The organism is Eubacterium sp. OM08-24, from assembly GCF_003438075.1.
GTDB lineage: Bacteria > Bacillota > Clostridia > Oscillospirales > Acutalibacteraceae > Ruminococcoides.
Genome location: NZ_QSTA01000002.1, coordinates 288,358 through 343,713 on the forward strand (window position 1 = coordinate 288,358; position 55,356 = coordinate 343,713).

A 55,356-nucleotide genomic window follows, 5' to 3' on the forward strand; every position below is an offset into this window, starting at 1 on the left:
ACCTTGTTATAGTCGGCGACTACAAAAGCTATGCAAAATTTGACGGACTTAAAAAATATGCTGAAGAGAACGGATTTTCCGATAAAATTACCTATACGGGACTTAGAAAAGATGTGCCCGATGTTATGCAGGCATTTGACGCATTTGTTCTTCCGTCAAGATACGAGGGCTTTGGCATTGTGTATATTGAGGCTCAGGCGGCAGGTCTTATGACCTTTGGTACGGCAAAGGTTGTGCCTGAGGAGGTTGACTGCACACCGCTTATGCACTTTATTGATTCTCAGTCAGAGGATAAACTCTGGGCAAAGCAAATTCTTGAAAACAGCCTTGACTACGAGCGAAAAGATATGGCTAAGGAAATAGAAAACTGCGGCTTTGAAATTTCTGTTGAGGCTAAAAAGCTGCAGCAATTTTATGAAGATAAAACAAAAGGCAACTAAACTTCGGAGGTTCAGAAATTTATGTTAGGTCTGGCAACCCCATTTAAAACTCAAAATTACGGTACAAAATTGCAGGCATATGCTATGCAGTCCATATTTACCGAAATGGGATATGATACCGAAATTATCAATTTTACATATACATCGAGCAAAAAAGACAAGCTCGCCACACTGCTCTCGCCCAAAAAACTTGCGGCAAAAATCAAATATAAAAAGTCGCAAAAGGGTATGGCAGGCAATGTGGAATACTCAAAGTACGGATTTGGTGACATTGCTATAAATCTATCCATACGTATGGCAGGCAATGTGGAATACTCAAAGTGTATGGCTCAGAGGAACGCAGGCTTTGACAATTTTGTAAATCAAAATCTGCGCATAACCCGTAATTTTCTCAGCCTTGCAGCTCTAAAAGAATACAGCAAAAGATACGATGCCGTAATTTGCGGAAGTGACCAAATTTGGCTGCCTGTTCATATTCAACAGCAGTATTACACGCTTTCTTTCGTTCCAAAGGGAACTCGCAGAATTGCGTATGCGCCGAGTTTTGGCATAAGCTCGGTTGAGGAAGCCGATGAAAGCCTTTATAAATCAGCTATCAACGGCTTTGACAGCCTTTCCTGCCGAGAGATGAGCGGCTGCGACATAATAAAAAACCTCACAAACAAAGAGGCTCAGCTTGTTCTTGACCCAACCCTTATGGTTGACAAGAAAATATGGGACAAAATGAGCGGAAGTACACCGAAGGTTGACGGCGAGTACATATTCTGCTACTTCCTCGGCAAAAATCCTGAGCATAGAAAAAAGGTTAGAAAGCTCGCCGAAAAAACAGGCTTAAGGGTTGTGTGCCTGCCGTATATTGACGGCTATACGGAGTCGGACAACGGATATGCTGACCTTGCGCTTTATGATATTGCGCCCGACGGCTTTGTAAACCTTATTAAAAACGCAAAGTATGTTTGCACCGATTCTTTCCATGGCAGTGTGTTCTCTACCATTTTTGAAAGGCAATACTTTGTATTCGAGCGCTTTGCTCAGGGCACTAAGGGTTCAACCAACACAAGGCTTGAGTCACTTTTAAAAAGCCTTGGTCTTGAATACAGACAGATAAAAGACAGCGAGCTTGCCGACGAATGGGACGGCAAACTAAACAAAACTATTGATTATACACAGGTGCAGGCAAGGCTTGAAAAATTAAAGGCTCATTCTGCCGAATACATTACCGCTGCGCTTGACGGAATTTTGCCTGCCCATGAAAAACATATAAAGCTGTATGACAAGCACGATTGCTGCGGCTGTTCGGCGTGTGCCGACAAATGTCCTGTCAAAGCTATAAGTATGAAACCCGACAGCGAGGGATTTGTGTATGCAAATGTTGACGAATCGGCGTGCATAGGCTGCGGTGCGTGCATTAAAGCCTGCCCGATAAAGCAGTTTAAAAAGGGCACAGCTGAATTTTCGGCTGTTGCGGCATACAGCAAAGATGAGAATATTCGCCACGAGAGCACTTCGGGCGGAATTTTTACCCACCTTGCAAAAGCGATAATAAGCAACGGCGGCGTTGTTATAGGCGCTGCGTTTGATGAAAACTTCGGTGTAAGACACATTGCCGTTGATAATATAGATGACCTTAAAAAATTCAGAAGTTCAAAATATGTTCAGAGTAACACTCAGGGCATTTATAAGGAAACCAAAGCCTTGCTCGATAATAAGAAAACGGTTCTTTTCTCAGGCACTCCCTGTCAGATAAGGGCGCTAAAGAGCTTTTTGGGCAAGGATTACGAAAATCTTATAACGGTTGATTTGTTTTGCCATGGTGCTCCGTCACCTAAAATTTGGAATAAGTACCTTGAATTTGCAAATGCGAATAACGAACATATCGACTCGGTTTCTTTCCGTGACAAAAGGATAAGCTGGGAAAATTATTCCCTCACCATTAAGTATAAAGACCACGAAAAATCGGCTTTTTGGAAAGACGATGCCTTCGCAAGAGGATTTGGTTTTTCACTTTTCAACCGTCCTGCTTGCAGCACCTGCCGACTAAAGTCTTTCCCACGAATCAGCGATATTACACTCGGAGATTTGTGGCTTATTCAGCAGATTTTTCCCGACCTTGACGACCACAAGGGAATTTCTTTTGTACTGCTAAACAACGAAAAAGGTAAAAAGCTCTTTGACAATATTAAAAGCGAAATCTTTTTCAGAGATATTCCAAAAGAAAAGCTCAGGCTCACCTATCCTGTTATGGGCACACCGACAAAGGCGCACCCAAACAGAGAGGCTTTCTTTAATCGGCTTGACACCGTTCCTTTTGACGAACTTGTGTTTAAATATGCAACGGTTGACAAAAAGAGGGAATTTAAAATTAAACGCAACAAAGTTTTAAGCAAACTCGGTATTTTACCCGTCCTTAAAAGGCTTAAAAAGATGCTGTAATATAAGGAGGTTATAATGAAAAAGTTAATGAATCAACGCTGGTTTATCGCCCTTGTATTTATGGTGCTTTATAAGCCTGCAATGTTTTCTCAAATGCCTGCGCTGCACACATTCGATACCATATCAAATGTGTTTAAGGTTATGGTAATAGCCGTTCTCGGCGTATGGTTCTTTTACTTTTACCAAAAAGTGTCGCTGTTCTTTGTAGGAATAGTTTTCTTTGAGGTGTGGCGTGTACTTGCAACAATTTATTGCGGAGGTAATTACACCTCGCTGTTTCTCGCCATATTCAATGCGCTTGCAATCTGCCTTGTTGTGGAAATGGGACTGAAAACAGACCCCGACGCACTGCTTGACGGCGCATCGTTTACGCTCGGACTGTTTGTGCTTATAAATTTTGCAACTATAATTCTGTTTCCGCAAGGTATGTACGAATTTAATAACTATACGCAAAACTACTTTCTCGGATACAGAAACAACTCAATTATGCTGTTTTTCCCTGCGATTATCTTCTCAATAGTTCGCTCACTGAGAAAATACAACAAGCTGACGCTTTCGTCATTTGTAATTACTGCGGTATCGTTTGCCACTGTAATACTTGCGTTCTCGGCAACAAGTGTAATCGGTATGACTGTATTTACACTCTTCCTCTTGCTTGCACTCATAAACAAAATGCCGAATTTTCTCAATATCATTACCTATCTCGCAATAAATATTGCGTATTTCTTCGGTGTAATCATCCTCAGATTACAGGAGGCATTTGCGTTTATTATTGTAGATATGCTCGGCAGGGACCTTACCTTTACGGGAAGAACTAAGATTTGGGACAGTGCGCTTGCCGCCTTTGCAAAATCGCCTGTATTTGGTGTTGGTGAAATTGAAAATCAGGCATCACGAGATCTTATCGGCGCTACCCATGCCCACAACTATTATCTTGACCTTTTATACAAAAGCGGCCTGCCGGGATTTTTAATCTTCTTTGCAATTCTTATCATCTGCGGTGTGGCGCTGTATAGAAACAGAAAAAACGGCAAAATTCCTTTTGTTGTATCGGGTGCAATTTGTGCCTTTATGATTATGCTGCAAAGCGAGGCATACTACAACATTTACTACTTCTTCTCAATCCTTACTTTGGCCGCCTTTATTCCTTATGCTCTGCCAAAAAAGGACGAGGACGGAAACTTTATTTTTGAAGAAAAAGAAAAGCATTCGCTGAAGAAAAAACACAGCTATCATTATTATTTAAGGAAGTGACTTTCACTTGGCAAGTAAAGCGGGAAAGGGCAACAAAAGCCTTAAAGCGAGCGCATTTTACCTTGTAGGAAATCTTTTTAACAAAGCGCTTGCTTTCTTTACAATCCCTATATTCACACGACTTCTCACAACCTCTGAGTACGGTATATCGCAAACCTACCTTTCGTGGGTAAGCATACTTACACTCATAGTGGGTATGTCGCTCGGCAACTCAATAAGAACGGCTTACATTGACTTTGGTGACGATATCGAGGGATATATGTCCTCAATCTACGGACTGTCACTTCTCAGCTTTTTGGGTTCTTCGGCGCTCATAATTACAGGAATGCTCATATGGAGCGACATTGACATTGTGCTTGTAATCTGCTGTCTTATGCAGTCGTATTTTCAGTTTGTATCAACCGCAATGACCACCAAATATATGATGAAGGTTGACTACATAAAAAAGACCCTTTTGCTGGCACTGCCGAACCTGACGATACAGGTTGCCGCAATTATAACAATTCTAAATATGCATGGCGACAATAAGTATATGGGTTACATTATCCCATATGCCGCTGTTTACACCATAGTGGGCATATACTTTGTGATTGCGTCATTTATAAGGGGCAAAAAGGTATTTAACAAGTTGTATTGGAAATATGCCCTCACCTACTCATTGCCGCTTATTTTCCACGGACTTTCGCTTGTACTGCTGTCAAGCTCAGACCGAATTATGATTACCAACCTGTATAATTCTTCCGAAACAGGTGTTTACAGCCTGATTTATAATCTAAGTATGGTTGCTATGGCTGTTACCGCATCTCTTGAGGCGGTGTGGGTGCCTTGGTTTACACGAAAGCTGATGACCAATGAAAAGAATATCATCAACAAAAATATTACAAAGTACCTTGAAATCGCCCTTGTTGTAATGCTTTGCCTGATGTTTGTTGCGCCTGAAATTGTAAAAATTATGGCTACAAAGGAGTATTACAGCGGTATATATATGATTCCGCCGCTTGTATTTGCATCTTTTGAAATGTATATGTATACGGTTTATGTAAATGTAGAATATTACTACAAGTCCACAAAATACATAGCATTCAACACCATTGTGGCGGCAGTTACAAACATTGTGCTCAACTTTATTTTTGTGCCGATGTTCGGCGGTATGGCAGCCTGCTTTACAACGGTAGCGTCTTATATGGTTTCTTTTATAATGCACTCCCGTCACTCAAGAAAGCTCGACAAAGACCTCTTCCCTATCAGACAGTTTGCATTGCCGACAATAATATTTATAGTTGCCATCGTGCTTGCGTATCTGCTTATGGATTTGTGGCTTGTCCGCTGGATTATTGTAGTTGCAGGCTTTGGCTGTTATGCTGTATTTGCACTGGTAACAAAGAGATTTGCAACATTCTTAAAATAAAATTAAATGATTAACTCCCCTTGGCTAATGCTCAAGGGGAGTTTTTGTGTGAAATATTCTAAGTTCATTTTGCTTAGCTTAAGTCGGGCAACAAAGTAAAGCAACAGCCAAACTTTCCGTCCCAAAGTTAAAAGTTTGGTCAACCTTTTCAAAGGTTGTGGGTGTGGGCAATGCCCACAAATATTTTCGGTTATCTCAAATTTTTGACAGCCAAACGGCTGCCGTTTGGCAACTTGAACACAATGGCGAAAGCCAATGCGACAGCAACAGAGAAAAGATACTCCCTATAATTTGTGCCGTCATTGCTACGCAATGACGGCACATTATTTTATCTATTCCCCTTTTTAAGGCTATCGCCTGTTTTCAAAACATTGTCTTAGCACGCAAACAGCTTTGCTGTTTGCGCCCGATAATTTGATGTAAGGAAAACTTTTTATGGGCTCTGCCCAAACCCGCAAGCCTTTAAAAAGGCTTGACTTAAATTTTTTAATTATTTTACCAAACCATAATTACACCAACTTTTGATAAAGAGCCTTAATTATTAATCTTAGCGATGAAACACACAAAAAATACCCGACTATAGCTTTTGCTATAATCGGGTAAATTTTTTTATATAAGAATTACTCTTTGCTCTTAATGTACTCGTCAATAGCTGCTGCGGCTGTTTTGCCTGCACCCATTGCAAGAATTACTGTAGCAGCACCTGTTACAGCGTCACCGCCTGCATATACGCCCTCACGAGATGTAAGACCGTGCTCATCAGTGATAATGCCGCCCCACTTCTGTGTTTCAAGTCCCTTTGTTGTAGCCTTAATAAGTGGGTTTGGTGATGTGCCAATAGAAATTACAACTGCGTCAACATCAAGTACAAACTCGCTGTCAGGCTTAACAACAGGTCTTCTTCTTCCGCTTTCGTCAGGCTCGCCGAGTTCCATCTCAACGCACTTCATACCTGTAACAAACTCGTTTTCATCGCCGAGAATTTCAACAGGGTTGTTGAGGAGCTTAAAGATAATGCCCTCTTCCTTAGCGTGTTCAACTTCTTCTCTTCTTGCAGGAAGTTCCTCTTCACTTCTTCTGTAAACAATGTAAACTTCATCTGCACCAAGACGCTTAGCACAACGGGCTGCGTCCATAGCAACATTACCGCCGCCTACGATAGCAACCTTTTTAGCGTGCATAATAGGTGTAGCTGAGTCCTCTTTGTAGGACTTCATAAGGTTTGTTCTTGTGAGGAACTCGTTTGCTGAGTAAACACCGCAAAGGTTCTCACCGGGAATCTTCATAAATCTTGGAAGACCTGCGCCCGAACCGATAAATACGGCCTCAAAGCCCATATCGTCCATAAGCTCATCAATAGAGATAACTCTGCCGATAACCATATTTGTTTCAACCTTAACGCCGAGAGCCTTGAGTGTGTCTACCTCTTTCTGAACGATTGACTTCGGAAGTCTGAACTCAGGAATACCGTAAACAAGTACGCCGCCTGCAAGGTGGAGTGCCTCAAATACTGTTACATCGTAACCCATTTTTGCAAGGTCGCCTGCGCAGGTAAGACCAGAAGGGCCTGAACCTACCACTGCTACCTTATGACCGTTTGGCTCAGGCTTGTTTACAACAACATCTGTCTGAGCGTTGTGCCAGTCGGCAACAAATCTCTCAAGTCTGCCAATGCCGACAGGCTCTGTCTTAATACCTCTTACGCACTTAGACTCGCACTGAGTTTCCTGTGGACAAACACGACCGCATACAGCAGGAAGTGAGCTTGACTTTGAAATTACATCATAAGCACCTGCAAAGTTGCCCTGTGCAACTTCCTTGATAAAATCAGGAATTGAAATATGTACCGGACAGCCCGATACGCATGGCTTGTGCTTACAATTAAGGCAACGCTGTGCCTCTTCGATTGCAACTTCTTCTGTGTAACCTGTTGCTACCTCAAGGAAGTTTTTATTTCTTACATTAGGCTCCTGTGTAGGCATAGGAGCTTTTTTAGGTGACATATTAGGCATAATTACTCAACCTCCTTCTTAAACAGATTACATGCTTCGCTGTGAGCCTTGCGCTCAAAGTCCTTATACATAGCGCCACGCTTCATAGCCTCATCAAAGTCAACCTGGAAGCCGTCAAAATCAGGGCCGTCAACGCAAGCAAACTTTGTTTCGCCGCCAACTGTAAGACGACAGCCGCCGCACATACCTGTACCGTCAATCATAATCGGGTTCATAGAAACTGTGGTAGGAATGTTGTAAGGCTTAGTGGTCTTAACAACGAACTTCATCATAATAAGCGGGCCGATAGTAATTACGAGGTCGTAGTTCTCGCCTGCCTTGATCATCTCTTCGAGAGGAGCAGTAACAACGCCCTTTCTGCCGTAAGAGCCGTCATCTGTCATCATAACAAACTTATCTGAACAAGCCTTGAACTCATCTTCAAGAATAACAAGGTCTTTGTTTCTGAAACCTACAATAGAGTGAACCTCTACGCCAAGCTCGTGGAGCTTTTCAGCGATAGGAAGTGCAATTGCGCAGCCTACGCCGCCGCCTACAACGCAAACCTTTTTGTAGCCATCTGTATGAGTAGGAACACCGAGAGGGCCTACAAAATCGTGGAGGCAATCGCCCTCATTTAAGTGGTTGAGTTTTTCTGTTGTAGCACCCACAATCTGGAAAATAATGCGGACTGTACCCTTTTCTCTGTCATAACCTGCAACGGTAAGCGGAATACGCTCACCGTCCTCGTCAACTCTGAGGATAATAAACTGACCCGGCTGCGCTTTTTTAGCGATAAGCGGAGCGTCAATTTCCATAAGAGTTACGGTAGGGTTGAGTGCTTTCTTTTTAACTATCTTATACATCTCAAATCTATCCCTTCGCATAAATTTTTAAAATCAACACATAAAATCGCATCATATGCTTAAGTATAGTTTATCATAACATTGATAAAGTTTCAATACAAATTCGTCATTTTTCGTTGTGTTTTTTCAGCACTTTTTTCCAAAGTAATGCACATACAGCTGTATAAATTCATTTTATTTTGTAATAAATATATTTATCAATATATTTAACAGGAAAGGGAATTTATATGTTTACAAACAAAAAGAAAATCGCACTCATAGGTACGGGTATGGTGGGTATGAGCTTTGCTTATGCGGCACTAAATCAAAATCTTTGCGATGAGCTTGCGCTGATTGACATAAACGAGCAGAGAGCAAGAGGCGAGGCTATGGACTTAAACCACGGCATTGCCTTTTCGCCTGCAAGCACCAAAATTTACGCAGGCAGTTACAGCGATTGCAAAGACGCCGACATTGTGGTGATATGCGCAGGCGCAAACCAGCGACAGCCGTCACAAAGCAGGCTTGACCTTTTAAAAGGGAATTACGAAATATTCCAAAAAATTGTTCCGCAGGTAACCGAAAGCGGCTTTGACGGCATATTTATTGTCGCTACAAATCCAGTTGACATTATGACAAGAATCACCTGCGAGCTTTCGGGATTTAAAGCCGAAAAAGTAATCGGCACGGGTACAACCCTTGACACCGCAAGGCTTAGGTATCTTTTGGGCGAATACTTTGAAGTTGACCCACGCAACATACACGCCTATGTTATCGGCGAACACGGTGACAGTGAATTTGTACCTTGGTCGCAGGCGCTTATAGCGGTAAAGCCGATATGCGATGTACTCGCCGACAATCCGAAAAGCTATTTTATGGAGGACTTAGACAAAATCAGCCGAGAGGTGCGCACTGCCGCACATGAAATAATAGTGGCTAAAAAAGCGACCTACTACGGCATAGGAATGGCAATCGTTAGAGTTGCGAGAGCTGTACTCGAAAACGAAAATTCTGTGCTGACTGTGTCTGTACGATTGCGTGGCGAGTACGGCGGCAAAAAAGATGTATTCCTCGGCAATCCGGCAATAATCGGCAGTGAGGGTGCAAAGCGAATACTTGAGCTGAAATTAACCCCCTCGGAACAGAAATATCTTGAAAATTCCTATAACATTCTCAATGACAACTATAAAAGCGCTGTGCGTTGAGTTTTAATTAAAGTAATGTTTTTGATTTACGGTTTATAAGTATGTTTCCGTTATATACCTTTAGTTTTATATTAAAAAACTCCGAAAGAAAGCACCTTAAGGGGAAAGGATTTTCGAGTTCCTTTCCCTTTAAGTATCCCATTTTCTTACACGAGCAAAGTCAGCAACCTTGGACTTCCTGCTTTGTGGCTGATTCTATTGTAATAAACTTTACGATGCGCCTAAAAAAACGGCTTTAAATATTGAAAAGTATCGCTGTTATTGATATAATAAAGAATAAAGCTAATTTTTATAGAGAGAGGTTAAAACTATGCCTGAGCTTACAGTTCGTACAAGATATGCACCAAGTCCAACAGGATTTATGCATGTCGGCAACCTGCGTACCGCTCTTTACGAGTACCTTGTTGCAAAATCCCAAAACGGCAAATTTATTTTGAGAATTGAAGATACCGACCGTGAAAGACTTGTTGACGGTGCGGTTGATGTTATTTATAATACTTTAAAACTTGCAGGACTTCAACACGACGAAGGTCCTGACCTCGGCGGCGACTTTGGCCCTTATGTTCAGTCAGAGAGAAAGGATATGTATCTTCCTTACGCCGAACAGCTTATAAAAGAGGGCAAGGCTTACCGTTGCTTCTGCTCAAAAGAGCGCCTTGAAAAAATCCAGAACGAAACAGTCGGCGGCGGCTATGACAGACATTGCCGTGATCTTCCGCAGGAAGAAATCGACCGACTACTCGCCGAGGGCGTTCCGTATGTAATCCGTCAGAAAATGCCGATTGAGGGCAGTACATCGTTTACCGACGCTGTTTTCGGTGAAATCACTGTTGAAAATACAGAGTTGCAGGATCAAATTCTTATTAAAACAGACGGCTACCCGACATATAACTTTGCAAATGTTATCGACGACCACACAATGGGCATTACTCATGTTGTCCGTGGCTGTGAGTACCTTAGCTCAACACCTAAGTACAACCTCCTTTACGAGGCATTCGGTTGGGAAATTCCTACTTATATTCACCTCCCGCTCATTATGGGTAAGGACGCTGACGGCAATGTATCCAAACTTTCAAAGCGTCACGGTGCAACAGGCTTTTATGATTTGATTGACGAGGGTTACTTACCGGAAGCCATCATTAACTATATTGCACTTCTCGGTTGGTGCCCGAAAGACAATCAGGAAATTTTCACTCTTAAGGAGCTTGAAAAGGCATTTGACATAAGCGGCATCAGCAAGTCACCCGCTGTATTTGACTACGATAAACTCTCTTGGTTTAACGGCGAATACATCAAGGCTATGACCCCTGAAAAATTCACCGAGGTTGCAATGCCTTACTATAAAAAGGTATTCGGCGACAAACAGATGCCATACGAAAAGTTTGCGGCAATACTCCAAAAGCGTACAACTCAGCTTACACAAATTCCCGAAATGCTCGATTTCTTTGCGGAATTGCCAAGCTACACAAAGGAGCTTTTCGTAAATAAAAAGAGCAAGACAAATCTTGAAAATTCACCCGTAGTTTTGAAAGAGGCTTATGACAGATTAAAGGCTCTGCCTGAATGGAACGAAACTTCAATTCACGATTGCCTTATTAATATGGCTGTCGAAAAAGAGCTTAAAAACGGCACGGTAATGTGGCCTGTAAGAATTGCCGCCGCAGGCAAAACCGTTACACCGGGCGGTGCTGTTGAAATTCTTGACATTCTCGGCAGAGATGAGTCACTTGCAAGACTTGAAAAAGGTATGGCAATACTTGCAGAATAAAACGACTTTTGCTTAAGATTAATTAAAAATCTTGCAAAATTGAGTAATACAGAGGGATATTATATGGCAGAAGATATTAAGAATACCGAAGCTACCGAAGTTCCGAACGGTAACTTTATTCATACATTTATTGAAGAGGATATTGCCGAGGGCGGCAGATTTGAGGGCAAAAAGGTACACACCCGTTTTCCTCCCGAGCCAAACGGCTACCTCCACATAGGCCACGCAAAGGCTATTTGCATTGACTTTGGCACAGCCGAGAAATTCGGCGGCATCTGCAATCTTCGTATGGACGACACAAACCCTACAAAGGAAGATGTAGAGTATGTAGACGCTATCAAAGAGGACATCAAGTGGCTCGGCTTTGACTGGGAAGACCGTTTCTACTTTGCATCGGAATACTTTGACCAAATGTACGATTACGCTGTCGAACTTATTAAAAAGGGACTTGCATATGTATGCGAACTCACACCCGAACAGATGAGAGAAAACAGAGGCGATACACAAACACCGGCAAAGAGCCCGTATCGTGACAGACCGATTGAAGAAAGCCTTGACCTTTTTGCAAGAATGAAAGCAGGCGAATTTGAGGACGGCAAAATGACACTCCGTGCAAAAATCGACCTTGCATCGGGCAACTTCAATATGCGTGACCCTGTTATTTACAGAATTAACCGTCTAACTCACCACCGTACAGGCGACAAGTGGTGCATTTACCCTATGTACGATTTTGCGCACCCGATTGAAGATGCTATCGAGGGTATCACTCACAGCCTTTGCTCACTTGAGTTTGAAGCTCACCGTCCGCTTTACGATTGGGTTATCAATAATATTTCTGTTCCTAACAAGCCTCGTCAGATTGAGTTTGCCCGTCTTGGCATTAACAACACAGTTATGTCAAAGCGTAAACTCCGTGAACTTGTTGAAAAGAATTATGTAAGCGGTTGGGATGACCCAAGAATGCCTACGCTCTGCGGACTTAGAAGAAGAGGTTATACCCCTAAGTCTATCCGTTCGTTTACGGAGCAGATCGGCGTATCAAAGGTAAATTCTATCGTTGAGTACAGTTTTCTTGAGCATTGCCTGCGTGACGATTTAAATGAGAACGCAAAGCGTGCAATGTGCGTACTCCACCCTATAAAGCTCGTTATCACAAACTATCCCGAGGGTAAGGTTGAGGAGTTTGAGGTTGAAAACAACCCGAACCGACCGGAGGACGGTACAAGAACGGTTACTTTCTCAAGAGAATGTTTTATTGAGGCAGACGACTTTATGGAAGAGCCGATTAAAAAGTACCAGCGCCTTTATCCGGGCAATGAAGTAAGACTTAAGTCAACTTACATTGTAAAATGCACAGGCTGCAAAAAGGACGAGGACGGCAATGTGGTAGAGGTTTATGCCGAGTATGACCCCGAAACCAGAGGCGGCAACACACCTGACGGCAGAAAAGTAAGAGGTACAATCCATTGGGTTGACGCAAACAACTGCGCAGATGCAGAGGTAAGACTTTACGATAACCTCTTTACAGTACCCGATCCCGATACAGGCGACAGAAACTTCCTTGACTACCTCAATCCAAATTCACTTGAGGTTTTTACAGGCTGTAAGGCAGAGAAAAATCTCGAAACCGCTGTTGCTCCACAGAGTTTTCAGTTTATGAGAATAGGCTACTTCTGCGTTGATAATAAGGATTCGTCACCTGAGCACCTTGTCTTTAACCGCAGTGTGTCACTTAAAGACGGATTTAAAAAATAATTTTAAATTTAGTGTAAAATAATATTCGCCCGATTACGGCTTGTTGCCATAATCGGGCGATTTTTTGTGTAGTTGGGGGTAAATATTTTAACGCACTTTCGTTCGGGCAACAAAGTAAGATAAACGCTAAACTTTCCGTCCCGAAGTTAAAAGCTTGGTCAACCTTTTCAAAGGTTGTGGGTTTGGGCAGTTTTATATAATTTAAAATTATGTATTATTCTGATAAACTTAACTGCAAAGCCGTAACATCTCTTAAATCTATAATTCCGTCATTTGTAATGTCGGCAATGTTAAGGTCGCTGTCTGTAATGATAGGTGTATCGTCAGCTTTTGTATGGCCTGCAAGGTGTTTTTGCAGCTCTGTTACATCATTTACATCTATCTTGCCGTCATTATTAATATCTCCAACCAATCTTTCTTCATCAATCAGCAAATATTTAATTCCGTTTTCTTCCGCATAGTGTTGAGCATATGAATTTTCGTAGCACTTAATAGTTAATTTTTCGCAAAACTCAAATGCGTCTGCGCCAATATATCCGACGCTTTTCGGAATATTGACGGATTTAAGATTTTCGCAGTTTAAAAAAGCCGCTGCGCCAATTAATTGAACATCACCGTTGATAGTCACCTTTTCAAGCGAAGTGCAGTTCAGAAAAGCACTGTCACTAATGCTCTGGTTTACACTCTCGGGAATTACAATACTTTTAAGACTTGTGCAGTGAGCAAAGGCTGATACACCGATGTTTACTACCTCAGAAAGTTCAACGCTCTCAAGGCTTTCACAGCCGAGGAATGTTTCATCACAAAGGGTATAAAGGCTCTTTGGCAGACTTATTTTTTTAAGATTTATACAATTCTCAAATGCCATATCGCCGATATACTCAACGCTGTCGGGAAGATTAATACTTGTAAGCACTTCATCGCCATAAAACAAACCGTCAACAATAATTGTTGTGCCGTCCTTTACAGTTTCGGCTGCGGCAAAGTCGCCCTTGTAAGCACAAGCGGCTGTACCATGATATACAATGCCGTCAGACTGGCTGTTGTACCAAGCGGTGTTACAAAAGGCAGACGGAGCAGTCCACACCATGCTCTCGTTGTAGTTAATGTTGGCAAGACTTGAACAATCATAAAACGCCATAGCCTGCACAGAACAACGATTAGGGATAGTAATTTCCTTTAAATTCGAACAGCTTTCAAAAGCCGACACACCGATACTTGTAAGGCTGTCGGGCAAATTGATTTTTTTAACATATTCGTTATAAGAAAGGAAATCGTCATTAATTGCGTATGTATTATCTTTAAATGTCAATGTGCTGTCTGTAAAATCACCGATTATCTTGTATGCAAAGTCGCCTGCATAAAGCACACCGTCAGGAGCACTCTGCTCCCAAAGAGTGTATTCAAAGGCAGTTTGCGGAATTGAGTATATAGAGTCGGGAAATTTTATATTAATAAGGCTTTGACATACGGAAAACGCATTTTCGCCTATAAGCGAGCAGTTCGTAAGGTCAATATCATCGAGATTTGCGCAATACACAAAGGCGCCTGCGCCAATCTGACTTACATTTTCAAGATTTATACTGTAAAGTGAGTCGCACTCATAAAAAGCACAATCGCCGATTGTTTCTGTATTTTCGGAAAGCGTTACTGAATTTAGGTTTGAACAGCCTTCAAATGCGCTTTCACCGACATAAGTAACCGACTCCGAGAGTTTTATATCTGTAAGCTGAGTACAGCCGCTGAATGTGTAATCATCAATTTCCTCTAATTTGGCAGGAATATTTACCGTTGTTAATTTTGAACATCCGTAAAATGCAGAAGGTCCGATTTTGGTTACGCCGTCGGGCAGAGTAACCTTTTTGAGGTCAACAGAATCTTCAAAAGCACTTGAGCCGATGCTCTCGACTGACTCCGGCACAACAACACTGTTTAATTTTGCTTTTTTAGATAAAGCATAGTCGCCAATGCGTACGATTTTGCGGCCGTCTATCGTCTGCGGAATTACAAGTGCGTTTGCCGAGCCTGTGTAATCCACAATGGTAGCGACATTGTCCTCTACGGTATAAACAAAGTCACCGCTTGTTATTTTTGTGACAGTGCCAATGCTTTCTTGAGCGCCTGCTGTCAGCGATACTGCGCCGAGTGAGCCTAAGGTAAGCATTGCCGACATAAAGACGGACATTATTTTTAATGATTTTTTCATAACCTGCCCACCTTTATTGATTTATATATTTCCACAGCTTGTCTGCCGAGGTTTTCTGATTGCCGATAAAGTCAAGGTCTGTACCTTGCAACTTATTCATACTGTCGCCGAATACAAGTCCCGTGCCAAAATCGCCGTTGTCGTTTCTGCCGCTGTAAAGCACAATGTAGTTATCGTTTGTGTAGATAAATGCCGAACGGTACAAACCGCCGCCGTCCCAATTTGACGGATCGGACGATGGTTTGAGCACAACCTGCGCTTCGCTCCAATCAAAGCCGTTTGACGATGTTGAGTGGTAAAGGCTCATATGCCTGCGGTCTGATTTATCTTGGGTCGAGCAAGCAAGGAGTTCGTATTTTCCGTTAATTTTTTCAACATCTATATGCCAGGTGTATGTAGTTGACGGGTAGCTTAGGCTTGTAACCACACTGTCCGACCAAACACCTCCCTTATACTCCTTGTACCAAACCTTGTAGCCGTTTACATACCACAGCTTGTAAGTCCCGTTTTCATATACGATTGCAGGGCTCACCATATCGTACTTTTTGCGGTTGTCGGTTTCAAAAACCGGTGTACGGCCGCTCCATTTATTGCCGTCATATGAGTAACGCATATAAAGCGCCATATAGTTTGCCTCGTAGTCTGTATATCTCCAAAAAAGTTCCAAACGGTTTTTGTCGGGATTATACACAAGCTCGGAGTCGGAATTAAACCTTACCCCTGCCTTGTAATCATCTCGAATACCCTCGCAAAACTTAATTTCCGAGTAATTTATAAGGTCATTTGAGCCGACAACAGTCGGATTTTCGTACTTATCGTTTCCGTTTGGATACGGCGTGTACGAAATCCAATAGCGGTATCCGTTCCAGCTTTTGCCCACATCCGCAACCTTTGGGTGGTAGGCATTGTTTGGATACTTGCTGTCTGCTCCGCTGTATACGCTCTTAAAATTCAGCTTGCTTTTTGAATTTGACTGAAGTTTAAAATCAGGTTTTACATAAAAACTGCCGTTTATAATATTCTGCGCATAGGTAGCATCGTTTACATTTATAGTGCCCGATTTATCAAAATCGGCTTTGCTGTCGAGCGTATCTCCGTTTGCTATTCCCTCTTGCAGGTAGGTGACATCCTGTACATCAAAAATGCCGTCACCATTCAGGTCATATTTATTAATATCCCTTGCCGATGCGGTGACTGCGACAGATGAAATTGCCGCAACCGCAAGAGCGGCGGATATAATTTTCTTGAAAATGTTTTTCATTTGATTGCCTCCCTGTAATAAAAATACAAGAACATTATCCCACTTTTAACAAATTATGTCAACAGCAAACGGAATTATTTATTAAACATTTGCAAAAAAATAACAGCTCTGCATTAGCAGAGCCGAAAGTTTGATTTTTGCTTTTTGGTCCGACCGATATTTTAAAATTAAATTATTTCTCTCAGCTTTTCCGTCATATCGGCAACGGTATCCATAATTTTTTCGGTTGGCTTTTCTTTTAAAAGTTTGTCGAGGTTTTCCTCAAAATCTTTCGGTAAAATCTCGCAACGCTCCTTGCAAATTTGCACAAGTCGCTTTTCGCCGGGGTGAGTAAGGCGATTTACTGCAAAAATAACATCAAAATAGCTTGCAACAAAAGCGGCTGTTCTGTGATTTACACTTACAAAATCGTTTCGATCAAGCGCCTTTTTTATCTGCTTGTCAAATGACGGCAAAATACCCGAAAGCATCTTCATATTTAAATCTATAATATTTTGACGGAGTTCTTCGGGATACGGTACGGTAAACTTCTTTTTCAGTTCTGCATATTTACCGCTTGGGTCATAAACAATTTGCGAGGTAACAATATTGTGCCAAAAGCAAGTAGTATAGCCATGGTTTGCCTTATGTTCAAAAACAATTTGGCTTATAAATTTGTCGAATATATCCATTGGACGGTATATAATGTCCATCGGAACACCGTCTTTGAGTATAATATTATCTTCAAACTCCCAATAATGATTGCCGATTTCCATTTGTGAACAGTAAGGCGCAAGGATATTTTCTCTTACACCGTTGTCGATGTTATCTGTAACATACACATAAACATCATAATCTGATTTTTCGTCAAAAACACCGTTTGCACGGGAACCGCCGAGAGCAATAGCCTCTACCTGCGGCAATGCGGAAAGTTTTTCAAAAATTTCGTTTACCATAATTCACCAACTTTGTTAATGATTAAAAAATTATATATCTAAAGTTATAAAAGCGGCAAAGTTTTGCTTTTGCCGCCCATAAATTACATAATAGACTTAATAAGTCCGCCTTTTTTAATAATGTTCTGAATAAACTCCGGGAAAGGCTCTGCCTGATAAGTCTTGCCTGTTGTTTCGTCTGTGATAACACCTGTATCAAAGTTTACAGAAACAACATCACCCTCCTTGATTTCCCTTGCTGCCTCGTCACATTCAAGAATCGGAAGACCGATATTGATTGAGTTGCGGTAGAAAATTCTTGCAAAGGTCGAAGCAATTACGCAGGAAATACCGCTTGCCTTAATTGCAATCGGTGCGTGTTCTCTTGAAGAACCGCAGCCGAAGTTCTTTTCGGCAACCATAATGTCGCCCTCGTGAACCTTATTTACAAATTCTGCGTCAATATCCTCCATACAGTGAGCGGCAAGCTCTTTGTGAGATGCTGTGTTGAGGTAACGAGCAGGAATAATTACATCTGTATCTACATTGTCGCCAAACTTGTGGACTGTACCCTTAGCGTTCATAATCAGTACCTACCTTTCAAAAAATCAAAGCTTTGCAGGGTCTGTAATGTAACCCTTAACAGCACTTGCGGCAGCTACTGCCGGGCTTGCGAGGTAAACCTCACTGTCAACATGACCCATTCTGCCTACAAAGTTACGGTTTGTGGTTGAAATAGCTTTTTCGCCTGCGGCAAGAATACCCATATGTCCGCCAAGACAAGGGCCGCAAGTCGGAGTAGAAACTACTGCGCCTGCCTCAATAAATATATCAAAAAGTCCCTCGTGCATAGCCTGTAACCAGATTGCCTGTGTACCCGGGAAAATAATACATCTTACATTCTTTGCTATCTTTCTGCCCTTGAATACCTCTGCGGCAGCTCTGAGGTCGGTAATTCTGCCGTTTGTGCAAGAACCGATAACGCACTGGTCGATTTTAACCTCTGTTTCGCCGATTTCATCAACTGTTCTTGTATTTTCAGGAAGATGTGGGAAAGCAACTGTCGGGCGGATTTCGCTCAGGTCGATTGTGTATTCCTCATCATATACAGCGTCATCGTCAGCTGTGTACTCAACAGGTGTACCCTGATATCTGCCGTTGCAGTATTCACGGGTTACATCGTCAACAGGGAAAATACCGTTTTTAGCGCCTGCCTCAATAGCCATATTTGCAATGCAAAGTCTGTCATCAATGTTGAGGTACTGAACACCCTCGCCTGTAAATTCCATTGATTTGTAAAGCGCACCGTCAACACCTATCATACCGATAATGTGGAGGATAACATCTTTACCGCTTACAAAACCCTGTGGCTTGCCGACAAGATTAAATTTAATAGCGGCAGGAACTTTGAACCATGCCTTACCGCTGATCATTCCTGCGGCCATATCTGTTGAGCCGACACCTGTCGAAAATGCACCGAGTGCACCGTATGTACAGGTGTGAGAGTCTGCACCGATGCACAAACAGCCCGGACCAACGAGTCCCTGCTCAGGCAAAAGTGCGTGCTCAATGCCCATCTGTCCTACATCTCTGTAATTTTTAATATCGTATTTGTCGGCAAAAGTTCTTACCTGCTTAACCTGAGTAGCCGCTTTAATATCCTTGTTAGGAGTAAAGTGGTCCATAATCATAGCAATTTTAGTGTTATCAAATACTGCTGTTGCACCGTTCTGTTCAAAAACATTGATAGCAACAGGTGATGTTACATCGTTACCGAGTACCATATCGAGCTTAGCCTCGATAAGCTGACCTGCCTTAACCTCTGAAAGACCTGCGTGAGCCGCAAGAATTTTCTGTGACATAGTCATACCCATAAATATCACTCCTTATATTTTTTCTAATATCATTATTACATACTGCTTGCAAAAAGATTGTAAAGTATGCTACAATTAAAATAAAATAAGAACTTTGTCGCTAAAATATGGTTTATCACTCAATTTTAGCCAAATAATTTTAAAATTCAGGTCAAGCCTTTAAAAAGGTTGACCAAACTTTTAATAATTGCTTAATTGCTCGGCAAAAGTTTTATAAACCGCATTTACCAATCGACAACCGAGGTGAAACTATGGAAAAAAATCTTAACACTCCTCCCACGCAACTTTACAACATACACAACGATATGAAAACTCTGTTTGACAGTTTGCCGTACACAAAATCTTTTGCAAAAGGCGAAATAATCTATCACCAAGGCGACATTGCAGACAGCTTTTACTATATAAAGAAAGGCAAAGCAACCGTATTTATGATTTCTCCCGACGGAATGGAAAAAACTCTCAACACCGCCGCAAAAGGGGAATTGATTGGCGAGGGCGCTTTTTTTGACCACAAGCCGAGGGTAAGCTCCGCAAAAGCCGTAACTGCAAGCGAGCTGACAATTATTGATAAAAAAATTCTCCTCGACCTTATTCAAAAAAATCCTCCGATTGCATTTGAACTGCTCGAAATTCTCGCCACAAGAATAAGACTGCTTACCACCCAGCTTGACTCAATGACATTTATGCAGGCGGACGCACGAATTGCCAAGCTTTTGCTTGACGATATGGTTGACGGCAAAGTATCGCTCACGCACGAAGAAATTGCGCTTACGGTCGGTGTGTCACGAATTACGGTAACAAAAACACTAAGCAGATTATCGTCGCAAGGCATACTTGCCACCCATTACAGGGGTATTAAAATCCTTGATAAATCGGCTCTTGAAAAAATCTGCGGGGAAAAATAATTTTCACCCTAAAAGACTTGACCTAAATTTTTGGTTCTTTAACAAAAGTTGGGGCAAATTACGGTTTACAAGATTATCGGTCGGGCAACAAAGTAAGACAGATGCCAAACTTTCCGTCCCGAATATAAAAGTTTGGTCAACCTTTTGTTGGTTCTGTGCAAATCTGTAATCCTTTAAAAAGGTTGAGCTATTTTGGGGCTGAAACTCTACGGTTTGAACATAACGGCGAGAGCCTAAAAATGCGACAGCAACGAAAGGAAAAGCCACGCTACTAAAACTACTAATTTGCCGCTTTTTAAGGGCAAATTAGGCACACACGCAAACTTTTGTGCCCTTTAAAATATTTTTTCTCTACTGATACTCAAGTGTAACTTTCTTGCTCTCTGCCACTCATTAGTCTTAACATTTGTTTTCTGCTAAAGTCTTGAGTAATCTAAAGTTTAGTTATTCTATAATATAATTTCAACCGTTTGTTTTAATTTAAAATAAGTGCATTTTTACCGTTTTATGGGCTCTGCCCAAACCCGCAACCCTTTAAAAAGGGTTGACCTAAATTTTAGATTTTTTGCTGTAATAAACCCGACCAAAGCAAAAGTTTGGTCGGGCATTTTAATATTATACAAATTTATTAAGCTCTGCGTTGTAAGCGTAATCTATGGCGGCGAGTTTTTTTATTATTTCGTCCTTGCTTATATCTGCATCCTCGCAAAGTGCGTCAAGCGAGGGGTAAAAATCTCTAAGCTTTGTATTTACATAGCTTAATAAAATCATTGGGTCTGTCGGTAAATTTAATTCTGCCATAATGTCCTCCTGTTACTGATTGTTTTTATTGTGATTATAAATTTCCTTGAAAAACGAGCATAACCAATAGTACAGCGGAATAGAAAGAAACACTACCCAGCCGACTGTCCAACCGCCGAGCACATTGAAGTAACCCATGAGAATGTATGCCATTGCAACGAGTACGGGATAAGCAAAATGCTCTGCCTTGCGCTTATAGATTGCGTCTACAAGCGAATAGTAAAGCGGAATTGTGAGCAGCACTATCCAGCTTAAAGCCCAGCCAAAACACACTCCGCTGAATCCCCACCACAAAAATGCCACAAGTGCTATTGCAAAAAACGGAAAGCTGTTCCAGAATTTTCGGCTCTTGCCCCTGCTGAACATATTGTCCGACATTTCGGCATCGTACATTACATCGCCGTCTTTGGTGGTGTAAACCCTCTGCCTGCCGTTTTCGTCAACAAAAATTCCGTTTTTGTCAATATCAACCTTAGTACCGGCTTTATCATGCACATGGATTCCGTCTGCAAAGCTGATGTGTACCTTGTCGCCGTTTTTATCGTCTATGTGTATTCCGTTTTTAAAGGATACTTTGTCTGTTTTTACATACTCTGTACCCTCATCGCCCGTCGGCACTTGCTCGCTGTCTGCGTTTTCTTCCTGTTCGGGTTCTTTTTCAGGCTCTGCTTTTGCAGACTCGGCTGACTCTCCCTTTAAAAGTTCGTCAAGCGAAACGCCGTAAATCTCGGCAAGCAATATAAGGTTATCTGTATCGGGAGATGCCTCTGCTCTCTCCCATTTAGACACTGCCTGTCGGCTTACTCCTATCTTATTGGCAAGCTCCTCTTGGCTGAGGTTATGTTTTTTTCTGTATTGTAAAAGTCTGTTTGCTGTTTCTATGTTCATATTAAGTCCTCCTTCGAGAGCTTTACAACGATCGTTTTCCCTCTCACTTTACCCAAATTATACACCGCAACCATTGTTTTTTGCAATACATTTTAGTTTTCATTTGCGCAACCGCCGGTTGCATAAGTGATTTTATGTGTAATATTGCATTTGTATTATATATATTTGCGGATATATACATAAAAATCAGGTAAACAAACCTTAGACATAAATATGGTTATATTATAAATGTTGGAGTAACATTAATAGATAATGGTTTATCGCACAAAGTTTATTTTCATAAACTTAAAATTTAGGTCAACCCTTTTTAAAGGGTTGCGGGTTTGGGCAGAGCCCATAAAAGTTTTCTTTACATCAAATTATTGGGCGCAAACAGCTTTGCTGTTTGCGTGCTAAAACTAAATTTGTAAAAACAGGCGACAGCCTTTTAAAAAGAAATAATCAACAGATAAGCCGTCATCGCTATGCGTTGACGGCTTTAATTTTAAGAATATCTTTTCTTTGTTGCTATCGCAAATTTAGCGGCTCTTGCCGTTTGACTATTAAAAATTGCGATAGTTTAAAGCATTTGTGGGCGTTGCCCACACCCACAACCTTTGAAAAGGTTGACCAAACTTTTGACTTCGGGACGGAAAGTTTAGATTTCACTTTATTTTTTTGCCCGACCGAAAATCTGCTAAACTATAATTTACCCAACTATTGACAAAAAACAGAAATGCTTTATCCGATTTAATTTTGTTATTTATAGGCGGCGTATAGAATTTATATAAGATTCCGTATAATCGGTTAATATATCAAGTGAATATTTTTTTGCAAAAAAAGCCTGCGTAAAATAGTATATGCTGTTAATCAACGTAATAACAGCAAATGCAAAAATTACAGTTCTTAACAGTGACGGTATATCAATATTTCCCTGATTATTCATAAGTATTAATCTAAACAGCACTACTCCGGGAACACCGAAAATATATTTCAAAGAGTTGAATTTGTTGTTTGTTTTATGACTGCATTTAGGTACAATCCATTTTGCCAGAATAAACAATTCTATCGGTATTATCAGAAAATACATACACATTTTCAAAATAATAAAAAAATTATTCTCTGCATATATGGCATTTCCGTCAAATTCCCAAAAAGATACAATTAAAAATAAAACAGAAATATATATATTCGTTATACCTCGCATCAATATGCAACTCCAAAGTTTATGAATTTTATATAACCAAAAAGATAAAAAAGATACCAATACAGCAGACAAAGTGAGTGCTAATGTATACGGAAGTTCATTTTTAGATATAAATCCGATACTGTCAAAACCATACGGAGAGCCGATTTCCACGCACACAATCGCTGAGTAGCTAACAAGGAATAAACCTAATACTCTCAAAATAAAATTTTTAGTATTAAAAAAAATATAATATTTATAAACAAAAGCAGTAATATTTTTTTCCATATTATCCCTCAGAATAAATTGCTTTCATTGCTTGTCTTAATAACTAAAATCCTTTAGGCGTTTCTTTAATAAAAGCAACGCCTAAAGGGAAGTCTTTAATTTTGTATTAAATTAACCAATATAAGTAAGTTCCTCTGTATTAAGCTCGCTTGTACGCATTGCAGGTTTGCAGAGTGGAATCTGCTTGCCTTTCTTAATAAAGAGAGGTACTTCGTTAAGTGCAACCTCAATGAAATGTACGCCCTTTTCCATAGGATTTGTTTCAACATTTTCACCGCTGAGCTTTACAAATGTCATATCCTCAGGGAGGTAAACATATCTGCCGCTTACATTCTGCTCGTAAACAGGGCAAATCATACACTCATCGCCGAGCATAACCTGAGTTTCGCACTCTCTTGCCATTTTATCTTCGGGGTAATCGAAAGCAAGCGGGCGGAAAATCATATCGTTGTTTTCGCTTGCCTTTTTAAATGTATTATAAAGGTAAGGGATAAGTCTGTAACGAACTGTAACAATATCTCTGAAATCTTCGGGATTTTCAAAGTTGTAGCACTCCTGAGCCTTTGTGCCGAGCGCCGAATGGTTACGCATAAGCGGAGTAAATACGCCGAGAGCAAGGAAACGGAGAACGAGGTCACGAGTTGCGTTTTCGTTAAAACCACCGAGGTCAGCGCCGCAGTAGAGGAAACCGCACATATTTGCCGATGGGAGCATCTTAAGATTTAAGAGAATGTGTGACCACCAAGAATGGTTGTCGCCAAACCAAATACCGCTTGAGCGGTGAGCGCCGACATATGATGATCTTGAGAACATAAGGATTTTGCTGTCGCCGAATTTCTTTGCAAAATGCTCGCCTGCGGCTCTTGTCATATTTGCGCCGTAAATATTGTGCACCTTATCATGGCAAATAGGCTTGCCGTCAATCATATGATAAATGCTTGAGTAGTCCTCCGGGCTGTTTGAAAGTCCGAGGAAAGTATCTTTAAGGTTAAAGAATTTTGAAAGGTCGAGGTTTTCGCCCTCAAGTGATTTTACTTTATTAAGCGCTTTTTCAAGTCCCTTTGTTGAGTAGAAAATAGCCGGCTCGTTCATATCGTTCCAGAAACCGTCAATGCCTGCGTCTGTAAGTCTGTCATACTTAGCGCCGAACCAGTCACGAACCTCTTTCTGCATAAAATCAGGGAAACCTACTATGCCCGGCCATACGCCGCCCTCAAAGATTGAGCCGTCCTCTGTTTTGCAGAAATAGCCGTTTTCTACGCCCTCTTCGTAAACATCATAGCCCTCTTCCTTTTTTACGCCTGCGTCAATAATAGGGATAAGGTGGATGCCCTGCGCTTTCTTTTCTTTCACATATTCGGCAAAGTTCGGGAATTTGTCATCATCTACTGTAAAGTCCTTGTAGTCTTTCATATAGTCAATGTCGAGATATACGCAGTCAAGCGGAATTTTTGCGTCATCATAGCCCTTGATTACGCCGTCAACCGCTGCCTTATTGGGATAGCTCCAACGGCTCTGCTGATAGCCGAATGCCCAGAATGGCGGAATGTAGCTCTGACCGATAGCGGCACGAAATTCCTTTACAATGTCAATCGGCTTGTTGCTCTCGCACTTGATAATATAAATGTCAAAATCTGTGCCGTATATGGTAATATCTGTACGGCTTGGTGAGGTGTATCCGATGTCCCAACGGATTTTTGCCGGAAAATCAATGAAAATGCCGACTGTTTTGCTGCCGCTGAGCATAAGGAAGTTGTGTGCGGCATACAGTGAGCTTTTTGTTTCGGTATGGAACGGATCGTCACTGCAAAAGCTCTCATATACCCAGCCACGCTTATTGATGCCCCTCGGTGCTTCGCCAAGTCCGAAAACTATGTCGCTGTCCTGCATATCAAAGCCGAATGTGAATTTGCCGTCAACGATTTTGTAATCAACGGGGAATTTATTTATGTCGATTCCCGCAAAATCTTTTACAACAGCGTCTGTACGAATGGGATTGCCGCTTGTGTACTTTGTAATCATAATATGTTGCTCCTTTTATAATGAATTTGTACCTCGGAATTACTGCCTGAGCCGAGGATTTATTACAATTTTCATTATAAAGCCTGCATTGTAAAAAATCAATCTAAATATTAAATATTCACTAAAATATTAAAGAAAAAACAAAAAAAGAGCCATACCGCTTGGTATAGCTCCTAAAAAATCAGTAATTTAATTTAGCGCTAGCGCTGAATTAGCAGAAGAATACATCCATTGAACCTTCTTCGCCGTCGGCAACAAAGTAAGCTTTGTTTTCGTCAGGCTTGAGGTAAATTGAAATTTCCTTTGCATCTTTACCGTATGTAGCTTTAACATTATTAATAATGTCTTCTGCCGAGTTCTGCTTGTTGTTAAACTCAACAACAAAGTTTACCTTTGTTTCAGCCTTAACTTCTGCAGGAGCTTCAGCCTTTGTCTTAGCAGCCTTTGCTGCGGCAGCTACGGCAGCCGGTTTCTTTGGAGCAACCTTTTTAGGTGCGGTTTTCTTTACAGGAGCTTCCTTTACGGGAGCAGTTTCTTTTACAGCAGTTGCAGTAGCCTTTGTTTCTACCTTAGCATCCTTGGCAGCTGCCGGTTTTGTAGCAGTTCTTCTTGTTGCCATTGTAAAATCCCTCTTTCTTAAAATATAAATAAATACATAAAATCACTGTGAAATAACAATAAAAACAACTATTTTTATTTATATATATTATATAATTCAAAGTACAAAAAGTCAATAAAAGCAAATAATTTCAGCGGATAATACATATTTGTAAAATTATTTGCTTTTCATTGGTTAGTTTGCACTATATGCTCGACATAATTTTGTACAAAATGATATTTTTCTATGTTATATATTTTTTATATCCCTCCAAAATTTAGCCGTATTGCAGCCTAAGCATTGAAAAAACGGGTTAATATGCTATACTTAAATGTGGTTAATTTTTAGGGGGAAAAGGTTATGTTAGAAAACTTCATAGTAGTTACACAGCAGGTGCTTGTGCTGTTTATTTTGATTTCGTTGGGCTTTGTTTGCGGTAAGAAAAAAGTCATTACCGATGTTTCGGCAAAGCACATAAACAACCTTGTTTTGTACTTTGTTACACCGTGCGTTATGGTATCTGCTTTCCAGCGTGATTTTACACCCGAACTTTTGGGCGGACTCGGAATTATGGTGATTTGCGCAACAGCCGTTATGGCTGCTACCATACTTTTGGTAAGCTTTGTTTTTAAGGGTAAGGACAGCAAAAAAAGAGTGTTGAGATTTGCAACCGTTTTTTCAAACTGTGCGTTTATGTCGTTCCCGTTGCAGGAGGCTGTGCTCGGTGATGACGGTTTGTTTTACGGCGCAGTGTTTGTAGCTGTATTCAACATTCTTGTATGGACATACGGACTTGTGTGTATGAGCGGCGATATAAAAGAAATTTCTGCCAAAAAGCTGATTACAAACCCCGGCATTATAGGTGTTGTAATTGCAATTATAGTATTTGTGCTCAACATAAAGCTGCCGTATATGGTAGGTCAGCCTGTTGAATATATGGCGGCCTTAAATACACCGTTGCCGATGATGATTATAGGTTACTACCTCTCCGAGGCAGACCTTAAAAAAGCATTTTCAAATGTATCGGTTTACATAGCAATGGGCCTGCGACTTATTTTTGTGCCTGTTATAACAGCTATTGTGCTTTATTTGTGCCACATAGAGTCAACACTTACGGTTGCTTGCGTTATTGCGTCTGCCGCACCGACAGCGGCAACAACCACAATGTTTGCCGTAAAATATAATAAAGACACTGAGTTGTCGGTAAGTATTGTAGCGGTTACAACGGTATTCTCTGTAATAACAATGCCGCTTGTAATTGCGTTCGCTCAAACGCTGACAGCTTAAACGGGGGAAATTATGTCAAAATCATCGGGACAGAAGCTTAAACTTTTATATCTGCGTGATATTCTGCTTAAAAAAACAGACGAAAACCATGGTATGACTGCGTCAGAAATAATAGACGCACTCGGCGAACTGCATATAAGCTCAGAGAGGAAGAGTCTGTACGATGATATAAGTCTGCTGCAAATGTACGGACTTGACATTAAAAAGACAAAGTCAAACACAACAAAATACTCCGTATGCTCAAGAGATTTTGAGATTGCCGAGCTGAAACTGCTCGTTGATGCAATACAAAGCTCAAGATTTATTACTTCAAAAAAGAGTATGGAACTTATAGAAAAAATTGAGAACCTTGTAAGCGCTTATCAAGGCAGAGAGCTAAAGCGCAATGTGTTTATAACCAACAGGGTTAAGGGCATTAACGAAAAGATTTATTATGTGGTTGACGCTTTGAACAGCGCTATTTCAAATGATAAAAAAGTCAGCTTTAAATATATGAAATGGACTCTCGGTCAGGGGGCAAAAGCGGTAAAGGTGCCGAGGAGAAACGGCAAACTGTATGTTATTTCTCCGATATGGTTATGCTGGGACGATGAAAACTATTATCTCATAGGCTATGACAGCGAGGCAGACAAAATCAAGCATTATCGTGTGGACAAGATAGAAGATGTAAAAATTCTTGACGAAAGCAGAGAGCAAACCGATGAGATTAAGAGCTTTGACGGCGCTGAGTACACAAAAAAGATTTTTTCAATGTACGGCGGCGAAGAGGTTGAGGTTACTATGCTCGTGGACAACGAGCTTGTGGGAGTAATTGCCGACCGGTTTGGTGAAAATGTGTTCATTGTAAAAGAAAATGACCGCCAATTTAAGTTTACAGCAAGAATTTCTATAAGCAGTCAGTTCTTTGCATGGGTTTTCGGACTTAAAGGCGGTGTTAAAATCTTGTCACCAAAGAAGGTTGCTGACGAATTTAAGGCACAGCTGAAAGCCGTAAATGATAATTATTATATACAAAATAATGACATTTAACAATGTGCGATTTTTAATCATAAGACTTACAAAATTGTATATATGGCAGTAATCTTTGGTTTTCCGAAAATTACTGCCATTTTTTCTTATAACAATAATGATAAGCGCAAAACAATTCGCTTTATTATAGTAACATTTTATCAATATAAAGCCATAAAGTTAAAACGATTAGGATTTGCACAACAAAAGACAACAAAAAAGTAAAATATATCCCGTGAAGATAATAAGCAATAAAATTTTGTCATAATTCATACTTTGCCGTATTGACAATCATACCTTTTTGTATTATGATATTATACAACAAAATAATATTATAAAAAGGGGTAATATTAGTGGCAATCAGATTTTTGAACTCTGTAACCTCTACAAGCTCAAGCTTTCGTGTATCATGTGGCGAGCTTGTTGTAGATGATTTATGGAGCGTTCATCACGAAGTTGAAATCGGTATAGTAAGGAGCGGTTCTATTGTTATAGAAACCGCACTCGGAATCGAACAGCTTGATAAAGGCGACATTTTCTTTATTGCGCCAAACCAAAAGCACAAATTCGACCATAACAACGATGCGCACATTGAGATTATGCTTTTAAACCTTAATGACGGCGCAACACTTACTCAGCAGTTTATTCCGACTGCCGTTATAAAAAGCATAGTCGGCGGCAACTGCACAAAATTTTTCAAATTCAAGCCTAACGAAGAATTTTACAGACCTGTTCACGAGTGCTTTGAAACCGCATTCAGAGCCGAGGTAGACAAGCCGAGAGGATTTTATCTTCTTGCGACAGGCAAATTCTACGAGCTTTTCTATTATTTCTTTGAAACACAAAAGCTTGAGCTTTATGATATTGAAACTCAGGGCAAAAAAGACAGAGCATTGCGCAGAGTTACAGAGTACATCAATGAAAACTTCTGCAATCTGCTTACACTCGATATTATTGCCGAGCACACAAACCTGAGCAGATACTACATTTCTCATCTTTTCAAGGAGCTTTTGAACACTACATTCATTAACTATCTTAATGAACTCCGTCTTTCAAGAGCGGCACTTTTGCTTACAACAACCGACACACCTGTTATTGAAATTGCAGGCAAGTCAGGTTTTAACAATATTTCTAACTTTAACAGAGCATTTAAAATGTACTATGGCATTACACCGTCTAAGTACAGAAAATCAGAGCGCAGTAAGGCTGCGGTTTAAAATTTAATTAAAAATATAAGGCAGTCGGTTTTATTGGGGTTATAGAAAATCGACTGCCTTTTTATTCTGAATTTTTAATTATGGTACTTTTTTAATAGTTTGAGGTAAGCACAAAGTTATCAAGTCTTCCCCTCAAAGTGGAAGACTTTTTTGTTTTCTAAAATTTAAAGTTTAATGTTTGCTTTACTTTGTTGCCCGACTGAAAGTCGGTTAAACCGTAATTCACCCCAACTTTTGATAAAAGACGAAAAAACTTCCCTTTACAAGTCAAAAATACCGTATATGCCAAAAGCAGCCGCAAATGCGGCTGTTTTTGGATTTAGAAGTTTTGAAATTAACGTGAAAACGTGAATAGCTGATTTATTTAATCTCTGCGCCGGCAGTATCGCCAAAGAAGTTGAAACGGAAGAGCTTGCTCTCATCGTTTTTATTCTCGCAGATAATGCTTGCCTCTGCAATCTTACCGCCCTCAATGAGCTTTGTAAGACCGACAATCTGGCAGAGCTTACTTTTAAGATTTAATCTGTCGCCCTCGTTTGTAACAAGAAATACATTGCCCTCGCAAGTATCAAGAACAGCGAGAAATTCGGCTACATCAACATCATGTAAACTAAGAATAGGTGTCATAAAAATTTCCTCCAAAATGATAATATAAAATTGTTGTGCCATTTACCATTTGGCAAAATAATTATTTATGTTCGACCTGATTAAACCTTACTCGAGTAGTCTGACTGTATAATCAGTCGATAGTCAAGCGGACTATTTACTTGACAATTATTATTATAATCACAATTCCATAAAAGTCAACAATTTTTTAAATGAAAATTTGTGGTAAAGTCAAATTGAATGTGAACAGCTTACAAAGTAGTATATATAAATATATACATTATGCACAAAAATTATTTGATAAACAAATTTGTTGGCTTATTAAAATTATAATGCTGTTAGTGAAAATAACTACCAAAAGGGAAAGTTAAGCGTCAAAAAATCACTTTTTTTACAAAAATAAAATTATTATATATTGAGATTTTTGCGGTTATAGGTTATAATTAATGCAGTAATTTATAATTAGCGTATGCTTTTTTAGAATGAAATATCCGAAAATACAATAAAGGACGGTACTTTAAATGTTAGACAAGTTTTATAAGCAGTTTAAAAGCGGTACAGACATCAGAGGCGTGGCAAGCGAGGGCGTAGAGGGTCAGCCTGTAAACCTTACAGATGATGTTGTGGCAAGAATGGCTGACGGCTTTGTGCTTTGGCTTTCAAAAAAGGTAAGCAAAGCTCCCGAAACTCTCACAATTTCAATCGGTCGTGACAGCAGAATTTCAGGGCCGCATATTGTATCAATTTGCAGTGAGCGTTTTAAGCGCTGCGGCGCAACAGTGCTCGATTGCTCACTTGCGTCTACCCCGTCAATGTTTATGACAACCGTTGACCTCGGTTGTGACGGCGCATTACAGATTACGGCAAGTCACCACCCATTTAACAGAAACGGACTCAAATTCTTTACTCGTGAGGGCGGACTTGAGGGCAGTGACATTGAGCAAATTCTCGAATATGCACAAAACGGCGAATCACCCGAAGAAAAAACTTGCGGTGAGATCAGAAAAGTAGACTATATGACAGACTACGCAAAAGGACTTTGCGAAAAAATAAAAAAAGAGGTTAATGCCGAAGATTACGAGCATCCGCTCAAGGGATTTAAGATTGTAGTTGACGCAGGCAACGGCGCAGGCGGTTTTTATGCCGACAAGGTGCTTTCTGTACTCGGCGCTGACACAACAGGCAGTCGCTACCTTGACCCTGACGGAATGTTCCCTAACCATATTCCGAATCCTGAGGATGCAACAGCTATGGCATCAATTTGCGAGGCTGTAAAAGAGGCAAACGCTGACCTCGGCGTGATTTTTGACACTGATGTTGATCGTGGCGGTGCAGTTGACAGCAAGGGCAACGAAATCAACAGAAACCGACTTGTGGCGGTAGCGGCGGCTATCGCACTTGAGGGCAACGAGGGCGGCACTGTTGTTACTGATTCTATCACCTCATCGGGACTTAAAGAATTTATTGAAGATACACTTGGCGGTCAGCACTACCGCTACCGCAGAGGATACAAGAATGTTATTGACAAGGCGCTTGAGCTCAACGCACAAGGCATTAACTGTCCGCTTGCTATTGAAACCTCAGGTCATGCCGCAATGAAAGAAAACTATTTTCTTGATGACGGCGCATACCTTTGCACAAAGATAATTATTAAAGCGGCTCAAATGCGCAAAGAGGGCAAGGAGCTTGACGAGCTTACAGCGGAACTTAAAGAGCCTGTTGAGAGCAAGGAAGTCAGATTTAAAATTCTTGAGCCTGATTTTAAGGCTTGCGGCGAAAAAATCATTGGCGACCTCACTGCATACGCAATGGCGCATGACGGTTGGAATATAGCAAACGATAATCGTGAGGGCATAAGAGTATCTTTTGATAAGGATAACGGTGACGGTTGGTTCTTGTTAAGACTTTCTGTGCACGACCCGATTATGCCGCTGAATATTGAGAGTGATTCGGTAGGCGGCGTAGATATTATTTACAACAAACTTAATGAGTTTTTAAAGACTACAAGCGGTCTTGAGTTATAATTTAATATTATTGTAAATTCAGCAGTTTCAAAGACAATGCTTTGAAACTGCTTTTTCTTTTTTATTGTTTGGCTACTTGAACATAACGGTGAGAGATTTTAATAGGCTGTTCAAAATTTTTATTATATAATCCGAAAAAAGTCCTTGACATATAATACTGTGTGGTGTATAGTATTGTGCAAAGGGAGGTATAATATGGATGTTCAGCTGAAACGAGGACTTTTGGACATATGCGTGCTTGCCGCTATAAAAAACAAAGATTCTTACGGTTATCAGATTATAAAAGATATGAAACCGTATGTAGAAATATCCGAATCAACTTTGTATCCGATTTTAAGAAGATTGGAAACCGCTCAAATGCTTACCGTCAATAAGGTAGAGTATAACGGACGATTACGCAAGTATTATCATATTACACAACAGGGATTAAACAGAATAGAAGATTTTAAAAATGAGTGGCACGAGATAGTATCAATTTATCGGTTTATCATAAAGGAGGAAAATGATGATGAGTAAACAGGAATTTCTTAGGGCATTGTATAACGGTTTATCGGGATTGCCGAAAGAAGATATAGAAAATTCGGTTCAGTTTTACAGTGAAATGATTGACGACAGAATGGACGAGGGTATGACAGAAAATGAGGCTGTTGAAGATATAGGCTCGGTAAACGAAATTATACAGCAAATTTTATCGGAATCTTCATTGCCAAAATTGGTTAAAAGAACAGTCAGCAAAAAACACGATTGGAAGGTGTGGGAAATAGTATTGCTCGCAGTAGGATCTCCCATTTGGTTTCCTCTGCTTTTAACCGCAGTAGTTATTGTTCTGACTGTTTACATAGTTATATGGTCTGTGGTTTTGTCTTTTTATGCGGCTGATTTCAGTTTGGCGGTAAGCGGAATTTTTGCATTGGTAAGTACAGTGGCATATGCTTTTACCACAAATGCAAATATATTTGCAATGCTCGTGCTGCTTGGCGGAGCTTTTGTATGTGCGGGTTTGTCAATACTGTCGTTTTTCGGGATTAATCAAATTACAAAAGGAATGGTATTTGTCAGTAAAAAAATATGGATTTGGATAAAATCTCTGTTTATAAGAAAAGAGGAAGTACAATGAAAAAATCGAAAAAGATATTGATAACGGTAGCTGTAATTCTTATAGCGGTTGGAATGATTTGCGGATTTTGCGGTATATACAGTCTTGGATTTAATTTTAATGAAATCAGCACATCAGATTTTGTAACGCATACTTATACTGTTGACGATGATTTTACAAATATTATAATAGAGGACGCGGCAAGCAATATAAATTTTTATAAATCAAATGATGATAAATGCCGGGTATTGTGTGATGAACGGGAAAAAGTTACTCACACTGTTGTAAACGAAAACAATACATTAACAGTCCGTGTGAAAGATGAACGCAACTGGTTTGAGCGTATTAATATCGGATTTTTCATTGCGGATATGAGGGTTTCGGTTTATTTGCCGAAAAACAAATATGATTCTTTGAATGCAGCTTCAATGAGCGGAGATATTGATGTTGCAAACGAATTTACTTTTGATAATGCAAAGGTCGGCAGTATCAGCGGTGATGTAAGTGTAAAAGCCGATGTAAAACAAGAACTTAATATTTCATCAACAAGCGGAGATGTTTATGCGGAGAATTTAAATTTGGAAAAATTTAATGCCGAGTCTACAAGCGGAGATGTAATTATAAATAATATTTCGGCAACCGAGTGCATTAATGCAAGTTCTGTAAGCGGTGAGATTGACTTGTCAAATGTAAAAGGCAAAGAAATTTTTGCGAATACAATCAGCGGCGGAGTTATGCTTGCCGATACGGTTGCAAGCCAAAAGCTTAAAGCAAACAGCACAAGCGGAGAGATAGATTTGAAAAGATGTGACGCAAAAAATATTGTACTTGATACCGTAAGCGGCGAAATATCGGGAACATTGCTAAGTAATAAACAATTTATTACCAAAACAACCAGCGGCACGGTAAATGTACCGCAATGCGTTTCAAACGAAGAGTGCCGAATAACCACGGTAAGCGGAGATATTTATATCAAAATTGCAGATCAGTAAAAAACAACAGCTTGACTTTGGTCAAGCTGTCAGCCTTTTTAAAGGCTTGCGGGTATGGGCAGAGCCCATTTAAGTTTTCTCTGCATCAAATTATTGGGCGCAGACAGCTTTGCTGTTTGCGTGCTAAGACAATGTTTGAAAAACAAGCGGTAACTTTTTAGAAAAGAAATAATTAAACATAACGGTATAAACGCAAGCGTTTATACCGTAAATTGTTTTGCATTTCTATTTTTATGCTATCGCATTTCTTAAGGCTCTCGCTGTTGTGTTCAGTCGCCAAACGGCAAGCGTTTTGGCTAATAAAATTTGCGATAGCATAAAGTTTTTGTGGGCGTTGCCCACACCCACAACCTTTGAAAAGGTTGACCAAACTTTTAACTTCGGGACGGAGAGTTTCGCTTTTGTTTTACTTTGTTGCCCGACCGAAAGTCGGCTAAACCATAATTTATTAATGTTACCACGCATTTAGCATAAAATCCTTAAAAATAAATATCAAACCCACTTATCGTCTTTATTATCTTTATTTTCCTTATTTTCTGCGGTTAGTCGGTCGATTATTTCGTTAATATCCGTTGTTTCTTTTGCCGATTTTGTGTTGCCGGTCAGCGCTCTTACAAACGCTACCAATTCATCAAAGAAAATCAGAACTATAAGCGCTATGAATATCACAAGTCCCCACGGCGACAAAAACAGGTTATACAATGCGTCAAGGTGCGGTATTTTGCACACCATTATTGACACCACCCTGTCTGCCGTTATTTCTTTGTCAGCTATCTCGTTGGTTTGCAAATAATATGTGCCGTCCTCGGACAGATACGGCGCTTTTACCACCGTAATTGCCCTTATCGAAATTCAGTTACTTACAGCATTATAGCACGATTACTTTGCAAATAACAATGTCGGCACTTTATTTATGTTGCTGATTTTTGTTGCTTTTCATAGCCTTTTTAACAGCTATCATTTTGCCCTGAATATAGTAGTAATCGTCGCTGAAATCACTGCGGAATTTATTGTAATAGTTGTCAAACATATTGTGAATATGAAAAACCGCCGTATTCGGATTCATTACCGACACAAGGTTTCCTGCGGCTCTGGTAAAAAATTCGTGATGGTCTATCATTCTTATGTTATCGTCCCAGCCTATTTCCCTTACCTTTTCCGTTCTTGCAAGAAAAATATTCGGTACTTTTCCGTACACAATGTGATTTTCGTCAATTTTAGTGAGATGTGGCACTTTTAGCGGTTTGTAAGCATTTTTCATATCGAATTGATTATAATTCCTGGCGATTTTTTGTACAGGTGTGCATTTGCCTGCCGTAAGCGGCACAAATCCCACAAGGTCAATGTCGCTATGTGCCTCAAGAAAGCACAATTCCTCATATACATTTGAAAGCGGTGTTAAAAGCTCGTCATCGTCCATACGCATAAGATACTCGGTTTGTATCTCGGCAAGCGCAAGGTTAAGCCCTTTGCTCAGACCGCTGTTAAACGGCATATGAATGATTGTGGGCGGATTTTTCTTTGCGTTTATTTTTAGCGGAATTTTGCTGTCATCGGCAATCACCACCCTTGCGTTCGGGTAGTATTTTTGAATGTTTTTATACAGCATTTTCGCCTGTTTTTGCCGTTCAAATGACTTAAACATAAATGTCACTTTTTGCGCTACCTGTTGCGCCTGCTCGGCTGTCGGCTTTTTTATGCCCGATAATTTCCATTTTATATTCAGGCACAAAAACTGCGCCTTTGCAAACACATCAAACGCAACCCTTGCGAGCGGCGCAAAGGGACTTTTCGCTATTTTTTTTGCAGCTGCCATTGCTTTGCCCATTAAATCACATCTTTTTCTGTAAAATTGCAATACTCCCGATATAACCTATGTTAATGTCGGGAGTACCTTTTTATTTCTTTTCTCTGAATGCAAAAAATCTTTGTCCTATGTAGTTAAATGCCACAAACAGGCAAGAGCCGAGTATCATTGAGGCATAGCCTGCAAACTGCTCAACCGTAAGCGAGAACATTGTAAAATTATTCGCCGTACAAATCCACTTTATAAGCGGAATTGCTATGCAGTACGAAAGCGCATAGCACACTGCAATATTCAGCGCAAATCGCAAAATCGGTTTCCAGCCTTTTTCGGTATTTTTGAAAGTAAAGTACTTATTAAGGAAGTAGCTTACGACACTGCCGATAAAATATCCAAGCGCCGAGGCAAGCCACACGCCCCAATCGTATCTGTCCCACGCAAACAGCGCAAACAGCACAAACTGCAAGCCGTTGCCAACGAGGGTATTAATTACGCCGACCAAAATAAACTTCCAAAACTTTATATCAAAAAACTTTTTTATAAAATCGCCCATAATTATTCCTTTTTCTCGTTGTTTTCGTCCTCAAAATTAGAAAATTTTGTTATATAAATTGGTCTGTCTTTGGTTTCCATATAAATTCTGCCAATGTACTCGCCGAGAATACCAATCGACATCTCGGTAATTCCGCCCAAAAACAGCACTGCGCACAAGGTGGTTACATAACCCGGTGTGGTGATACCGAAAAACAGAGTTTGTATGAGCGTAATCATTATGTAGATAAGCGCAATAACAAAAATAATTGCTCCCATTATAGCTGTAAAGCGGAGCGGTGCAACCGAAAAGCAGGTGATACCATCTATCGCATAGCGGAAAAGGCTCGAAAATTTCCATGTGGTCTGACCGAGCTGGCGGTCAACCGTTTTGAACGAAATCCACTTTGTGTTAAAACCTACCCACGAAAAAATACCCTTTGAAAATCTCTGTACCTCGGCAAGCTCAAGAATCGAATCGACAACCTGTCTTTTCATCATTCTGAAATCCATTGCGCCGTACGGCATTTTGGTATCGGTGAGTTTGTTTGAAATTTTAAAAAACAATTTTGAAAAAATACCTCTGAATTTGCTTTCGCCCTCACGCTCGTTTCTCTTTGTAGCACAAACATCGTAGCCCTCGGTTTCAAGGGCATACACCATCTGCGGAAAAAGTGTGGGCGGATGCTGTAAATCGGCGTCCATTACCACCACATAGTCGGCGGTGGTGTGCTGAAGTCCTGCATACATAGCCGCCTCTTTGCCGAAATTCCTCGAAAAAGAAATGTACTTTACATTAGAAAACTGCTTTGCGAGTTTTTTCATTATAAGGTATGTTTTATCTTTACTGCCGTCATTCACAAGGATATAGCGGAACGCATATTCGGGCATTGACTCAATAACCTTGTTGGTTTCAAGCACAAAATGCTCAAGTCCCTCTTCCTCGTTGTAGCATGGCACTACTAAATCTATTGTTTTCATAATAAATCGCCTTTGCATAGTTAAATTTGTATAAACCTACAATTATTTTTATTATACCAAAAGCACACAAAAAAGTCTATATTTTTATAAATTATTTAAAATTTTGCAAAAGATACCCCCTCTCCACTCGGAGAGGGGGTTAGATTTACTGTGCTAAATATTGTGTATAAAAGTTAATTTCTGTAATATTTTCGACGTCAGCCTTATTCAGTCTGTAAATATTATTGCGACAACACTTTTCGCCATACTCCCAAAAAGTTTCGACCTCATAATCATATACTATCAGCTTGTTTCCGTCAAGCGCAAAGGAGTTTATTCCTGTATAATCATACCAATCCCTGACTGTGAGTATTACAAAAAGAGCGTTATCCTTGAAAAACTCGTCGTCAAATTCCGGCGACTCCGCTTTAAACAAATCGACAAACTGTTCCTTTGATGTTATGAGAGAAATTCCTTTAACTGAATTTCTCCTCATTTCATCAACAGTCATAATGTAATTCTCCGGTGTGTAGATTGTTTCATATTCAATAATATCGCCTTTAGAGTTACCGTTATAGTCATAGTCATAATAGCGCATAGGAATGTTTTTATATGAGCTGTCTGTTTTTTGATAGCAAGTATATTCCGTACCGGCAACCATTTTCTGCAATTCTGTAATGTCATTTACATTAAAAGCGCCGTCACCGTCAAAGTCGATATGCTCAAGAGCAGTGCCCGAAATTGTACCATTTCCGCCAAGCTGTAACTGTAATGCAGTAATGTCTGATACACTTGCTACACCGTCTGCGTTGTAATCGCCGATTTTTGTAAAAGTAAAGCTTTCATTATCCGCCGCAAATGCAGGTGTTACTGCCGTTGCTCCCATACAAAGTGCAAGCGCCGTTGATACTAATATTTTAGCTTTTTTCATAGTCCTGCCCTCAAATTTCATTTATTTGATAAAATTATACCATATGTAAGCAAATATGTATATATTTTAAAAAATTCTTTATATACAATTTCAACCCCTGTTTTTGTTGGTTTTAAACAAGCGCATTGGCAGTATTGACGATTTTTGAATTTCAATTCACTTTTTTAAAAATGTTATTTACCTTGACAAAATAAAGTGTTACAATATATAAGTTATAGTATATGCAAAAGCATAACTAATCGGTAATGCCCTGTCTTTAAAAGGGCAAACATAATTTTATGGAGGTTTAATTCTTATGCTTATGACAGCTTTACAAACAAAAGCTAAAAAGCTGCACGAAAAGCCTGCGGCTGAGCAAAAAGGATTTCAGGCATTTTTAAGTAGAAATGTGTTTATTTTACTTGCCTTTGCCATACCTTTTTTGCTTATGACCATAGGTTTTGCGATAATGGAGGTTTCTCCGTTTGGCAATAATCAAATTCTCGTTACCGACCTTTGGCACCAGTATTTTCCTTTTTTGGTTGACTTTCAGGACAAGCTAAAGCACGGCGAATCTCTGTTTTGGTCTTGGACTCAGGGCGGCGGTGTAAACTACTTCTCGCTTATGAGCTACTACCTTGCAGGGCCTATGAACTTCTTGTGCGTGTTTATCCCGTCTGAGTGGCTCAGGGAATTTCTTATGTTCAGCGTATGCGCAAAGGTTGCCTTTGCAGGCTGCTTTACAGCTGTTTTCCTGCGCTCGGTTTTCAAAAAGAATGACTTTTCGCTTGTTGTGTTCGGCACAAGTTTTTCATTCTGCGCATTCTTTATGGGTTACTATTGGAACACCATTTGGCTCGATACCGTATGCATTACTCCGCTTGTGGCTCTCGGCATAGTAAAACTGCTTACAGAGGGCAAGTTCAGACTGTTTACAATCACGCTTGCGATTTCTCTCATTTCAAACTACTATATGGGTTTGTTTACCTGTATTTTCGTTCTCCTTATCTTCATTGCGTACAGCATTGTTAAGTGGAACGGCTTTAAGAGCTTTTTTACAAAACTCGCAAAAACAGCGCTTTTCTCTGTACTTGCTATCGGTATGACGGCTTTCTTCCTGTTGCCTGCGTTCTTTGCACTGCAAAACACCCACGCAACCTCAAGCACATTCCCGACTACCTACGCAATCAACATAGGCTCTACAAACGACCTTTTAGGTACACTTGAGGCTATGAAAAAGATTTTCTCAAATCTCCTTACTTTCATAACTCCTGCCACCAAAGAGGCTGACGCTCTGCCAAACATTGCCTGCGGTACTGTTTCGCTTGTGCTTGGCATTGTGTTCCTTACCTCTAAGAAAATAAGCCTTAAAGAAAAAATCGTTGACGGCTGTCTTATTCTCTTTATGATGATAAGCTGCGTTATCCGTCAGCTCGACTACATTTGGCATGGTTTCCACTTTACAAATATGATTCCTTACCGTTTCAGCTATCTTATCAGCTTTGTAATTGTGGTTATGGCTTACAGAGCATTTATGCTCATTGACTTTACCACCTGCTGGGATGTTATTCTTGCGGTGCTGTTCTCGACTGTAATTATTCTGATTGCAATCGACACACAGCAAACCTACGCAATCGTGGGTACAGCCGTAATTGCGGCGCTTGTCTGCATTGTGCTTTTCCTCTACACAAAGAGAATTATACCAAAGCAAGTGCTTTTGATTATTCTTGCGGTAATAGTCATAGGCGAAAGCGGTGCGACTGCATACATAGGTGTAAAAACCACCACAGTTACAAGCACAGTTGACTACCCACGAGGTGAAGAGGCTGCCGCAAATGTTATAAGCTATATGAATGAAACCGAAAAAGACACCAAAGAAATGTGGAGAGCCGAAACAACAAGCACTCAAACTCTCAATGACGGCTCGCTCAACGGCTACAACGGACTTTCAATGTTCAACTCAATGGCTAACGAGGATATGACCGTATTCTTTGAAAACTTCGGAATGATGGGTTGGCAGAGCGGCAACCGTTACACATATGCCGAAAGCTCGCCTGTAACCAACACATTTATGAACCTTAAATATCTCATCTCAAGAGATGGCAGGTATCAGAACAGCTACGATCTTACAAACTACTATCAGCAGGGCAGTATTATTCTCCTTAAAAACGAGCATTACATTCCTATGGGATTTATGGTAAATTCCGACTTGCTCAAGTGGCAGGTAAACAGAAATGAAGACCAGTTTAACCCGTTTGACCAGCAAAATGAATTTTTCAAGCTGGCAACCGGCGTAAATGACAATGTATATACTCAGCTTGAGGTAGTGTCGCAAGGACACACAGACTACTCACAGTTCCCTGTAAACAAAATTTCGTACGGCAATTACAGCTACAACTGCACAGACACCACCACAACACCGCACCTCAAGTGGAACTACACAGCGCCGTACACAGGCTATGTGTATGTATATGCTGACATAGACGGTAAAGACGATGTATCGCTTATGATAAACGATGAGTCGCAGAACGCAAAAACACTCGGTATGGGCAGACCGTATATCGCTTGCGGCGGATATGTAAACGAGGGCGATAAAATCTCGGTTTACGCTGAACTCCCACAGGGACAGGCAGGCAATGCCCATGTATATGTAAATATGCTTAATCAAGATGTTTTCGAGCAGGGTTATGCACAGATAAGCAAAGATGTTATGACAACCACAGAGTGTACGGGTTCATCTATGAAGGGCACAATCAACGCAAGCGAGGACGGACTTTTCTACACCTCTATTCCTAACGAAGAGGGCGGTTGGAAAGCATATGTTGACGGCAGAGAGGTAAATATTACTCCTGTCGGAAATGCGCTTGTGGCATTTAACCTTTCAAAGGGCGAGCACAACATTGAGCTTGTGTATTATCCAAGGGGCTTTAAGCCGGGCGCTGTTGTATCAGCGGTGTGCCTTGCAGGATTTGTGGCAATTTGCGTTTATATCTATATTATTAAAAAGAAAAAGGGCAAAAAGGCAGCGGAAGAAATCACCCCTACCCCACCGCCTGTAAAAACTAAAAAAGCAAAAACCCAAAACATTAATACTTGATTTGATAAAAAGGCAGTTTCGTAAATTCGGAACTGCCTTTTTGCGTGTATTTTGGCGGTTCTTTATCAAAAGTTGGGGTAAATTGTAGTTTGGCGGAGTGTCGGTCGGGCATTGAAATTTAGCTAACGCTAAATTATCCTCCCAAAAACAAAAAAGTTTACTCAATTTTTTCAAAAATTGCGGGTTTGGGCAGCGCCCATAAAATCTTCCGATACAACAATTTATCAGGCGCAAACAGCCACGCTGTTTGCGTGCTAAAACTAAGTTTGCTAAAACAGGCGACAGCCATTAAAAAAGCCTATATTTTATTAATGAAATAACGAATTTCTTTTCTTATTGCTATTGCATTTATGGGCTTTCGCCGTTGCGTTCAAGCCGCCAAACAGCGAGCTGTTTGGCTATTGTTAGATTGCATAAGCAGAAAGTATTTGTGGGCTTTGCCCACACCCACGACCTTTGAAAAGGTCGACCAAACTTTTATAATTGCTTGGCAAATCAATTTGCTAAACCATAATTTATTATTGTTACCCCAACATTTAGAACAAAACCATTTTAGCTTATAAATATAACATTATAGACTTAATAATTTTAAAATTTAGTTCAAGCCTTTTTAAAGGTTGACTAAACTTTTATGACTGCACGGTAAGGTATTTTCCAAAAACATAATTTAAAGAACAAAAGAACGGTCTGCAGCGTGCAGACCGTTCTTTAAGATTTGGTATAAATAAAATTTGTAGTTTTAATTAATAAGCAAGGCTCAGTCTTCTGTCTGTTTCATTAATAATAAATGCGCAGCTGAGCGGCGGAATTGTTAATTTTCCGTTTTCGAGCTTTGTATCTAAAATAGGTGTACCGTCTGCATATCCGGGCGGTGGGTCAATAATTCTTTCTTCATTGCTTGCATTAAACGCACAATAAAGCGATGACTTGCTGTCAAGGCGGATATAGCTTAGATAATTTTTGTCAGCCGTAACCTTTACAAAATCGCCGTCCCAAAGCGGTGAGCAGGACTTTCTTAAATTACCGAGAGCCTTATGCCACTCAATAAGCTCCTTATCCTCTCTGCCCCACGGATAACAGCAACGGTTGAACGGGTCACGATAGCCCTCAAGACCTGCCTCATCGCCATAGTAAACGCACGGGAAACCCGGTAAAGTATACTGCATACCTACGGCAAGCTTTAAAAGTGCTGTACCACGCTTACGCTGGTCGTAGCTTAACTTTTGATTTGCCTGCCACTGACGATCTCTGCCGTTGAGCGGCTCGCCTGCAATAACTGTAAGCGCACGCTCTGTATCGTGAGTTGAAAGCGAGTTCATAAGCACACGAAGAACAGGACGAGGATAGTTTTCGATAACGCTCATAATCTGATTCATAACATACTTGGCGTCTGCACCACGGCAGAAATCAAGGATTGCGTTTCTGAAAACATAGTTCATAACCGAGTCAAGCTCTTCGCCGAGCAAGAATTTTCTTCTTGCGCCGTAGCTCTCTTTGTTACTTGCGTCTTCCCACACTTCGCCTACAATAAAGCCCTCGGGATCTTCTTCCTTTACCGCTTTACGCAGGTTTTCCATAAATTCATCGGGCAGCTCATCGGCTACATCAAGTCGCCAGCCTGAGTTACCGTAACGCATATATGTTCTTACGATACCGTCCTTACCGTTGATATATTCGTTAAATACAGGGTCGGTTTCGTTTACCTCAGGCAAGGTGTAAAAGCCCCACCATGAATGGTAATCGTTTGGCCAGTTATTGAACTTATACCAGCTGTAATACGGAGAATTTTGATCTCTGTAAGCGCCTGTATTCTCGCCGTATCTGCCGTTTCTGTTAAAATACTTGCTGTCTGAGCCTGTATGAGAGTAAACGCCATCGTTAATAACATGTATTCCTCTCTTTTTAGCCTCTGCACAAAGATTTATGAAATCCTCGTTTGTACCGAGAATCGGGTCAACCTTTGAATAGTCGCCCGTATCGTAACGGTGGTTTGAGTATGCCTCGCCGATAGGATTAAGATAAATACAGCTTACGCCCAATTCCTCAAGGTAATCGAGCTTTTGTGTAATTCCCTTAAGGTCACCCATAAAGAAATCGCTGTTTGTAATTTCGCCGTTCTCGTTAGGCCACCACTGTGGGAGTGCATACCAATCTGTATTGCGCTGAAAATCTGTACGGGTAAGGTTCTTTTCTTCGCCGCTAAAATTAAATCTGTCAGGTAAAATCTGATACATTACACCGCCAACAGGCCACTTTGGTGTAGTAAAGCCCTTTTTGTAGCAGGTAAGCTGCCAACTTCTGCCCGGTGAAGTTTCTATGGTGCTGATATTATACGGATCAGACGGCACAATATATCTGATACCGTATTTTGTTTGAAGTTTAAAGCCATACCAGTACAGACCGATTTTGTTAGGAGTAAAGTCAGCCTCCCAGATTTCGGTAGCGTCATCAAATGTGCCGCACCAGAAAAAGCCGAAGTATTCCCAGTTGTAATCGTAGTCATACTTTACTGCCAACGCCGCTCTCTGAGTGTGGAGATCTCTTGGCAAAAGTATTCTTAAATGTATGGTCGTTCCCTGCTCTACCGCACCGAAAGGTGAACGATAGTAAATTTTTTGTGAATCAAAAGGAACTGGCATATAATCACTTCCCTGTAAAATAATATTCCGCAAAAGCCTTTTTGATATGTAATGTTAATAAATTGTTATTAATTATTATCAAAAAAACTATATTATAAATAGCAAAACAATGTGAAATCAACAAAACGCAACTGTTTTGTCGCACATATTATATAATATCACAAAATTTGATCCTTTACAATATAGCAGACAAAAAATGGCAAAAAACCGACATACAAGGATAATTTTATCAAAATAAGATTACAACTTTAACATAATTCTTTAATAACGCAGCATTTTATATTATAATTTAGGGTGGATTATAATTTATGGTATAAGCTCTGTTTTTGCAGAGCAAGGCTGAATATGGAGAGATAATGTAATGAATACTAAAAGAAAAGTCACCGTTCAGATCGAAGGCAGGAACTATTCGGTGATTACTGCCGATGACGAAAAATATGTGCAGAATGTTGCCGATGAGGTTATTGCTCAAATCAAAGAAATTATTACATCAAGTCACCACCTCGACACAAGGGATTGTGCAATTCTTGCGGCGCTGAATTTTTGCGATGACCGCAACAAGGCATTGCGCAACAAAAAGGATTGCATTTCAAAGGCAGACAAAATCATTCGCCAAACAAACGACCTCAACAAGCAGTGCACCGAGTACAAAAACCGCCTTGCCGAGGTTATCAACGAAAACACTGCCCTTACACGAAAATATTTAAGACTTGAAAAGGAGAATCAGCAGCTGAGAAATGCTCTGCAACAGGCGGTAAACTCTGCACAAACAGAGGAAAACGGCGCAGTTGAGGAAGAAGAAAATGACGAAATAGTCCGAAAAATGCGCCAACAGCAAATCTCGCTTTTTGACTGATTGCTATGATTATGGAAAATAAAATTGAAATTCTTGCGCCTGCCGGCAGTATGGACAGCGTTGCAGCCGCCGTACGAAGCGGAGCAGACGCCGTATATTTGGGCGAAAAGGAATTTTCCGCCCGTTCTTCTGCGCATAATTTTGACGAAAATGAGCTTATCGAGGCGGTTCGCTACTGCCACATCCACTCTGTAAAGGTGTATGTCACAATTAACACCATAGTTTTCGATGACGAAATGCAGAGAATGAAAGAGGCTATACTTCTCGCCGCAAGGGCAGATGTAGACGCACTCATTGTACAAAATATGGGTGTTGCCAAACTTGCCCGTCAGCTTGTGCCGTCAATGCACCTGCACGCATCTACTCAGATGAGCGTTCACTCGTACCTCGGCGTAAAGGCGCTTTACGAAATGGGCTTTGAACGAGTTGTTGTGTCAAGAGAAATGAGCAAGGCAGAGCTTGAAAAAGCCGCCCAAATTCCCGTAGAGCTTGAGGTTTTTGTTCATGGTGCGCTTTGTATGTGCGTGTCGGGACAATGCTATTTCAGCGCAATGCTCGGCTCAAGGAGCGGAAACAGAGGAGCTTGCGCTCAGCCCTGCCGCCTGCCGTTTTCCGTAGGAAAGGTAAAGGACGGTCACGCACTCAGCCTAAAAGACAACAGCATTATACCATATATTACGCAGCTTGAAGAAATGGGTGTAGCCTCTGCCAAAATTGAGGGCAGAATGAAAAGGCCCGAATATGTTTCTGCCGCAGTTCGTGCCTGCAAGGAACAGCGTGACAGCGGCTTTATTAGCGGTGATACAGCCGAAATTTTAAAAAGCGTGTTTTCCCGCACAGGCTTTACAGACGGCTACTATACGGGAAAAACGGGTTACGAAATGTTTGGCTACCGCAGGAAAAACGATGTTGTGGCTGCCGATGAAAAGCTGTTTGCAAAAATTCGACAGAGGTACAAGGACGAGCTTAGCAACATTGCCATAAGCGGTATTTTTACTGCAAAAATCGGCGAAAATCCAACACTCGAAATTTCAGACGGCTCGCATACGGTTAAGGTTTCTTCTGACTTTGTTTGTCAGAAAGCCGAAAAGGTTGCCCTTGACAAGGCAAAATGCGAAACTCAGCTAAAGAAAACAGGCTCAACGGCATATTTCTTTGACAGCTTGAGTATAAATACAGAGGACAGCCTCTCTCTCCCACTTTCAGTGCTAAACGCAATGCGCAGAGATGCGCTTGCCCGACTTGACGATTTAAGGGCGGTGTGGCACAACTATATTATTAACAATGTTGAAATTACAGAGCCCGACACCTCTCTGGTGCCAAAGGGCAACGCAATAAGAGCAAGAATGACTACCGCAAAGTTTTCGCCTGCTTTTAAGGAATGTGAGCTTGTTTATGTTCCGATTTTTACCGACAGCGAAAAGCTGAAATCGCTTATTGCCAACGGCTACAATATCGGCGTGGAAATTCCGAGAGGTCTGTTTAAAAACGAGGACAGAATTGCCAAAAGGCTTGCGGAAGTTAAACAGCTCGGCATTAATGACGCACTTTGCGGAAACTTGGCCGCCGTATATATGGCAAAAAGCGAAAAAATGCGTGTGCATGGCGGTTTTGGACTTAATCTTGTGAACACCTATGACCTGCTTTGGGCGGAGGAATACGGTTTTGAAGATGTTGAACTCAGCTTTGAGCTTACTTTTGAGCGGATAAACCGCCTTGGCGGAACTATAAAAAGGGGTATTATCACCTACGGACATCTTCCGCTTATGCTCACTGTAAACTGCCCTGCAAAGAGCGAGAACATTTCTTGCAAAACTTGCAAAAATTCCTCAAAAATGACGGACAGAAAAGGTGAGAAATTTCCGCTGAAATGTGACGGAATATGCACCGAAGTGTTGAATTGTGTACCGCTTTATATCTCTGAAAAAGAGTTTTCCACACTTTCAACATCTTTTTATTCACTTCGTTTAACTGTTGAAAACTATGTTGAAAGTGTTAAAAGTATGTGCGAATTTACGGAAAATCCGATGTTAAAAGTCAAATCAACAAGAGGTTTATACCTCAGGGGTGTTAAATAGAATTGTTAAAACAATGTTAATGTTAATAACTCTGTTAAATTTGTTTAAAAGAATTAAATTAAATTGCTGTTACACAAATTACAAACTTTTAATATTCTAATTTCACATTATTAATTTTTTAAGTCTGATTCTTTTGCAAGGAATTTTAAAAATTCCTGCAAAATTTGATTGCAGATGCAACCTAAATCGAAAGGAACACTATGGAATTAAAGATAAAAAAGGTAAAAGATAACGCAAAAATCCCCAAAATTGCAACAAGCGGCGCAGCAGGAATGGATTTGTATGCCTGCATCGCCGATAAAATTACACTTGAACCGCAACAGATTGCCGTTGTGCCGACAGGCATAGCCATTGAACTTCCCGATTCATCGGTAGCGGCGTTTATTTACGCAAGGAGCGGGCTCGGAATAAAGCATGGCATTTGCCTTGCCAACGGTGTCGGCGTTATTGACAGCGATTACAGAGGCGAAATTTGCGTTGGTCTTTGCAATGTTTCTGATAAGCCGTACACTGTCGAGCCCTTTGAAAGGGTGGCGCAGATGGTGATTGCACCCGTAATTGTGCCGACCGTAACAGAAGTAACCGAGCTTTCGGATACAGAGCGTGGCGAGGGCGGTTTTGGCTCAACGGGAACAAAATAAGGAAAATATTTTTGATTAATAAAAATGCAAAACATTATGTTCTTGCCAAATGCGGCAAGAAGATACAAGGAGGATAATTATGTCAGAATTTAAGAAAATTAACGCATCAGATATTAACGAAAGCGTGTTTGACCTTATCGGCAAGGATTGGGCGCTTGTAACAAGCGGCAGTGCCGACAACTTCAACACAATGACAATCAGCTGGGGCGGCGCAGGCATTATGTGGGGCAAACCCGTTGCCTTTACTTTCATTCGCCCTCAGCGCTATACTTTTGAGTTTATTGAGAAAAACGATTACTACACAATGAGCTTTTTTGATGAAAAATATCGTGACGCACTCAAACTTTGCGGTTCAAAGAGCGGCAGAGATGTAGATAAGGTTGCCGAAACAGGACTTACACCTGCTTTTACAGAGGACGGTATTCCGTACTTTGCCGAGGCAAAACTCGTGCTCGTGTGCAAAAAGATGTATTCGCAGTTTTTAAACAGCGAGAGTATTCTTGACGAACAGAGTGTAAGTAAATGGTATGATAATGATTTTCATAAAATGTATATCAGCGAGATAAAAGAAGTTTTGACAAAATAATTTCTGAAAATATTGCAAAACAGGCAGACGCATTGAGCATCTGCCTGTTTTTTCAAACTTAGTTTTAGCACGCAAACAGCAAAGCTGTTTGCGCCTGAAATGAAAATATAAAGGAAACTTTTTATGGGCTCTGCCCAAACCCGCAACCCTTTAAAAAGGGTTGACCTAAATTTTTAGTTTTTATTATTTAAAATATGTTAAATCGAATTTCCACAAAAATTAACAGCAAATTTTCCCTCCAAAACAAAAATACAGCAAAAATTGAAAAGCACCATGCCAACAAAAACACGGTGCTTTCCTGTTCTTAAAAAAATGAGGGGTACAATTACGGGCACATTGCCCGCATTGAGGAGGGTAGAACAATATACTCGGCGGTTGCGGTTCCGCCTTTTGAGTACAGTTATATTAAACTATATTTATTTGAAAATCGTGTGAATTTAATATGAAATCCTATTGAAAAAATTATTTTTTGAAATAAAACAAATGTTTGATTTTTTAGGGGAAATGTGTTATAATATGGTAGGCCGTAAATAGTTTGTTACAAATCGGCACTTTTGCAATTTGTGAGGTTACTATGAAACCATTAAGCAAGAGCCAGCAGGCTATATTTAATTTTTTAAAACAGTGTGCGGATGAAGGCAGAACTCCGTCTGTGCGTGAAATATGCGAGGCTACGGGGTTAAAATCAACTTCAACGGTTCATCATCACCTAAGCGCACTCGAAGAAAAAGGACTTATTGAGCGTGAGCACGGTTTAAACCGCTGCATACGCATCGCAGGTGAAGAGCGCAGTGTAAATGTTCCTCTTGTGGGCAGTGTTGCGGCAGGTTATCCTATCCTTGCCGTTGAAGAAATCGAAACATACATACCTATTCCCGAAAGTCTTAGCCGTGGCAGAGAACTTTTTGCACTGCATGTAAAAGGCGAAAGTATGATAAAAGCAGGTATTTTTGACGGTGACATTGTAATTGTAAACCGCACACCTGTTGCGTCAAACGGTGAAATTGTTGTTGCGCTTATCGGCGACGAGGCAACCGTAAAACGCTTTTATAAGGAAAACGGTCATTTTAGATTACAGCCTGAAAATGACGATTTCGAGCCGATTATCGCTGATGAAGTCGCTATTCTGGGTAAAGTTATTTCATTAATCAGATATTTTTAATTTGCCCCCAAACAGCAAAATAAAAAATGTTTACTATCCGACAATTACACAACAAATGAAATAGGACAGCAGTCGAAAAAATCTGCTGTCCTTTTCATATTTTATTTAAAGAGAGAGATAAAAGCGTTTTTATACGATTTAAGGTGACAGTTTAAAAAGCTATCGCTTTTTTTGGCAGGACTGTTGCGGTTACAAGTACCGCTGAAACAAGAAAAAGTGAAGCATATGAAGTAAAAAGCTTTTTCTTGTCAACCTTAAGGTTTTCGGCTTTTTTAATTAAAAAGTCCAGAATCAGCTTTTCTGCTTTCATACGCTTCACCTGCCTTTAAAATTATGCAAGCTCTCCGTCAAGATTAAAATTCAGTTTAAATTGACCTCCCGAAAGATCAAGTCTTGCCTCGGAGTGAGAACGGAATCTTTAGTAATGTAAATTTTCTCGGATTCTGTATTCTCATATAAAGGTCAAAGCAAAAGGTAATCAACATCGGGAGTTGCCTGCGACAAATCGTTGTCCTCGTCGGCTGTGCCGATTTATTCATAGCATACCTCGCTTATTCTCCGCAGAAATATATGCCAATAATTCCTGTTGACTGTATTCTTCTGTTTTGAGAAACAGTTACTTTGCAATCAGCTGTTTCTTTGATTTTGGCTGCAATTTCGTTTGCTACCTCGCCCTCAACACCTGCAAAGCTGATAAATACAGGCTGTCCCTCAACTCCGCCGAATGACGAAACCGTATCGGCAATGGCTACATCGTATCTTGTAACGCCTGCATAAAGCTTTAACAACTTAGCCGAGCCATGGGTATACATTGTAAGTGTGAGGCCCTTTGGTGTGGGCGCAATCATAATTGCTCTGATTGCCGCTGTTGCCGATACAAGGTGATCGGCAAAGTCTGTTCTGCCCTCAGATGCGTATTTTTCTGCGAGCATTGCCATAAGTCCTACCGAACCTGCCGCATAAGCCGCCTCGAATACCTCTTTTTTCTTCTTAAAGAGCTTATTTTCGCCCTTTGCCTCTGCAATTTTTTCTTTTGCTGTTTTTTCAGCCTGACGAACTTCGTCTTTAGCTTTCTTTTTAACATCAGCTATAGTATCGTTCATCTTCTTGGTGGTTTCTTTTTCAAAATCAGCCATTCGCTTTTCGGATTCTTTGGTAATGGTCTTGATTTCTTTGGCATGGTTATCGTTAAGTTCTTTTACATTCTTAGCGTTTTCCGCATTAATATCGGCAATCTGTTTTTCGTAATTCTTAATCTGCGAGGTGTAATCCGCTTTCATGGAAGTAAGCTGTCCCTCGTAATCGGATTTCAGATTAGCTGTTGCGGTTGCGTTTTCTTTATTAATAGTATCAATTCTGTTTTCATAATTGCTCTTAAGCTGTGCAACCTCGTTGCTGTGGTTAGTATTTAACTCGGCAAACTTATTTGCATTATCTGTGTTGAGCTTTGTTACATATTCGTTGTGAGCGGTCTGTGCGTCGTCAAATTCCTTTTGCTTTGCGCTGAGCTGATTTGCAAAATTTTCTTCCGCAATTCTTGTTTTCTCGGCAAAGTCGGCATTCATCTGCTCTACCTGCTTTGCGTGACTTACACGCCCGTTTTCAAGAGTTTCTTTAAGTTCCGTAATCTCCGCAGTAAGTTTTTCAGTTTCTTCTTTAAGTCTTTCGATTTCTTTTTGAGCCTCAAGTAACTTTAACTTTGTTTCCTTAAGCTCGTTCTTTGTATTGTCAAGCTCGTCCTGTAAAGCGGAAATTTGTCCCTTTAGAGTGAGTATCTGCTGTTCTTTTTGGTCGAGTGTGATTTTCAAACTTTTAATTTCCGAATTGAGGTCAAGTATCTGCTTTTCACGCTCACGGATTTCCTTTAAGCGGATTTCCGTTTCTTCTTTGCGCACTGCCTCTATCTGTGCCTCAAGTGCCATTTCCTTTACCTTTTCGGGGCGGTCAGACTCTTCTTTGGCAAGGGCATTTTCTTCTTCGTACTTTTCCTGCAGCATTTTTCTGAGGGCAGGGTTGGTGGTAATCGACATCATAAAATGCTGAAATTCCATTGCAAGGTAAACATCTTCCTTGTTTTCGTCAGACATTTTGCCGTTGTATTCCTCGCCGACAATCTCAAAGCCCTGCTTTTTATATGTATCGAGGAAGTTCCAAAGCTCAACTGCCTTTTTAAAGTTAGGGTTTTCCTTGAGCAGGTTAGTCTGAGTAAGCGGTGGGCTTACCTGCGGTTCTTTTGCAACCTCTTTCATAAGCGGAGTTGCAAGACACTCGTTAAGTCCCTGACGAATTCTGCGGATACGGTCAAAATCTGAAAGCGACTCAATATCCTCTACATCAAGGTCTTCTGCAAGTGATTCGTGGTTTTCGTTTACATAATTAACGCTGAAATCAAGCTTTTGCTGATTAAGCTCAAGGTGACGGTTCATTGTTATATTATTGTAAGAATCGTTAGGCACATCTTTCATTTTTGAATATTTGTCATCAACAAACATAAGCGCCTTGTGAATAAGGGTCAAAAGCACACGATTTTCGTAAATAGCAAAACTCTCCTGTTCGTCAATTGCTTTTTGAATATACGGCAGGGTTTCTTCGATTGCGATAACCCAATCCATATCAATTACTTTTTCATTAGTTTTGCCGGATATAGAATCTTTGCCCTCGTCACCGTCTTTGAGAGCCTCCTCTATATAATTGTGAGTAAAATCCGATTTCAGCAGATCCTGCATATATCTGTAAGATCTGTAATACTTACCAAAATCTACCATTATAATCACTCCTCATTCTTAGAATTTTTAGCATAATAAAAGCCAATATATATAGTTTATCAGCAAAGATGAACAATGTCAATCAATCAGCTAAAGAGCAAACAAAGTTCGCCCTTATTTTGCAGATTATACAAGCTTTTTGAGCATCTTTAAGCAGTCTTTACATTCGTTCATATTCTCTTCACCGAACAGTTCGTCAAGATAAGCGAGCAAGCCGTCAATTTTTGTCCGTAGTTTTCCATACCTACTTTAATATTTATAAACACTACTACATTTTTCTATAAACCACTATATTATTTTAATACTTTTGGCACACTATTTCAACGGACTTATCAATATTAGATTAACTTTTGTATAGTTGCACTAACAAAACAGCAAAAGTTCGGTATTTTTAATAGTTTATATTTTTACGGACTATATCTTTTTATTATTCTATCTGTTTATAAATGACAATAAAAACAAAAAAGCTTCCTTGTAAAAAGGAAGTTTTTTTGATAAGATATAAAAAAAGAACAAAAATTATTTTTTTCAAAGATTTTAAATAAATATTACAAATCTTTAATCAATGTGAATTTTATATTCACATTATATCTCTGTGATAAAGAAGCTTTAATTTTGTTTCTGCACGATTTTGTACTCGTCATAGAGCCTGAAATAATGGCATTGTTCGGTATTGCCTGTTAAGAACTTTTCCATTTCGTCTTCATCAAGACTAAGCGAACAGTAATCGCCGTACTCGTCATCTTCCACAAAATATGTGCATTGGTCGCAACGATCAGCCATTGTTGTCACCGTCCCTTAAAAAACCGTACTTATCATAGGTATATTCTTTATAGTTGTCTATCTGCTCAAAAACCTCTTGTTCGGTATTTGCTACGGTAAAGAGTTTAAGACAATCGTCACTCATAAAGCTCTCTGATACGGACTTTTTCATCATATTTATGAGTGAATCGTAATATCCGTTTACATTGTACATAACAATCGGCTTTCTGTGCTGACTAAGCTGCTTGAGAGTAAGCACTTCAAAAAATTCTTCAAAAGTGCCGATACCGCCTGCGCAAATTACAAAAGCGTCCGCACGGTCTTCCATTACACCTTTACGCTCACGCATTGTGTCCGTAAAAACAAGTTCTGTGCACTTGTCGTAAAGAACATTGTCTTTCTTGAAAAATTCAGGCGCTACACCTATAAGTTCACCTTTTTCAGAGGTTACGCCCCTTGCGGTCGCACCCATTACACCGTATTTTCCTGCGCCGTAAATTACGGCATCGCCACGGTTTGCAATCGCTCTGCCCAGGCTTTCGGCGGTATCTATATAGATTTTATCTATCTGCTCGCTTGAAGCACCGAATACGCAAATTTTCATTTTATTTATCCTTTCATAATATAAAATCTTAAAAACAATTATAAACAATATAAGGTTTATTTTCTGACCTTATTATACAATATAAAAATATAAAGTCAACATACATCTTGTAAAGGAAGTGTTTTTTTATGGCTGATGCTCCTGCCAAAATTCAAAAAAAACCTGTCGATCCTTTAAAACGAACGGTATTCAGCCTTGCACTGCCGATATTTTTTCAGTCACTGCTCGGACTTTCGCTCGGCTACATTGACACTATTATGCTGTCAAACTACAACGACATGGCAGTCGGCGCAATAGGCAATGCAAACTCTATTCTCGGATTTTTAAACCTTGCGTTCAACATTATATCGAGTGCAACGGGCGTTATTGTAAGCCAATACCTCGGCGCAAAGCAATTTGAAAAAATGAATAAAATCTACACGGTTGCAATTTCATTTAACCTTGCGCTAAGCGTGGTAATAAGTCTTATTGTATTTTTGTTCAGCGAACCCCTACTTATTATTATGCAGGTACCTGCCGAAATGATACCTGACGCCAATATGTATATGAAAATAGTCGGCGGTACAATATTTACACAGGCGGTCTTCAATGCTTTTGCGTCAATATTTATGAGCCACGGCAAAACGGGATTTGGAATGTTTGTATCGCTCGGTATGAATATTGTAAATATCGTGGGTAACTTCTGTTTCCTTTACGGTCCGCTTTCTTTTCTTGACCTTGGCACAGAAGGTGTTGCGATTTCTACATGCTTAAGCCGTATTTTTGCGCTTGTAGCCGCAATTATTTACTTCTATAAGGTTATTCAAGGCAGACTCGGTATTAAATACCTCCGCCCGTTCCCTATAAATATTCTTAAAGAATTGTTAAAACTCGGAATCCCGACCGCAGGCGAAAACATAAGCTATAACTTTTCACAGCTTGTGTTACAGGCACTTATCAACACAATGGGAATGGTCGCAATTAACGCACGAATTTACGCAAATATGATGTGTACTTTTACATATATGTTTGCATATTCCGCCGCCATAGCAACTCAGATAATTGTGGGTCACAGCGTTGGCGCTAACGATTACGACTTTGCATATAAAAGGGTTATGAAAACTCTGAGAATGGGTATGGTAGTATCTATTTCCATTGCAGTGCTGAATTGGCTTGCATCGGGATTTACTTTCAGAGCATTTACCGAAGATATGGCGGTTGTGGAGCTTGCGTCTAATATGATGTTTATAGCAATCTTCCTTGAAATAGGCAGAACCACAAACATAGTAATTATCAATTCTATGAAAGCCGCAGGCGATGTAAAATTTCCGACAATACTCGCTATCTTCTCAATGTGGGGCATAAGCGTACTGCTTGCATATGTACTCGGAATTGTGATGGGTATGGGACTTGCAGGCGTATGGATAGGTATGGCTTGTGATGAAATATTCAGAGGAATTGTTGTGTTTATCCGTTGGCAGAGAGGAACATGGAGAGGCAAAAGAATTGTGTCTAACGCTGCGTAAAATTAATAGATTTTTAAAGTCCTGTAAGGTAATGCCTTGCAGGACTTTTTGCATAATTTGAAATAACCGCACAAAGTTTTCTATTAATAAATTATGGTTTAGCTGATTTTCGGTCGGGTAACAAAGTACGGCAAAAGAAAATGTTTCTGTCCCGAATATAAAAGTTTGGTCAACATTTTCAAAGGTTGTGGGTGTGGGCAACGCC

Annotated in this window: 46 protein-coding genes (1 of these 46 only partly in view); 22 read left to right on the forward strand and 24 right to left on the reverse strand. The window is 40.3% G+C overall.

Annotated elements, in window-relative coordinates; genetic code table 11:
- The 4 genes in view from DXC23_RS06310 to DXC23_RS06325 are tightly spaced (at most 21 nt apart) and all read left to right on the forward strand, a layout consistent with a single transcriptional unit that may run on beyond the window.
- On the forward strand, positions 1-440 hold the final stretch of the coding sequence (locus tag DXC23_RS06310) for a glycosyltransferase (protein ID WP_117705305.1). The gene continues 697 nt to the left of window position 1, outside the view; 440 of the gene's 1,137 nt are visible here — the last part of the coding sequence; its start codon lies beyond the left edge, outside the window; its stop codon occupies positions 438-440.
- A 21-nt stretch (positions 441-461) separates the two neighbouring features.
- Complete coding sequence (locus tag DXC23_RS06315) at positions 462-2,873, forward strand: polysaccharide pyruvyl transferase family protein (RefSeq protein WP_117705306.1); 2,412 nt, start codon at positions 462-464, stop codon at positions 2,871-2,873.
- 15 nt (positions 2,874-2,888) lie between these two features.
- Complete coding sequence (locus tag DXC23_RS06320; RefSeq protein WP_117705307.1) at positions 2,889-4,127, forward strand: O-antigen ligase family protein; 1,239 nt, start codon at positions 2,889-2,891, stop codon at positions 4,125-4,127.
- A 7-nt stretch (positions 4,128-4,134) separates the two neighbouring features.
- Positions 4,135-5,535: an oligosaccharide flippase family protein gene (locus tag DXC23_RS06325; RefSeq protein ID WP_117705308.1), complete on the forward strand. Its 1,401-nt coding sequence runs from the start codon at positions 4,135-4,137 to the stop codon at positions 5,533-5,535.
- Between the two features lie 620 nt (positions 5,536-6,155).
- Here DXC23_RS06325 and gltA read toward each other — a convergent pair.
- Together gltA and DXC23_RS06335 are read right to left on the reverse strand one after the other, a co-directional pair.
- Entirely contained in the window at positions 6,156-7,547 is a 1,392-nt protein-coding gene (gltA, locus tag DXC23_RS06330) for an NADPH-dependent glutamate synthase (RefSeq protein WP_117705309.1), read from the reverse strand.
- A gap of 2 nt (positions 7,548-7,549) precedes the next feature.
- Positions 7,550-8,392 carry a sulfide/dihydroorotate dehydrogenase-like FAD/NAD-binding protein gene (locus DXC23_RS06335; protein ID WP_117705310.1) on the reverse strand — a complete coding sequence of 281 codons (843 nt, stop codon included), beginning with the start codon at positions 8,390-8,392 and terminating at the stop codon, positions 7,550-7,552.
- A gap of 227 nt (positions 8,393-8,619) precedes the next feature.
- Here DXC23_RS06335 and DXC23_RS06340 point away from each other — a divergent pair, with 227 nt between their 5' ends.
- From DXC23_RS06340 to DXC23_RS06350, 3 genes are all read left to right on the forward strand, one after another.
- Positions 8,620-9,576 carry an L-lactate dehydrogenase gene (locus tag DXC23_RS06340; protein WP_117705311.1) on the forward strand — a complete coding sequence of 319 codons (957 nt, stop codon included), beginning with the start codon at positions 8,620-8,622 and terminating at the stop codon, positions 9,574-9,576.
- 310 nt (positions 9,577-9,886) lie between these two features.
- Positions 9,887-11,344 (forward strand): glutamate--tRNA ligase, encoded by a 1,458-nt coding sequence (gene gltX, locus DXC23_RS06345; RefSeq protein WP_117705312.1) that lies wholly within the window; start codon positions 9,887-9,889, stop codon positions 11,342-11,344.
- Between the two features lie 63 nt (positions 11,345-11,407).
- Positions 11,408-13,099, forward strand: a complete 1,692-nt coding sequence (locus tag DXC23_RS06350) for a glutamine--tRNA ligase/YqeY domain fusion protein (RefSeq protein WP_117705313.1) — start codon at positions 11,408-11,410, stop codon at positions 13,097-13,099.
- Between the two features lie 214 nt (positions 13,100-13,313).
- Here DXC23_RS06350 and DXC23_RS06355 read toward each other — a convergent pair whose 3' ends face one another.
- The 5 genes from DXC23_RS06355 to leuC form a co-directional block, all read right to left on the reverse strand.
- The gene (locus tag DXC23_RS06355) at positions 13,314-15,305 is read right to left on the reverse strand and encodes a leucine-rich repeat protein (RefSeq protein ID WP_117705314.1); all 1,992 of its coding nucleotides are present in this window, start codon (positions 15,303-15,305) and stop codon (positions 13,314-13,316) included.
- 13 nt (positions 15,306-15,318) lie between these two features.
- Entirely contained in the window at positions 15,319-16,566 is a 1,248-nt protein-coding gene (locus DXC23_RS06360; protein ID WP_117705315.1) for a dockerin type I repeat-containing protein, read from the reverse strand.
- 167 nt (positions 16,567-16,733) lie between these two features.
- Positions 16,734-17,501, reverse strand: coding sequence for a nucleotidyltransferase domain-containing protein (locus tag DXC23_RS06365; protein WP_117705316.1), 768 nt, complete (start codon positions 17,499-17,501; stop codon positions 16,734-16,736).
- An 83-nt stretch (positions 17,502-17,584) separates the two neighbouring features.
- The gene (gene leuD, locus DXC23_RS06370; protein WP_117705317.1) at positions 17,585-18,064 is read right to left on the reverse strand and encodes a 3-isopropylmalate dehydratase small subunit; all 480 of its coding nucleotides are present in this window, start codon (positions 18,062-18,064) and stop codon (positions 17,585-17,587) included.
- Between the two features lie 24 nt (positions 18,065-18,088).
- On the reverse strand, positions 18,089-19,354 hold the full coding sequence (leuC, locus tag DXC23_RS06375; protein ID WP_117705318.1) for a 3-isopropylmalate dehydratase large subunit: 1,266 nt from the start codon (positions 19,352-19,354) through the stop codon (positions 18,089-18,091).
- A 251-nt stretch (positions 19,355-19,605) separates the two neighbouring features.
- Here leuC and DXC23_RS06380 point away from each other — a divergent pair, with 251 nt between their 5' ends.
- A complete protein-coding gene (locus DXC23_RS06380; RefSeq protein WP_117705319.1) occupies positions 19,606-20,259 on the forward strand; it encodes a Crp/Fnr family transcriptional regulator in 654 nt (217 codons plus the stop codon).
- A gap of 615 nt (positions 20,260-20,874) precedes the next feature.
- Here DXC23_RS06380 and DXC23_RS06385 read toward each other — a convergent pair.
- The 5 genes from DXC23_RS06385 to DXC23_RS06405 form a co-directional block, all read right to left on the reverse strand.
- Positions 20,875-21,060, reverse strand: a complete 186-nt coding sequence (locus tag DXC23_RS06385) for a DUF4250 domain-containing protein (RefSeq protein ID WP_117705320.1) — start codon at positions 21,058-21,060, stop codon at positions 20,875-20,877.
- Between the two features lie 12 nt (positions 21,061-21,072).
- Complete coding sequence (locus tag DXC23_RS06390; protein WP_117705321.1) at positions 21,073-21,948, reverse strand: helix-turn-helix transcriptional regulator; 876 nt, start codon at positions 21,946-21,948, stop codon at positions 21,073-21,075.
- 742 nt (positions 21,949-22,690) lie between these two features.
- Positions 22,691-23,401, reverse strand: a complete 711-nt coding sequence (locus DXC23_RS06395) for a hypothetical protein (RefSeq protein ID WP_117705322.1) — start codon at positions 23,399-23,401, stop codon at positions 22,691-22,693.
- Positions 23,402-23,512: 111 nt separating this feature from the next.
- Positions 23,513-25,423: a TIM-barrel domain-containing protein gene (locus DXC23_RS06400; RefSeq protein ID WP_117705323.1), complete on the reverse strand. Its 1,911-nt coding sequence runs from the start codon at positions 25,421-25,423 to the stop codon at positions 23,513-23,515.
- 211 nt (positions 25,424-25,634) lie between these two features.
- Positions 25,635-26,042: a DUF6465 family protein gene (locus DXC23_RS06405; protein WP_117705324.1), complete on the reverse strand. Its 408-nt coding sequence runs from the start codon at positions 26,040-26,042 to the stop codon at positions 25,635-25,637.
- Between the two features lie 339 nt (positions 26,043-26,381).
- Here DXC23_RS06405 and DXC23_RS06410 point away from each other — a divergent pair, with 339 nt between their 5' ends.
- The 3 genes from DXC23_RS06410 to DXC23_RS06420 all read left to right on the forward strand — a co-directional run bounded on the left by DXC23_RS06410 (position 26,382) and on the right by DXC23_RS06420 (position 29,533).
- Complete coding sequence (locus DXC23_RS06410) at positions 26,382-27,308, forward strand: AEC family transporter (RefSeq protein WP_117705325.1); 927 nt, start codon at positions 26,382-26,384, stop codon at positions 27,306-27,308.
- A gap of 12 nt (positions 27,309-27,320) precedes the next feature.
- Complete coding sequence (locus tag DXC23_RS06415; protein WP_117705326.1) at positions 27,321-28,337, forward strand: WYL domain-containing protein; 1,017 nt, start codon at positions 27,321-27,323, stop codon at positions 28,335-28,337.
- A 332-nt stretch (positions 28,338-28,669) separates the two neighbouring features.
- Positions 28,670-29,533 (forward strand): AraC family transcriptional regulator, encoded by an 864-nt coding sequence (locus tag DXC23_RS06420; protein WP_117705327.1) that lies wholly within the window; start codon positions 28,670-28,672, stop codon positions 29,531-29,533.
- Positions 29,534-29,893: 360 nt separating this feature from the next.
- Here the strand turns inward: DXC23_RS06420 and DXC23_RS06425 are convergent, their stop codons facing one another.
- Positions 29,894-30,160, reverse strand: a complete 267-nt coding sequence (locus tag DXC23_RS06425; RefSeq protein ID WP_117705328.1) for a hypothetical protein — start codon at positions 30,158-30,160, stop codon at positions 29,894-29,896.
- Positions 30,161-30,660: 500 nt separating this feature from the next.
- On the opposite strand from DXC23_RS06425, the gene DXC23_RS06430 reads away from it, so the two are divergent.
- The 4 genes from DXC23_RS06430 (at position 30,661) to DXC23_RS06445 (ending at position 34,251) form a co-directional block, all read left to right on the forward strand.
- Positions 30,661-32,163, forward strand: a complete 1,503-nt coding sequence (locus tag DXC23_RS06430; protein WP_117705329.1) for a phosphomannomutase/phosphoglucomutase — start codon at positions 30,661-30,663, stop codon at positions 32,161-32,163.
- 195 nt (positions 32,164-32,358) lie between these two features.
- Complete coding sequence (locus tag DXC23_RS06435) at positions 32,359-32,679, forward strand: PadR family transcriptional regulator (RefSeq protein WP_022234027.1); 321 nt, start codon at positions 32,359-32,361, stop codon at positions 32,677-32,679.
- Positions 32,669-33,280, forward strand: coding sequence for a DUF1700 domain-containing protein (locus DXC23_RS06440; RefSeq protein WP_158552470.1), 612 nt, complete (start codon positions 32,669-32,671; stop codon positions 33,278-33,280). Before DXC23_RS06435 ends, DXC23_RS06440 begins: the two co-directional genes overlap by 11 nt.
- On the forward strand, positions 33,277-34,251 hold the full coding sequence (locus DXC23_RS06445; RefSeq protein WP_158552472.1) for a DUF4097 family beta strand repeat-containing protein: 975 nt from the start codon (positions 33,277-33,279) through the stop codon (positions 34,249-34,251). Before DXC23_RS06440 ends, DXC23_RS06445 begins: the two co-directional genes overlap by 4 nt.
- A 231-nt stretch (positions 34,252-34,482) precedes the next feature.
- Here the strand turns inward: DXC23_RS06445 and DXC23_RS06450 are convergent, their stop codons facing one another.
- The 6 genes from DXC23_RS06450 to DXC23_RS06475 form a co-directional block, all read right to left on the reverse strand.
- Positions 34,483-34,716 carry a hypothetical protein gene (locus tag DXC23_RS06450; protein WP_117705331.1) on the reverse strand — a complete coding sequence of 78 codons (234 nt, stop codon included), beginning with the start codon at positions 34,714-34,716 and terminating at the stop codon, positions 34,483-34,485.
- Positions 34,717-34,743: 27 nt separating this feature from the next.
- Positions 34,744-35,082: a hypothetical protein gene (locus tag DXC23_RS06455; protein WP_117705332.1), complete on the reverse strand. Its 339-nt coding sequence runs from the start codon at positions 35,080-35,082 to the stop codon at positions 34,744-34,746.
- A gap of 76 nt (positions 35,083-35,158) precedes the next feature.
- Entirely contained in the window at positions 35,159-36,079 is a 921-nt protein-coding gene (locus DXC23_RS06460) for a glycosyltransferase (RefSeq protein ID WP_117705333.1), read from the reverse strand.
- Positions 36,080-36,149: 70 nt separating this feature from the next.
- Positions 36,150-36,608, reverse strand: a complete 459-nt coding sequence (locus tag DXC23_RS06465; protein WP_117705334.1) for a GtrA family protein — start codon at positions 36,606-36,608, stop codon at positions 36,150-36,152.
- 2 nt (positions 36,609-36,610) lie between these two features.
- The gene (locus DXC23_RS06470; RefSeq protein WP_117705335.1) at positions 36,611-37,567 is read right to left on the reverse strand and encodes a glycosyltransferase family 2 protein; all 957 of its coding nucleotides are present in this window, start codon (positions 37,565-37,567) and stop codon (positions 36,611-36,613) included.
- Positions 37,568-37,712: 145 nt separating this feature from the next.
- On the reverse strand, positions 37,713-38,477 hold the full coding sequence (locus DXC23_RS06475; RefSeq protein WP_117705336.1) for a dockerin type I repeat-containing protein: 765 nt from the start codon (positions 38,475-38,477) through the stop codon (positions 37,713-37,715).
- 295 nt (positions 38,478-38,772) lie between these two features.
- On the opposite strand from DXC23_RS06475, the gene DXC23_RS06480 reads away from it, so the two are divergent.
- Positions 38,773-41,553, forward strand: coding sequence for a YfhO family protein (locus tag DXC23_RS06480; protein WP_117705337.1), 2,781 nt, complete (start codon positions 38,773-38,775; stop codon positions 41,551-41,553).
- 743 nt (positions 41,554-42,296) lie between these two features.
- On the opposite strand, the gene DXC23_RS06485 is transcribed toward DXC23_RS06480, so the two are convergent.
- The gene (locus tag DXC23_RS06485; protein WP_117705338.1) at positions 42,297-44,192 is read right to left on the reverse strand and encodes a glycoside hydrolase family 13 protein; all 1,896 of its coding nucleotides are present in this window, start codon (positions 44,190-44,192) and stop codon (positions 42,297-42,299) included.
- 361 nt (positions 44,193-44,553) lie between these two features.
- On the opposite strand from DXC23_RS06485, the gene zapA reads away from it, so the two are divergent.
- The 5 genes from zapA to lexA all read left to right on the forward strand — a co-directional run bounded on the left by zapA (position 44,554) and on the right by lexA (position 49,515).
- A complete protein-coding gene (gene zapA, locus DXC23_RS06490) occupies positions 44,554-45,048 on the forward strand; it encodes a cell division protein ZapA (RefSeq protein WP_117705339.1) in 495 nt (164 codons plus the stop codon).
- A gap of 11 nt (positions 45,049-45,059) precedes the next feature.
- Complete coding sequence (locus DXC23_RS06495; RefSeq protein WP_158552474.1) at positions 45,060-47,126, forward strand: U32 family peptidase; 2,067 nt, start codon at positions 45,060-45,062, stop codon at positions 47,124-47,126.
- 200 nt (positions 47,127-47,326) lie between these two features.
- Complete coding sequence (dut, locus tag DXC23_RS06500; protein WP_117705341.1) at positions 47,327-47,767, forward strand: dUTP diphosphatase; 441 nt, start codon at positions 47,327-47,329, stop codon at positions 47,765-47,767.
- Positions 47,768-47,846: 79 nt separating this feature from the next.
- Entirely contained in the window at positions 47,847-48,353 is a 507-nt protein-coding gene (locus DXC23_RS06505; RefSeq protein ID WP_117705342.1) for a flavin reductase, read from the forward strand.
- A gap of 574 nt (positions 48,354-48,927) precedes the next feature.
- Positions 48,928-49,515: a transcriptional repressor LexA gene (gene lexA, locus DXC23_RS06510; RefSeq protein WP_022234250.1), complete on the forward strand. Its 588-nt coding sequence runs from the start codon at positions 48,928-48,930 to the stop codon at positions 49,513-49,515.
- 151 nt (positions 49,516-49,666) lie between these two features.
- Here the strand turns inward: lexA and DXC23_RS12430 are convergent, their stop codons facing one another.
- The 4 genes from DXC23_RS12430 to DXC23_RS06520 form a co-directional block, all read right to left on the reverse strand.
- Positions 49,667-49,825: a hypothetical protein gene (locus tag DXC23_RS12430; RefSeq protein WP_158552476.1), complete on the reverse strand. Its 159-nt coding sequence runs from the start codon at positions 49,823-49,825 to the stop codon at positions 49,667-49,669.
- Between the two features lie 241 nt (positions 49,826-50,066).
- Positions 50,067-52,280, reverse strand: coding sequence for a hypothetical protein (locus DXC23_RS06515; RefSeq protein ID WP_117705343.1), 2,214 nt, complete (start codon positions 52,278-52,280; stop codon positions 50,067-50,069).
- A gap of 609 nt (positions 52,281-52,889) precedes the next feature.
- The gene (locus tag DXC23_RS12535; RefSeq protein WP_022234144.1) at positions 52,890-53,063 is read right to left on the reverse strand and encodes a DUF6472 family protein; all 174 of its coding nucleotides are present in this window, start codon (positions 53,061-53,063) and stop codon (positions 52,890-52,892) included.
- Positions 53,056-53,646: a TIGR00730 family Rossman fold protein gene (locus DXC23_RS06520; protein WP_117705344.1), complete on the reverse strand. Its 591-nt coding sequence runs from the start codon at positions 53,644-53,646 to the stop codon at positions 53,056-53,058. The genes DXC23_RS12535 and DXC23_RS06520 overlap by 8 nt, the downstream gene beginning before the upstream one ends.
- 128 nt (positions 53,647-53,774) lie before the next feature.
- On the opposite strand from DXC23_RS06520, the gene DXC23_RS06525 reads away from it, so the two are divergent.
- Positions 53,775-55,151, forward strand: a complete 1,377-nt coding sequence (locus DXC23_RS06525; RefSeq protein ID WP_117705345.1) for an MATE family efflux transporter — start codon at positions 53,775-53,777, stop codon at positions 55,149-55,151.
- The last annotated feature ends 205 nt before the right edge of the window (positions 55,152-55,356 follow it).

Bases quoted from the DNA above. Each gene is read 5' to 3' on its own strand.
- DXC23_RS06315 (WP_117705306.1), top strand. From the start codon at position 462: ATGTTAGGTCTGGCAACCCCATTTAAAACTCAAAATTACGGTACAAAA.
- DXC23_RS06320 (WP_117705307.1), top strand. From the start codon at position 2,889: ATGAAAAAGTTAATGAATCAACGCTGGTTTATCGCCCTTGTATTTATG.
- gltA (WP_117705309.1), bottom strand. From the start codon at position 7,547: ATGCCTAATATGTCACCTAAAAAAGCTCCTATGCCTACACAGGAGCCT.
- DXC23_RS06335 (WP_117705310.1), bottom strand. From the start codon at position 8,392: ATGTATAAGATAGTTAAAAAGAAAGCACTCAACCCTACCGTAACTCTT.
- DXC23_RS06340 (WP_117705311.1), top strand. From the start codon at position 8,620: ATGTTTACAAACAAAAAGAAAATCGCACTCATAGGTACGGGTATGGTG.
- gltX (WP_117705312.1), top strand. From the start codon at position 9,887: ATGCCTGAGCTTACAGTTCGTACAAGATATGCACCAAGTCCAACAGGA.
- DXC23_RS06350 (WP_117705313.1), top strand. From the start codon at position 11,408: ATGGCAGAAGATATTAAGAATACCGAAGCTACCGAAGTTCCGAACGGT.
- DXC23_RS06355 (WP_117705314.1), bottom strand. From the start codon at position 15,305: ATGAAAAAATCATTAAAAATAATGTCCGTCTTTATGTCGGCAATGCTT.
- DXC23_RS06360 (WP_117705315.1), bottom strand. From the start codon at position 16,566: ATGAAAAACATTTTCAAGAAAATTATATCCGCCGCTCTTGCGGTTGCG.
- DXC23_RS06365 (WP_117705316.1), bottom strand. From the start codon at position 17,501: ATGGTAAACGAAATTTTTGAAAAACTTTCCGCATTGCCGCAGGTAGAG.
- leuD (WP_117705317.1), bottom strand. From the start codon at position 18,064: ATGAACGCTAAGGGTACAGTCCACAAGTTTGGCGACAATGTAGATACA.
- leuC (WP_117705318.1), bottom strand. From the start codon at position 19,354: ATGGGTATGACTATGTCACAGAAAATTCTTGCGGCTCACGCAGGTCTT.
- DXC23_RS06380 (WP_117705319.1), top strand. From the start codon at position 19,606: ATGGAAAAAAATCTTAACACTCCTCCCACGCAACTTTACAACATACAC.
- DXC23_RS06385 (WP_117705320.1), bottom strand. From the start codon at position 21,060: ATGGCAGAATTAAATTTACCGACAGACCCAATGATTTTATTAAGCTAT.
- DXC23_RS06390 (WP_117705321.1), bottom strand. From the start codon at position 21,948: ATGAACATAGAAACAGCAAACAGACTTTTACAATACAGAAAAAAACAT.
- DXC23_RS06395 (WP_117705322.1), bottom strand. From the start codon at position 23,401: ATGGAAAAAAATATTACTGCTTTTGTTTATAAATATTATATTTTTTTT.
- DXC23_RS06400 (WP_117705323.1), bottom strand. From the start codon at position 25,423: ATGATTACAAAGTACACAAGCGGCAATCCCATTCGTACAGACGCTGTT.
- DXC23_RS06405 (WP_117705324.1), bottom strand. From the start codon at position 26,042: ATGGCAACAAGAAGAACTGCTACAAAACCGGCAGCTGCCAAGGATGCT.
- DXC23_RS06410 (WP_117705325.1), top strand. From the start codon at position 26,382: ATGTTAGAAAACTTCATAGTAGTTACACAGCAGGTGCTTGTGCTGTTT.
- DXC23_RS06415 (WP_117705326.1), top strand. From the start codon at position 27,321: ATGTCAAAATCATCGGGACAGAAGCTTAAACTTTTATATCTGCGTGAT.
- DXC23_RS06425 (WP_117705328.1), bottom strand. From the start codon at position 30,160: ATGACACCTATTCTTAGTTTACATGATGTTGATGTAGCCGAATTTCTC.
- DXC23_RS06430 (WP_117705329.1), top strand. From the start codon at position 30,661: ATGTTAGACAAGTTTTATAAGCAGTTTAAAAGCGGTACAGACATCAGA.
- DXC23_RS06435 (WP_022234027.1), top strand. From the start codon at position 32,359: ATGGATGTTCAGCTGAAACGAGGACTTTTGGACATATGCGTGCTTGCC.
- DXC23_RS06440 (WP_158552470.1), top strand. From the start codon at position 32,669: ATGATGAGTAAACAGGAATTTCTTAGGGCATTGTATAACGGTTTATCG.
- DXC23_RS06445 (WP_158552472.1), top strand. From the start codon at position 33,277: ATGAAAAAATCGAAAAAGATATTGATAACGGTAGCTGTAATTCTTATA.
- DXC23_RS06450 (WP_117705331.1), bottom strand. From the start codon at position 34,716: ATGCGTGGTAACATTAATAAATTATGGTTTAGCCGACTTTCGGTCGGG.
- DXC23_RS06460 (WP_117705333.1), bottom strand. From the start codon at position 36,079: ATGGGCAAAGCAATGGCAGCTGCAAAAAAAATAGCGAAAAGTCCCTTT.
- DXC23_RS06465 (WP_117705334.1), bottom strand. From the start codon at position 36,608: ATGGGCGATTTTATAAAAAAGTTTTTTGATATAAAGTTTTGGAAGTTT.
- DXC23_RS06470 (WP_117705335.1), bottom strand. From the start codon at position 37,567: ATGAAAACAATAGATTTAGTAGTGCCATGCTACAACGAGGAAGAGGGA.
- DXC23_RS06475 (WP_117705336.1), bottom strand. From the start codon at position 38,477: ATGAAAAAAGCTAAAATATTAGTATCAACGGCGCTTGCACTTTGTATG.
- DXC23_RS06480 (WP_117705337.1), top strand. From the start codon at position 38,773: ATGCTTATGACAGCTTTACAAACAAAAGCTAAAAAGCTGCACGAAAAG.
- DXC23_RS06485 (WP_117705338.1), bottom strand. From the start codon at position 44,192: ATGCCAGTTCCTTTTGATTCACAAAAAATTTACTATCGTTCACCTTTC.
- zapA (WP_117705339.1), top strand. From the start codon at position 44,554: ATGAATACTAAAAGAAAAGTCACCGTTCAGATCGAAGGCAGGAACTAT.
- DXC23_RS06495 (WP_158552474.1), top strand. From the start codon at position 45,060: ATGGAAAATAAAATTGAAATTCTTGCGCCTGCCGGCAGTATGGACAGC.
- dut (WP_117705341.1), top strand. From the start codon at position 47,327: ATGGAATTAAAGATAAAAAAGGTAAAAGATAACGCAAAAATCCCCAAA.
- DXC23_RS06505 (WP_117705342.1), top strand. From the start codon at position 47,847: ATGTCAGAATTTAAGAAAATTAACGCATCAGATATTAACGAAAGCGTG.
- lexA (WP_022234250.1), top strand. From the start codon at position 48,928: ATGAAACCATTAAGCAAGAGCCAGCAGGCTATATTTAATTTTTTAAAA.
- DXC23_RS12430 (WP_158552476.1), bottom strand. From the start codon at position 49,825: ATGAAAGCAGAAAAGCTGATTCTGGACTTTTTAATTAAAAAAGCCGAA.
- DXC23_RS06515 (WP_117705343.1), bottom strand. From the start codon at position 52,280: ATGGTAGATTTTGGTAAGTATTACAGATCTTACAGATATATGCAGGAT.
- DXC23_RS12535 (WP_022234144.1), bottom strand. From the start codon at position 53,063: ATGGCTGATCGTTGCGACCAATGCACATATTTTGTGGAAGATGACGAG.
- DXC23_RS06520 (WP_117705344.1), bottom strand. From the start codon at position 53,646: ATGAAAATTTGCGTATTCGGTGCTTCAAGCGAGCAGATAGATAAAATC.
- DXC23_RS06525 (WP_117705345.1), top strand. From the start codon at position 53,775: ATGGCTGATGCTCCTGCCAAAATTCAAAAAAAACCTGTCGATCCTTTA.